The organism is Cupriavidus oxalaticus (genome assembly GCF_004768545.1).
Classification (GTDB): Bacteria; Pseudomonadota; Gammaproteobacteria; order Burkholderiales; family Burkholderiaceae; genus Cupriavidus; species Cupriavidus oxalaticus_A.
This window is the reverse complement of the sequence record NZ_CP038639.1, coordinates 227997-282737: the sequence shown is the minus strand read 5'-3', so window position 1 is coordinate 282737 and position 54741 is coordinate 227997. Positions and strand designations below refer to the sequence as shown.

Annotated in this window: 61 protein-coding genes and 2 pseudogenes (2 of these 63 running past the window's edge); 21 read left to right on the top strand and 42 right to left on the bottom strand. The window is 62.1% G+C overall.

What is annotated here, in order from left to right; all coding sequences use genetic code 11:
- From E0W60_RS35925 to ltrA, 8 genes and pseudogenes are all read right to left on the bottom strand, one after another.
- A protein-coding gene (locus tag E0W60_RS35925) for a hypothetical protein (protein ID WP_240746139.1) crosses the window boundary here: on the bottom strand, positions 1–1178 show its 5' portion. 349 nt of this gene lie to the left of the window's left edge; only the first 1178 of its 1527 coding nucleotides appear in the window; the start codon lies at positions 1176–1178; the stop codon falls past the left edge of the window.
- Positions 1179–1293: 115 nt separating this feature from the next.
- The gene (locus E0W60_RS35920; RefSeq protein WP_240746138.1) at positions 1294–1758 is read right to left on the bottom strand and encodes a hypothetical protein; all 465 of its coding nucleotides are present in this window, start codon (positions 1756–1758) and stop codon (positions 1294–1296) included.
- 134 nt (positions 1759–1892) lie between these two features.
- The gene (locus tag E0W60_RS35915) at positions 1893–2363 is read right to left on the bottom strand and encodes a hypothetical protein (RefSeq protein ID WP_135707581.1); all 471 of its coding nucleotides are present in this window, start codon (positions 2361–2363) and stop codon (positions 1893–1895) included.
- An 11-nt stretch (positions 2364–2374) separates the two neighbouring features.
- Positions 2375–2755 carry a hypothetical protein gene (locus E0W60_RS35910; RefSeq protein ID WP_135707579.1) on the bottom strand — a complete coding sequence of 127 codons (381 nt, stop codon included), beginning with the start codon at positions 2753–2755 and terminating at the stop codon, positions 2375–2377.
- Between the two features lie 178 nt (positions 2756–2933).
- Positions 2934–3338 (bottom strand): hypothetical protein, encoded by a 405-nt coding sequence (locus tag E0W60_RS35905; protein ID WP_135707577.1) that lies wholly within the window; start codon positions 3336–3338, stop codon positions 2934–2936.
- Between the two features lie 86 nt (positions 3339–3424).
- The gene (locus tag E0W60_RS35900) at positions 3425–3898 is read right to left on the bottom strand and encodes a glycine zipper 2TM domain-containing protein (protein WP_240746137.1); all 474 of its coding nucleotides are present in this window, start codon (positions 3896–3898) and stop codon (positions 3425–3427) included.
- Positions 3899–4091: 193 nt separating this feature from the next.
- Positions 4092–4421: a hypothetical protein gene (locus E0W60_RS35895; RefSeq protein ID WP_135707573.1), complete on the bottom strand. Its 330-nt coding sequence runs from the start codon at positions 4419–4421 to the stop codon at positions 4092–4094.
- A 202-nt stretch (positions 4422–4623) separates the two neighbouring features.
- Positions 4624–5631, bottom strand: a pseudogene (gene ltrA, locus E0W60_RS35890) (group II intron reverse transcriptase/maturase); the annotation flags it as partial.
- A gap of 29 nt (positions 5632–5660) precedes the next feature.
- On the opposite strand from ltrA, the gene E0W60_RS35885 reads away from it, so the two are divergent.
- The 3 genes from E0W60_RS35885 to E0W60_RS35875 all read left to right on the top strand — a co-directional run bounded on the left by E0W60_RS35885 (position 5661) and on the right by E0W60_RS35875 (position 8542).
- Positions 5661–5948 carry a DUF5372 family protein gene (locus E0W60_RS35885; RefSeq protein WP_135707569.1) on the top strand — a complete coding sequence of 96 codons (288 nt, stop codon included), beginning with the start codon at positions 5661–5663 and terminating at the stop codon, positions 5946–5948.
- A gap of 52 nt (positions 5949–6000) precedes the next feature.
- A complete protein-coding gene (locus E0W60_RS35880) occupies positions 6001–6333 on the top strand; it encodes a DUF6788 family protein (RefSeq protein WP_135707567.1) in 333 nt (110 codons plus the stop codon).
- 136 nt (positions 6334–6469) lie between these two features.
- The gene (locus tag E0W60_RS35875) at positions 6470–8542 is read left to right on the top strand and encodes a recombinase family protein (RefSeq protein ID WP_135707565.1); all 2073 of its coding nucleotides are present in this window, start codon (positions 6470–6472) and stop codon (positions 8540–8542) included.
- A 17-nt stretch (positions 8543–8559) separates the two neighbouring features.
- Here the strand turns inward: E0W60_RS35875 and E0W60_RS35870 are convergent.
- The 8 genes and pseudogenes from E0W60_RS35870 to E0W60_RS35830 form a co-directional block, all read right to left on the bottom strand.
- A pseudogene (locus tag E0W60_RS35870) lies at positions 8560–8937 on the bottom strand (group II intron reverse transcriptase/maturase); the annotation flags it as partial.
- 436 nt (positions 8938–9373) lie between these two features.
- Positions 9374–10177 carry a PRTRC system ThiF family protein gene (locus E0W60_RS35860; RefSeq protein ID WP_135707564.1) on the bottom strand — a complete coding sequence of 268 codons (804 nt, stop codon included), beginning with the start codon at positions 10175–10177 and terminating at the stop codon, positions 9374–9376.
- Positions 10174–10815 (bottom strand): PRTRC system protein A, encoded by a 642-nt coding sequence (locus E0W60_RS35855; protein ID WP_135707562.1) that lies wholly within the window; start codon positions 10813–10815, stop codon positions 10174–10176. Before E0W60_RS35855 ends, E0W60_RS35860 begins: the two co-directional genes overlap by 4 nt.
- Positions 10812–11537 carry a PRTRC system protein B gene (locus E0W60_RS35850; protein ID WP_135707560.1) on the bottom strand — a complete coding sequence of 242 codons (726 nt, stop codon included), beginning with the start codon at positions 11535–11537 and terminating at the stop codon, positions 10812–10814. The genes E0W60_RS35855 and E0W60_RS35850 overlap by 4 nt, the downstream gene beginning before the upstream one ends.
- A gap of 9 nt (positions 11538–11546) precedes the next feature.
- Positions 11547–12686 carry a PRTRC system protein F gene (locus E0W60_RS35845; RefSeq protein ID WP_135707558.1) on the bottom strand — a complete coding sequence of 380 codons (1140 nt, stop codon included), beginning with the start codon at positions 12684–12686 and terminating at the stop codon, positions 11547–11549.
- A 90-nt stretch (positions 12687–12776) separates the two neighbouring features.
- The gene (locus E0W60_RS35840) at positions 12777–13001 is read right to left on the bottom strand and encodes a PRTRC system protein C (protein WP_135707557.1); all 225 of its coding nucleotides are present in this window, start codon (positions 12999–13001) and stop codon (positions 12777–12779) included.
- Between the two features lie 10 nt (positions 13002–13011).
- Positions 13012–13467, bottom strand: a complete 456-nt coding sequence (locus E0W60_RS35835; RefSeq protein ID WP_135707555.1) for a PRTRC system protein E — start codon at positions 13465–13467, stop codon at positions 13012–13014.
- Positions 13468–13539: 72 nt separating this feature from the next.
- Positions 13540–15222 carry a PRTRC system ParB family protein gene (locus E0W60_RS35830; RefSeq protein WP_135707553.1) on the bottom strand — a complete coding sequence of 561 codons (1683 nt, stop codon included), beginning with the start codon at positions 15220–15222 and terminating at the stop codon, positions 13540–13542.
- 329 nt (positions 15223–15551) lie between these two features.
- On the opposite strand from E0W60_RS35830, the gene E0W60_RS35825 reads away from it, so the two are divergent.
- Entirely contained in the window at positions 15552–15986 is a 435-nt protein-coding gene (locus E0W60_RS35825) for a GNAT family N-acetyltransferase (RefSeq protein ID WP_135707551.1), read from the top strand.
- A 187-nt stretch (positions 15987–16173) separates the two neighbouring features.
- Here the strand turns inward: E0W60_RS35825 and E0W60_RS35820 are convergent, their stop codons facing one another.
- The 7 genes from E0W60_RS35820 to E0W60_RS35790 form a co-directional block, all read right to left on the bottom strand.
- Positions 16174–16425, bottom strand: coding sequence for a hypothetical protein (locus tag E0W60_RS35820; protein ID WP_135707549.1), 252 nt, complete (start codon positions 16423–16425; stop codon positions 16174–16176).
- Positions 16422–19535 (bottom strand): helicase-related protein, encoded by a 3114-nt coding sequence (locus E0W60_RS35815; protein ID WP_135707547.1) that lies wholly within the window; start codon positions 19533–19535, stop codon positions 16422–16424. The genes E0W60_RS35820 and E0W60_RS35815 overlap by 4 nt, the downstream gene beginning before the upstream one ends.
- Before the next feature lie 77 nt (positions 19536–19612).
- The gene (locus E0W60_RS35810) at positions 19613–20320 is read right to left on the bottom strand and encodes a hypothetical protein (RefSeq protein ID WP_135707545.1); all 708 of its coding nucleotides are present in this window, start codon (positions 20318–20320) and stop codon (positions 19613–19615) included.
- Positions 20321–20382: 62 nt separating this feature from the next.
- Entirely contained in the window at positions 20383–21168 is a 786-nt protein-coding gene (locus E0W60_RS35805; RefSeq protein WP_135707543.1) for a hypothetical protein, read from the bottom strand.
- 116 nt (positions 21169–21284) lie between these two features.
- Positions 21285–21767 (bottom strand): hypothetical protein, encoded by a 483-nt coding sequence (locus E0W60_RS35800; protein ID WP_135707541.1) that lies wholly within the window; start codon positions 21765–21767, stop codon positions 21285–21287.
- An 85-nt stretch (positions 21768–21852) separates the two neighbouring features.
- Positions 21853–22062: a hypothetical protein gene (locus E0W60_RS35795; RefSeq protein WP_041688732.1), complete on the bottom strand. Its 210-nt coding sequence runs from the start codon at positions 22060–22062 to the stop codon at positions 21853–21855.
- Between the two features lie 166 nt (positions 22063–22228).
- Positions 22229–22750 (bottom strand): hypothetical protein, encoded by a 522-nt coding sequence (locus E0W60_RS35790; protein WP_135707539.1) that lies wholly within the window; start codon positions 22748–22750, stop codon positions 22229–22231.
- 159 nt (positions 22751–22909) lie between these two features.
- Here E0W60_RS35790 and E0W60_RS35785 point away from each other — a divergent pair, with 159 nt between their 5' ends.
- Genes E0W60_RS35785 through E0W60_RS35770 form a run of 4 tightly spaced genes read left to right on the top strand, consistent with a single transcriptional unit; the run spans position 22910 to position 26420 of the window.
- Positions 22910–23359, top strand: a complete 450-nt coding sequence (locus E0W60_RS35785) for a hypothetical protein (protein ID WP_135707538.1) — start codon at positions 22910–22912, stop codon at positions 23357–23359.
- Positions 23359–24819: a 3'-5' exonuclease gene (locus tag E0W60_RS35780; protein WP_135707536.1), complete on the top strand. Its 1461-nt coding sequence runs from the start codon at positions 23359–23361 to the stop codon at positions 24817–24819. Before E0W60_RS35785 ends, E0W60_RS35780 begins: the two co-directional genes overlap by 1 nt.
- Positions 24820–24829: 10 nt before the next feature.
- Positions 24830–26059, top strand: a complete 1230-nt coding sequence (locus tag E0W60_RS35775) for a DUF1173 family protein (RefSeq protein ID WP_135707534.1) — start codon at positions 24830–24832, stop codon at positions 26057–26059.
- On the top strand, positions 26049–26420 hold the full coding sequence (locus E0W60_RS35770; protein WP_135707532.1) for a hypothetical protein: 372 nt from the start codon (positions 26049–26051) through the stop codon (positions 26418–26420). The genes E0W60_RS35775 and E0W60_RS35770 overlap by 11 nt, the downstream gene beginning before the upstream one ends.
- A gap of 7 nt (positions 26421–26427) precedes the next feature.
- Here the strand turns inward: E0W60_RS35770 and E0W60_RS35765 are convergent, their stop codons facing one another.
- Positions 26428–26610: a hypothetical protein gene (locus E0W60_RS35765; protein ID WP_135707530.1), complete on the bottom strand. Its 183-nt coding sequence runs from the start codon at positions 26608–26610 to the stop codon at positions 26428–26430.
- A 281-nt stretch (positions 26611–26891) separates the two neighbouring features.
- On the opposite strand from E0W60_RS35765, the gene E0W60_RS35760 reads away from it, so the two are divergent.
- The 5 genes from E0W60_RS35760 (at position 26892) to E0W60_RS35740 (ending at position 30335) form a co-directional block, all read left to right on the top strand.
- Positions 26892–28013: a phage Gp37/Gp68 family protein gene (locus E0W60_RS35760; protein ID WP_135707529.1), complete on the top strand. Its 1122-nt coding sequence runs from the start codon at positions 26892–26894 to the stop codon at positions 28011–28013.
- A 104-nt stretch (positions 28014–28117) separates the two neighbouring features.
- Entirely contained in the window at positions 28118–28447 is a 330-nt protein-coding gene (locus E0W60_RS35755; protein WP_135707527.1) for a hypothetical protein, read from the top strand.
- A 29-nt stretch (positions 28448–28476) separates the two neighbouring features.
- The gene (locus tag E0W60_RS35750; protein ID WP_240746136.1) at positions 28477–28737 is read left to right on the top strand and encodes a hypothetical protein; all 261 of its coding nucleotides are present in this window, start codon (positions 28477–28479) and stop codon (positions 28735–28737) included.
- A 57-nt stretch (positions 28738–28794) separates the two neighbouring features.
- Positions 28795–29385 (top strand): hypothetical protein, encoded by a 591-nt coding sequence (locus E0W60_RS35745; RefSeq protein WP_135707523.1) that lies wholly within the window; start codon positions 28795–28797, stop codon positions 29383–29385.
- Between the two features lie 53 nt (positions 29386–29438).
- On the top strand, positions 29439–30335 hold the full coding sequence (locus E0W60_RS35740; protein ID WP_135707522.1) for a DNA/RNA non-specific endonuclease: 897 nt from the start codon (positions 29439–29441) through the stop codon (positions 30333–30335).
- 100 nt (positions 30336–30435) lie between these two features.
- Here the strand turns inward: E0W60_RS35740 and E0W60_RS35735 are convergent, their stop codons facing one another.
- The 3 genes from E0W60_RS35735 to E0W60_RS35725 all read right to left on the bottom strand — a co-directional run bounded on the left by E0W60_RS35735 (position 30436) and on the right by E0W60_RS35725 (position 32654).
- On the bottom strand, positions 30436–30717 hold the full coding sequence (locus E0W60_RS35735; RefSeq protein WP_135707521.1) for an HU family DNA-binding protein: 282 nt from the start codon (positions 30715–30717) through the stop codon (positions 30436–30438).
- A 130-nt stretch (positions 30718–30847) separates the two neighbouring features.
- Positions 30848–31498: a hypothetical protein gene (locus E0W60_RS35730; RefSeq protein ID WP_135707520.1), complete on the bottom strand. Its 651-nt coding sequence runs from the start codon at positions 31496–31498 to the stop codon at positions 30848–30850.
- Between the two features lie 16 nt (positions 31499–31514).
- Positions 31515–32654: an integrase domain-containing protein gene (locus E0W60_RS35725; RefSeq protein ID WP_135707519.1), complete on the bottom strand. Its 1140-nt coding sequence runs from the start codon at positions 32652–32654 to the stop codon at positions 31515–31517.
- Between the two features lie 1058 nt (positions 32655–33712).
- Between E0W60_RS35725 and E0W60_RS35720 the strand changes: the two genes are divergently transcribed.
- From E0W60_RS35720 to E0W60_RS38160, 3 genes are all read left to right on the top strand, one after another.
- On the top strand, positions 33713–34735 hold the full coding sequence (locus tag E0W60_RS35720; RefSeq protein ID WP_135707518.1) for a PRTRC system protein D: 1023 nt from the start codon (positions 33713–33715) through the stop codon (positions 34733–34735).
- An 8-nt stretch (positions 34736–34743) separates the two neighbouring features.
- A complete protein-coding gene (locus E0W60_RS35715; protein WP_135707517.1) occupies positions 34744–35166 on the top strand; it encodes a hypothetical protein in 423 nt (140 codons plus the stop codon).
- A 63-nt stretch (positions 35167–35229) separates the two neighbouring features.
- Positions 35230–35361, top strand: a complete 132-nt coding sequence (locus tag E0W60_RS38160; protein WP_276609626.1) for a hypothetical protein — start codon at positions 35230–35232, stop codon at positions 35359–35361.
- 77 nt (positions 35362–35438) lie between these two features.
- Here the strand turns inward: E0W60_RS38160 and E0W60_RS35710 are convergent, their stop codons facing one another.
- From E0W60_RS35710 to E0W60_RS35685, 6 genes are all read right to left on the bottom strand, one after another.
- Positions 35439–35672 (bottom strand): hypothetical protein, encoded by a 234-nt coding sequence (locus tag E0W60_RS35710; RefSeq protein ID WP_240746135.1) that lies wholly within the window; start codon positions 35670–35672, stop codon positions 35439–35441.
- 76 nt (positions 35673–35748) lie between these two features.
- Positions 35749–36825 (bottom strand): primase-helicase zinc-binding domain-containing protein, encoded by a 1077-nt coding sequence (locus tag E0W60_RS35705; protein ID WP_135707755.1) that lies wholly within the window; start codon positions 36823–36825, stop codon positions 35749–35751.
- Positions 36826–37046: 221 nt separating this feature from the next.
- Entirely contained in the window at positions 37047–37613 is a 567-nt protein-coding gene (locus E0W60_RS35700; RefSeq protein WP_135707516.1) for a single-stranded DNA-binding protein, read from the bottom strand.
- Positions 37614–37625: 12 nt separating this feature from the next.
- Positions 37626–38414, bottom strand: coding sequence for a hypothetical protein (locus E0W60_RS35695; protein WP_135707515.1), 789 nt, complete (start codon positions 38412–38414; stop codon positions 37626–37628).
- Between the two features lie 8 nt (positions 38415–38422).
- A complete protein-coding gene (locus E0W60_RS35690; RefSeq protein WP_135707514.1) occupies positions 38423–38851 on the bottom strand; it encodes a hypothetical protein in 429 nt (142 codons plus the stop codon).
- Positions 38852–38951: 100 nt separating this feature from the next.
- Complete coding sequence (locus tag E0W60_RS35685; RefSeq protein ID WP_135707513.1) at positions 38952–39260, bottom strand: hypothetical protein; 309 nt, start codon at positions 39258–39260, stop codon at positions 38952–38954.
- 680 nt (positions 39261–39940) lie between these two features.
- Here E0W60_RS35685 and E0W60_RS35680 point away from each other — a divergent pair.
- From E0W60_RS35680 to E0W60_RS35655, 5 genes are all read left to right on the top strand, one after another.
- Complete coding sequence (locus tag E0W60_RS35680; protein ID WP_135707512.1) at positions 39941–41107, top strand: hypothetical protein; 1167 nt, start codon at positions 39941–39943, stop codon at positions 41105–41107.
- Between the two features lies 1 nt (position 41108).
- Entirely contained in the window at positions 41109–42281 is a 1173-nt protein-coding gene (locus E0W60_RS35675) for a FlhC family transcriptional regulator (RefSeq protein WP_135707511.1), read from the top strand.
- A 115-nt stretch (positions 42282–42396) separates the two neighbouring features.
- The gene (locus E0W60_RS35670) at positions 42397–43323 is read left to right on the top strand and encodes a CAP domain-containing protein (RefSeq protein ID WP_135707510.1); all 927 of its coding nucleotides are present in this window, start codon (positions 42397–42399) and stop codon (positions 43321–43323) included.
- Between the two features lie 606 nt (positions 43324–43929).
- Complete coding sequence (locus E0W60_RS35660) at positions 43930–44943, top strand: CAP domain-containing protein (protein ID WP_135707508.1); 1014 nt, start codon at positions 43930–43932, stop codon at positions 44941–44943.
- 124 nt (positions 44944–45067) lie between these two features.
- Positions 45068–45334 carry a transposase domain-containing protein gene (locus E0W60_RS35655; protein WP_346769578.1) on the top strand — a complete coding sequence of 89 codons (267 nt, stop codon included), beginning with the start codon at positions 45068–45070 and terminating at the stop codon, positions 45332–45334.
- Between the two features lie 514 nt (positions 45335–45848).
- Here the strand turns inward: E0W60_RS35655 and pilV are convergent.
- The 9 genes in view from pilV to E0W60_RS35605 are tightly spaced (at most 38 nt apart) and all read right to left on the bottom strand, a layout consistent with a single transcriptional unit that may run on beyond the window.
- Positions 45849–47096, bottom strand: coding sequence for a shufflon system plasmid conjugative transfer pilus tip adhesin PilV (gene pilV / locus E0W60_RS35645; protein WP_135707506.1), 1248 nt, complete (start codon positions 47094–47096; stop codon positions 45849–45851).
- A 7-nt stretch (positions 47097–47103) separates the two neighbouring features.
- Positions 47104–47583, bottom strand: coding sequence for a hypothetical protein (locus tag E0W60_RS35640; protein ID WP_135707505.1), 480 nt, complete (start codon positions 47581–47583; stop codon positions 47104–47106).
- Between the two features lie 38 nt (positions 47584–47621).
- Positions 47622–48122, bottom strand: coding sequence for a type 4 pilus major pilin (locus E0W60_RS35635; protein ID WP_135707504.1), 501 nt, complete (start codon positions 48120–48122; stop codon positions 47622–47624).
- A 34-nt stretch (positions 48123–48156) separates the two neighbouring features.
- Positions 48157–49197: a type II secretion system F family protein gene (locus tag E0W60_RS35630; protein ID WP_135707503.1), complete on the bottom strand. Its 1041-nt coding sequence runs from the start codon at positions 49195–49197 to the stop codon at positions 48157–48159.
- Positions 49194–50996 (bottom strand): GspE/PulE family protein, encoded by a 1803-nt coding sequence (locus E0W60_RS35625; RefSeq protein WP_135707502.1) that lies wholly within the window; start codon positions 50994–50996, stop codon positions 49194–49196. The genes E0W60_RS35630 and E0W60_RS35625 overlap by 4 nt, the downstream gene beginning before the upstream one ends.
- Entirely contained in the window at positions 50993–52237 is a 1245-nt protein-coding gene (gene pilO2 / locus E0W60_RS35620) for a type 4b pilus protein PilO2 (protein WP_135707501.1), read from the bottom strand. Before pilO2 ends, E0W60_RS35625 begins: the two co-directional genes overlap by 4 nt.
- A gap of 3 nt (positions 52238–52240) precedes the next feature.
- Complete coding sequence (pilP, locus tag E0W60_RS35615) at positions 52241–52888, bottom strand: type IV pilus biogenesis protein PilP (RefSeq protein ID WP_240746133.1); 648 nt, start codon at positions 52886–52888, stop codon at positions 52241–52243.
- A gap of 13 nt (positions 52889–52901) precedes the next feature.
- Entirely contained in the window at positions 52902–54581 is a 1680-nt protein-coding gene (locus E0W60_RS35610) for a type II secretion system protein GspD (RefSeq protein ID WP_135707500.1), read from the bottom strand.
- On the bottom strand, positions 54581–54741 hold the 3' portion of the coding sequence (locus tag E0W60_RS35605; protein ID WP_135707499.1) for a toxin co-regulated pilus biosynthesis Q family protein. The gene runs 337 nt beyond the window's last position; 161 of the gene's 498 nt are visible here — the last part of the coding sequence; the start codon falls outside the window, past its right edge; the stop codon is at positions 54581–54583. Before E0W60_RS35605 ends, E0W60_RS35610 begins: the two co-directional genes overlap by 1 nt.

The window sequence follows — 54741 nt, the reverse complement described above, 5'->3', positions numbered from 1 at the left end:
TCAAACAGCCGGCGTCGGCGAGTCATCGCTGAACATTGGAAAACGTCGACACCGATCTCGTCGCGCAGGGCGCGCTTCGAATCCGTGTTCCAGTCCTTCGGGCCGTCAAAGATCTGCAGGACCGCCGCCACATTGCGCTGCATGACTACGAGCGCAACGCGGTTCGGCCACTCATAGCCATAGGCTGCGCGGTAAGCTGCAGCAGCGCAGGCTTGGCGATCGAACTCTCGCTGGCTGATTCTCCGCGCTTCCCGCTCGGCCTTGGCCTTGTCCATGCTCTCCTGGAACTGCCGTTGGCTGATCAGCGCGTGAATCCGTGCAGCCAGGTTCGTCACCGGCTGTGCGTTCTCCTCCGCCGGCGGCTTGGGCGTCGGTACAGTCCAAGGTGGCAGGATGCCGGCCGCGAACAGTGCATCGTCGATCTGCACATCGCTGCTGTCTGCCGGAAGCCGGCGCATGATCGTGAGCAGCCTGCCCAGGATGCTCGACGTGATGGGCAGCTTGTTCAGGCGCATGACGCGACAAAGGCCATGCAGCTGTGCCGGCGGTAATGCACCACGCAGCGCCGGCAGCTCGATCAAGGGCCGCATCCAGTCAAGATCGTGCTTGCCTATCTCGGGATCGTCGCGGTACGCCTGCAGCACGCATTCGCGGACCTTCTCGCCGCGCAGCAGCGCAAAGGCGACATGCAATTCATGCCGAGCGTTCGGGCTTGCGTCAGGCGCGTACTGCGGGCCTTGACGACCAAAGCCAAAACGGCGCCGGAACTCCTGGTCGACGAAAGCGGCGATGTCGAACGGGCCTTCGCCCTCGAACAGGTCGCGCGTATGGAAGAGCGGTCCAGCCTCGGCGGTCGCCATGTCGATGACCTCGTCCGGGAAATATGCAAGACGCCCTGCGGCGATGACGGCGACCCAGGAGGAGCGGCTCATCTCCTGCGGCCGAAGTACCTTGCCCTCGCTTCGCACGATGTAGCGGTCGATCTCGTCGATCACCCGCGCGAGGATGGACCGGGCTGAGCCGCAAGGCCGTATTGCGAGCCGACCGGACTTCAACGGCACCACAGGGATCTCTCCCTTCTCGATGTGCCTTACGGCTATGTCTTCCGGGCGAGGCGCGGCGAGACCGCGGCGGTCCAGGTTCAGAAACTCGAGCACGCCAGCGAGCGTCGTGCGCATCTCGGATCGTGCCGAGCCAACGGAAATTACGTACATTTTGCGCTCCAAGACGGAGCACGCCCCTCGGGGGCGTGCCCCGAGAGGGTTGAGGGATATCAGTTGGTGTACGGCTCGACTAGACAACCGGCGCTGGCCGACGGGCCAGCCTCGGACGAATGGCCGCTAGGCGAGCTGCTGCGACCTCTGACAGCAGGTTCGGACATGTGATGCGCCAGACGCTGCCACCACGCTGGCCCATGTCAGCAAACTTGCCGGTGGCGAGCAACGAGGCCTTCAGGTCAGAAGGCATGTTCCAGTCGCTGGCGATGCAAATCTCGCCCTCGGACAGGTCCACGGCCGGCACATTCACGGTGAGCGAGGCATAGGGCATGCCGTCGTCAGCGCACAGCAACTGGATTGCCGGGCGCAAGCTCGAATCGTAGAAACCGACGTGCAGCGTTACGCCGGCGGGATAGCTGGCCAGGCCAGTGCCGTAGATAGGTGCATCAATTTTGGGGTACTCCGATGATAGGAGTCGCCCCATCGGGACGACGCCCGTGTGAGTCTGAAAACGAAAACGCACCCCGAGAGGTGCGTTCAAGCGGTGAGCCGAAGAATTGGCTCCTGAGAATGGGATGGACTCAGTCCTTGTGGACGCGGCGACCGTTACGGTCGGCCCACAGCAGGAATGCGGATACGGCTACCGCAACAACAATGGCTGCCAAGCCAAGCATATCAATCTCCTTTGGAAAGGACTGCGCCTACGACGAATAGTACAACACTCGCCATCAGCAAACCACAGACGTCCGCAGCCGCGTGCAATGACCACGATGAAACGGTCTTGAAATATCCGACCAGCCCAATCAGGGCCGCGGCCGATAGCGTATGGGCGAACCGGCCATACTGCTGCCGCTGATCCTTCGATGGTTCGATGATCGCCTTCCAGGCAAGATAGAAGAAGCCGTCTCGCTGGCCACCACCCTTGTCCATCCGGTAGGTGGCGGCCTGGTGATGAATCAGCGGAAACCGGTAGCCGTTGTCGTGCGCGACAATCTCGAAGCCTTCGCCTTCGGCGCGCGCTTTTTCGATCACTGCCAGAAGGCGTTGAGGCAGTGTGACAAGCCCCTGTGTCCGCTCGAATTCGGCACGGCCGTGCAATTCCTCGCCGGAAGTGGCCGAGAACGTCACTTTTATCAGTCTCGTCATCTGGCGATCCCTCAACTGCGGCGACCAGCAACGACACGAAGCGTGGTCAAGAGGTTGGCATAGCCCTCGGTGGTGGAGAGCGACGACACATTGACCGCGTTATCACGGCCGCCGGTGAAGTCTTGACGGCCGCGGCAAGTCCGGTACGACATGCGGATACCTTCCGCACCTGCCGGATGCTGGATCTCAACCAGCAGCGATTCGGTTTGCAGTGCAAACACGTCGACATCACGGCGCCGTTGGCGGTGCTCGCGGATCGTGTAGTCGCGCGGGCTAAGAGCCAGGTCACCAGCGAAGCGGCGTAGCACTCGGCAAGCGTCACGACGCAATGCCCGGCACGCGGCCTGGTTGTCCGGAGCCTGTGGGGAAAGAAACGACTTGGGAAGTTTCATGGATGTCCTCTAAAAAAATCGGGGACACCTCTTCCCGAACGGGACAGTGTCCCGCAAAGGGTTGGTCCGGCTAAGCCGGACAGTGGGTCGATGCGTCAATGACGCGGGTGAAAGCGCTTGCCGAAGCCTGAAAGCTTCGGCAAGCCCTCTCGGGCTTGCGATTGGGATGGGCCTGAGGTCAGGCGAGATCGAAAATCTTGCTGATGGCTCGAACGGTGTCCCAAGCTTGGCGCTCGGACAGCACCTTGCCAACAAGCAACTTTTGGGCAGTGGTGACCAGGTTGGGGGCCTCGCCGGTGTAGCCGATCCGGTCGACAAAGACCGCCCAGCCTTCCGACCAACCGCGATGCACGGAGACGGTGAGCCGCTCACGCGCACCCAGCTGTGGCCACTGGCGTGACGACTTCGGGCCATACATGGCCTCGTTGTCGTCATCCGTGAAATTGGCAGCATTGAGCCATTCCGGCTCCAGGCTCGCACTGCGCAGTTGACGTCGGACGTCATCGGCGACTTCGAAGATGTACCTGCCCTTCGTTTCGATCGGATTGATCGTCAAGGGAGATGTTTCTGCGGTGTCGAACATGGTTGGTTCCAGTTCGCGTCAGAGCCCCCACGCGGGAGGGTCCGCGCGGGGAGAATGAAAGGAATGGGACTCCGAACCGGAGGCCGTTAGCGAGTGAGGCGATAGCCGCCGGCACCCGAGACGAGAAACAGCCGCTCGCCAGAGACGAACTGCTGATCCGCATCCTGGGTCACGACGACCTGGCGGCCACTGTCCGTGCGGACAATGACTTCCACGCCATCGCGGCGGCTCAACTGGTTCGCCGCTGTCTGTGCAATGACCGCCGAAACGGTGCCCGACAGGGCGCCAGCCAGGTAGCGGCCATTGCCATCGCCGATGATGCGCGCACCAAGCACCGCGCCGACAACGGCGCCGAGCACACCGGGTACGCCGGTGTGGGCCGACATAATGCCGTCCCTGTCGACAATCGTGACGGGGCGAACCCTGACGACGGTGACAGCTTCAGCGCTACTTGTCCGCAGCGCTTCCGTCGCCCGGTAGGTATTGGGCGAAGTCGGCTGAGCAGCGCAGCCAGTGAAAACGGCGCAGCAAAGGAAAAGCAGGAAGAATCGCTTGAACATGAGGGCCTCAAATGAAAATCGGGCCATCATGCCCACGGGCAGGAAGGCCCGTAGGGGAGAAAAGAGATGTCCGGCTATACAACCGGAAGTGTCGATGCGTCGGAGACGCGGTAGGTGCGCCTATGTTAGCAGCGTCGAGCGCATTTGTGGAGTCGGATTCAATCCCGTACAGGAGCGCCGCAGCGACATCTGGTCAGATGGATTCGGCGTGACGCCAACACCAACTGTCGCCGATCGCATACAACATCAGCTCCGCCCCGCCAACGCGATACGGCTTTCCCTGGATGGATACCGCATCGTGCCCTTCGGAAAGCAGGAATGACGAATCACTCGCTACAAACTCAAGGGTTGGCATCGATTTGCATAGTTGCTGCGCTGATGCAAGAGTAAACAATGGCACCACGAAGCCGTTCCAACCGACACCGTTCCAGTAAGCATCAACTGCGAAGTCATCGGGTAGCCAGTCGCCAGCTACCCTAACAGGTCGGTATTCGAGAGAGGCAAAGACATGAAGGTCTTGCATAGTGGTGTGTTCCAATTTGTCAGGAAGACGGCCACCTGGGCTGTGCGCCGGCGGGTCGATGATAGGTGGGAGCCGAAAGCTAAGTAGCGCCGCTGCCATGAGCCCCACAAAAAAATCGGCATAGGGGGCAGCCCATCGGGCTGCATCCCCTGCCACACCACCCGGCATGCGGGTCCGCACCGGGCGGTTCGAGAGGTTGAGGTCAGACGAGACGGGGCAGTCCCAGACTATCGAAGTAGGCAGTGGTCAGCACCCGATGAATCGCCGATAGGCTGTTGTGCCACCAGCGACGGCTTAACGCCGCCACCGACTGCGCCACCGGTAGTGAGGCCCCCAGGCGAAGCAGTTCGCGGTGGATAGTCTTGCCCCTGCGCCACTGTTTGAGCTGCAAGGCCCGAAGCCGCCGCCTTATCCAGCTGTCCAACTCACGCCAGATTCTGGAGGTCTGCGCCAGCCCGAAGTAGGCTTTCCAGCCCAGCAGGTAAGGGCGCAACTGATCGACTACGGCTTGGAGGCTGCGCCCACCATTGCGCCGCGTCAGTACCCTGACACGCTGTTTGAACGCCGCCATTGGCTTAGCAGCCACCACACGTTTGATCACACCGTCCCGGGCTTGCCATAGGCCATACCCAAGGAACTTGCGACCAAATACCGGCGCCACGGCGCTTTTGGCTTCGTTAACTTTCAGCTTGAGGCGGTCATAGAGCCTTCGTAGCAGAGCCATCACCCGCTCGCCAGCGCGACGACTGCCAACGTAGACGTTGCAGTCATCGGCATACCGCGCGAAGCAGTGACCCCGCCACTCTAACTCCTTGTCCACCTCATCTAGCAAGACGTTGGCCAGCAGCGGCGACAGGGGACCACCTTGCGGCGTTCCCTGATGCCGTTCCATGACCACCCCGCCATCCATGATTCCCGCGTTCAGGTAGGCTCGTATCAGCCGGATGATCCCGGCGTCGGCGATGCGTTGCCTTAGGCGGTCGATCAGAATGTCGTGGTTGACCCGGTCGAAGAACTTCTCCAAGTCCACGTCCACCACCACATGACGGCCCGACTGCACGAACGACTGAGCGGCTAACACCGCATCATGTGCCCGCCGTCCAGGCCGAAACCCGTAGCTATGCTTGCTGAAGGTCGGGTCAAGCAGCGGTTGCAGGACTTGCAACAGCGCCTGCTGGATCAGCCGATCCGTCACCGTCGGGACGGTCAGCGCGAACTGCACAAGCGCTCAACGAGCATTTGGGATGGGCTGAGATCCGCCATCCGTTTCATCCGCTCCGGGGCCAGCGTTATCCGGTCCTGAAGACGCGCCGGGTGGCGGGCGTCGACACATTGCTGCTGGGTCATGTCGAGCGCGGCAGCTTCAGCATTGCCCGCGAATGGACCGACTGGGGCGCGCCTGCCGTCGAAGACGATTGCAAGATCCCTGTATCTCGCTTCGATCTGGGCATGCTGCTGGAGCTGATCGCGTTGATCGACCAGCTTGCCGCTTCGTCCTCCAAGAAGTCATCAACCAAAGGAGCTTGATCAATGCATTTCATTGCCCTACTATCAGACCAGTTTTTAACGTGGTCCGCTAATGCAAGATATTCCGTCGTCCACTCTACGCAAACGCCGCGCGCAATTGCTCAAGCAAATGCCGGCGTTGGACACGCTCTTGCGGGGCTCGCTCATCGAACGCTACAAGCGCTGTGGCAAGCCTGGCTGCAAGTGCGCCGACGGCCCCGGTCATGGCCCCAAGTACTACTTATCGGTGAGTTTCCCCGGGCGCCGGCCGCAAATGGACTACGTGCCACAGGCCGATTACGCCGACGTCTCCGAACACTTGACGAACTATCACCGGGTCCGCGAGATCATCGAGGAGATCTGCGAGATCAATCGCGAACTATTACGCCGCCGCGAGGCGCTATAAGGGGCGTCGGTGAGCCAGTCGCCGCTGTCGCTCACCGACTCCATCGACCTGCAATCGGCCGGCGTACTCATCGCCAACATGCTCGAAGCCTGGCTCACCGCAGAGCCCGCGCTGGAGTTGACCGAGGAGGCCGTCGATGAACACCAAGATCACCCCCCAACATCAGAGCAAGCCGGCGTACATCTATATCCGCCAATCGACGCTGGCCCAGGTGCGACACCATCAGGAGAGCACCGAGCGCCAGTATGCGTTGCGCGACCAAGCGCTGGCATTGGGCTGGCCACAAACGTCGATCCGGATCCTGGATCGGGACCTCGGTCAGTCAGGCGCGCAGATGACGGGCCGCGAGGATTTCAAGACGCTGGTGGCGGATGTCTCGATGGGGCACGTGGGCGCCGTGTTTGCGCTGGAGGTGTCGCGCCTGGCGCGCTCGAACCTGGACTGGCATCGCCTGCTCGAGTTGTGCGCGCTCACCGGTACCTTGGTCGTCGACGCCGATGGGTGCTACGACCCGGGCGACTTCAACGACGGCCTGCTGCTGGGCCTCAAAGGCACGATGGCACAGGCCGAATTGCACTTTTTGCGCGGGCGCCTCCAAGGCGGCAAGCTCAACAAGGCGCAGAAGGGTGAGTTGCGCTTCCCGCTCCCGGTTGGGTTGTGCTATGACGACGAGGGCCACATCGTCCTGGATCCCGATGACGAGGTGCGCGGCGCCGTGCAATTGGCGTTTCGCCTGTTTCACGAGACCGGCAGCGCATACGCGGTCGTCAAGCGCTTCGCCGAAGGTGGCTTGCGCTTTCCCAAGCGCGCCTATGGCGGCGCTTGGGCGGGCCGGCTCATCTGGGGGCGCCTGAGACATGAGCGCGTGATCGGCCTGATCAAGAATCCTTCGTATGCGGGCATTTATGTCTTTGGACGGTACCAGTATCGCCAGCGCATCACGCCACAGGGGGAGGTGCATAAGCGCGTGCAGCCGGTACCCAAGGCAGACTGGCGCGTCCATCTACCCGAACATCACGAGGGATACATCACCCCGGAGGAGTTTGAGCGGAACCAGGCACGCCTGGCGGGCAACCGGACCAACGGTGAAGGCACCGTGCTCAGCGGTCCGGCGCGTGAAGGATTGGCGCTGCTTCAGGGGCTGCTGCTATGTGGCTGCTGCGGTCGGGCGCTGACCGTGCGCTACCAGGGTAACGGTGGCATTTATCCCTTGTACCTGTGCAATGCGCAGCGCCGCCAGGGTTTAGCGACCAGAGATTGCATGAACGTGCGCAGCGACCTGCTCGACAACGCGATTGGCGCCGAAGTACTCAAGGCACTGCGCCCGACCGAGCTCGAACTGGCCTTGACAGCCCTGAACGAACTCGAACAGCGCGATCAGGCCATCATGCGCCAGTGGCACATGCGCATCGAACGCGCCGAGTACGAGGTCGCGCTCGCCGAACGTCGCTACCAGGAATGCGATCCCGCCAACCGCCTGGTTGCTGGCACCCTCGAGCGTCGCTGGAATGATGCGATGCTTCGCCTCGAAGCAATCAAGGCGGAAGCCGCCCAGGTCCAGAGCCAGAAGGCGCGTGTCGCCACGCCAGAACAGAAGACCCAGGTCCTCGCACTGGCGCGCAATCTGCCGCGCCTCTGGCGCGCTCAGACGACCCCGGCGAAGGATCGCAAGCGCATGTTGCGACTGCTCATCCGGGACATCACGGTAGAGAAATTGACGGCAACCAGACAGGCTATCTTACATATCCGCTGGCAGGGTGGCGCCTGTACCGACATCACCGTGAACTTGCCCAAGCCGGTCGCCGAAGCGATGCGCTATCCAGCCGCGCTCGTCGAGAAGGTGCGCCAACTGTCGCAGCACTTGTCCGACCCGCAAATCGTTGCGCGCCTCAATCAGGAAGGCCTGCGCAGCGCATCTGGCCGCCCCTTCACGCTCTCCATGGTCAAATGGATCCGCTATCGGTATCAGATTGCGTCAGTCAGCCTCAAGCGGGGTGACGAGCTCACGGTACAGCAACTCGCCCGTCGACTGGCGGTCAGTGCGCACGTCGTCTATTACTGGATCAAACGCAAGGTGGTCCAGGCCCGTCAGCTCGACGGACGGGGCCCGTGGTGGATCACCCTGGATCCCGCCAAGGAGCGGCAACTGCGCGATTGGGTACGCACTTCAGGGCATCTTCAGCCGCAACATTCCAACATTCAACTGTGAGAGGTGCATTATGAAATCACCGTCGGGATGCCAAGCTCGCGCTCGCCACCTTCCGCCTTCTGGATCGTCACCCGTCGTACCGGACTGGGCCGGTACGTCCCCCGCAGCAGTTCCTCACGGATACGAGGCCACTCGGACGCCAGTTTGCGCGACGTCTGGTCAATGTCCAGCCCGTCCACACCCGCCGACCCCTTGTTCGCCCGCACCCGTTTGAACGCCTGCCGCAAGTTCTCGCGCGTCAGCGCCGCTTCCAGCAGCGCCGACCCTGTGCCGTCCGTTTCATGCCGCGGGATTTCGGCTTCGCCGCGACACACTCCATCCGGGGCTTCACCCCTGGCTTCGGTGTCCCGCCCCGCTCGCGCGGGCTTCTGGCGCCTGGCCTCCAACATCGTCATGGCTTCTGACACTTCCTCTCGTTCGGCCCTTCGCCAATAGCTCCAACCTTGCCGGTCTGTCCTCTGGCTACTACGGCCTCTGCTGACTCCTCACTCCGGCTCGACGCCGTTACCCTTTCGGGATCGAGGTGAGGTCTCCCCAGGTAAGAACGCACTCCTTCATCGCACAGCCGCCACATTTACGCTGCCTCGCCTTGATCACAAGAGCTTCGCGGTTTCTCGCCCGCTCGCCCTGCTCAGCCGCGCCTTCTATGTGGTTCTTGTTCATCGGCTCACGATTTACGCTCCACGCTTCCTCCCCACGCTCGGTCGCCCTCACGCAGTTGCGCTTCGCTTCGTTCGCTGTGATCAGCTTACGGTGGGACTTGCACCCACAAGAGTGCGCCCATGCTGGGCGCACGAAAAATGCCATCCCCATACTTCGGGGATGGCGGCTTCAAGCGGCATGGCGAGAGGCGCGGCTCGCGCGCTGCTTCGGTTCGGACAGGTGATACCCGAATCGCGCCCAGGCCTGTGGGTCTACCGGCAGCGGATTCGTACGCCCCACCGCCAGATTCACGAACGCGCCGGAGAACTTCAACGTGCCCGTGCGAAACAGCGTCCAGAGCAGGTTGTAAGCCTGCACCGCAATCGCCTGGTTGATCACCAGCGACTGCTTCTGCAGCGCCTCTGCCATCGAACAGGACGGCGCAGTGTCGGCCTTGTCCCCTTTCGGGTTCAGTAGCTCGGGGAACAGGTCGCCCACATGGGGCAAGCGCTGTGCCGCCTTGCCGCGCACTTGGCCGAGAATCACCTGGCCACTGTCCGACTCATTGCCGCAGTCGAGATAGTAGCCACCTGTGCCACGCTTCATCGCTCCAAGGATTGCCTTGCGGGCAGCCCGCGTGTCGACACAGCCAATCACCATGTCGCAGACGAAGCGATCTCCGCTGCCAATGCGACGCGTCTGCGCTTCCCAGCGCGTCCCCATCAGGTTGTTCAGCCGGTTCACAATCAGCGTCGCCTTGTGCTGGCCCACATCAACGGGATAAAAGCCCTGACGACCGATATTGGTCTCGCTGACGGTATCGTCATCGTAGACCGTGCATTCGATGCCGCCCGGGTGGCCCAGCTCCAGCATGGCGTGATGCAGCCGCGCCAGATTGGGTAGCAAGGCGCTGCCGGTGCCGCCGGCACCAACCACTGCCACCTTCCATGCACGCGTCGTCATGCTCGCGGGAATGCAATGCTCGAAGGTCATGCCAGCACCTCCTCGCGCGCCGCGGCGTACCAGTCGGCAGGGACCTTCTCTACGTTCTCAAAAATACCTTTCGCGCAGAGCCGCAGCGACATCGACGGTGTTGGCGCGCCGCAGTTGCCCATTATGAACGCAAACTTAACGTCGTGACGGTCGTCGTCATCATCGGTAGCCGAGAAGAACGCCGGGTGTCGGCCATGCGAGTGGCAGTCGACCACCAGCACATCGTCTGCAGCCAGCGAGGGGCGCTCGTACTTCAGGTGCCCGCCGCTGTGCTCCAGGATTTCCACTGGCACCAGCCGGAACGAAGCGCTGTCGGCATTCCAGACCACCCACCCCCCAGTTTCCTTGGGATGCGCGGCACGCGCCATCGCGGCGAACTCCCCAATCAGCTCAGCCGGGAGCCGTCTGCAGCGCAGCTCGGTTGTCTCTGCCGCCTCGCCATATGGAATGGCCGTGCGATGCTGAAAGGCACCGAGATGGCGGACAACGCGCAGCCAGGGCCGGACGATCTCAAGGAACACGCCATTGGCCGCAATGAGCAGGCGCTCGCCGGGCCGTTCCATGGGTGCGAGCGCTCCGAAGCGCGGCACCATTAAAGAAGGAAAAGATTGCTGCAGGGCAGCGTCAGCAGGATTCATGATGCTTTGTCCAGTTTGCCGGCGATCAGATCCGCCAGCTTGAGTTTTATGGGAACGAGGACCTGCTTCGGGTAGTCGGGAAACTGCCCGTCAAGCATGTCCTTCCAGAAGGCATAGGCGCCGCGCTCGTATGTCACGCGCTTGCCGCCATGGTTGGGATGGGTGAAGGCCGAGTTGAAGAATCCGGCTTCCCAGCCTGCAATGGATGCCACGTCAATCTGCTTGGGCACATGGGCTGAGCCGATGCAAATCTTGCCGTGGTCCCAGGTGTTGAAGTAAGGCGGCTCGCAAAGGTCGCTGAGCGGTACCGGGCGCTCGTCCCCTCTCAGGGCGAAGACCCGGAACCCGGACTGCGATGCCTGGAACACAAGCGCGGGGTGCGGCACCACCGCGCTGCGTTTGCCGAATTCCTTGCAGTCGAAGAACACGCGCCGTTGTGCCGCCGGAAACCACCAGGTCACCGCGCTGGGGCTGATCGACAGTACGTTGGGTGTAAGGAACTCGCCCTTGGGGAGCGAGGCCTCCGCCACTTCACGTACTGCGTGGATCAACGCCATACGGTTCAACGGGGTGCCAGCGCCAATGACGGGCCGACCCGAACCATCCGGCTCGATGCGATGGGCTGTAGCGTAGGAGAACTGCCCTGGCCCCTGCCCATAAAGCAAAATGGCGCCTTGCAGGGCCACGTCGTGCGACCGCGTAGCGGCCAGGATTTCGGCCATGTGGCCCTCCTAGTCAGAAATGAGTGTGAGAACGCGATCGAGCGCCGAGATGGTCTTCAGCATGCCGTCCAGGTCTCTGAACTGCTGCCGGATCGCCACAGGCTCGCTCGCAATGGGGATGAAGCACTGGAACGTCGTCGCGTCGCCGCTGTTATTGAGCCCGTCATAGAGGTCGTCGAGGACCTGCGTGACGTAGTCGGACCGGGCATACGCGATCGTGGCCGCGGAATATGCCGGCTCCGCCCACTGTGCACCTGCAACGGCCGACCTGTTGCCTCGCCTCTTCAGCGTCAGGCGCAGATCGGCCAGTGCAATACACAGATCCTTGATCCAGCCATTGTGGGCGCGAGACAGTTCATAGAGCTTCCTGCTACCGAATGCTCGCAGCTTGCTCGACGCCGGATAGCCGTGGCAGGCCGGCGGCAAGACGTCATCCGGTGCGAGTTCCGGCCTGACGACAGACGGCAGGTATCGCTCGATGTCGCCTTCATCCATGCCACAACTCTCGGCAAGGAACTCCCTGGCGTTCTTGTCGTCGGCAAGGGTGCTGTCGTACTCCCAGTGCCACCGCGCAAACAGGTCAAGCAGGGCTTCAGGGGTACGCAGGAAGAGCGACTTCGCGCTAGCCGTATTGATCAGCGACATCGCGGTGTAGAGAAGATGCGGGTGTGCCGCTCGCAGTGCGCTCGCGCGCGCTTCACCGATGAAGTAGACGTCGTCGCCGGGCATGTCGATGGCGAGATACAGCGGCGCCTCGATCTCGTCTTCCCAGCCGAATTGCATCAGCTGATCCTTCGCAGCCCCAATGTCGATCAGCGAGAAGCCGAAGCTCAGTCGCTTGCACTCAGGGGTGCGGGCGCGCAGCCACGCAAACATGGCCTGCGCGAACGCATCGCCTGCGCCCGTTGGGTTCGACACATCGCTCGCACGCAGTACGCCGGTGGCGAACTGTGCACGGACAAGGTCCATCACATCGACCTCATCCCCGAAGGTCAGCAGCGCGCTGTTTGGAACCCCAGCAGGGATGGCCGGCAGCGTCAGAAAATCATGGGCAGGTCGACGTCGGGCAATGGGACGTTGTCGCGCAGGCGTCCATGCGGGTTGTCCTGCGTCGACCTCTGGAACAAACGACCGAGGATCGAACAGCATTGTTGAGTCTCCTCAGAATGTAAAAAAACCGCCCTTTCGGGCGGCTCCGTGGTGGTGGCAAACTGGCCGGTGGCCAGTGCTTTCATCAGGTCAGATTTGCGCATGTGCGCCCTTGGCGCCGGCGGCGCGGACGAAAGTAAAGTTCGCGACCTCGCCCTTGACCTCCGGACCATCCACCGAAGCAGTGGTCAGCTCGGGATACTGGGCCGAATAGATGTCGCGCACCTGCTCTGGCGTGAACGCCGGACCAGGGTCCACAAGGGCCATGCCGTTGTAGGAAAACTGACGAAGCAACTTCTTGATTTCGAGTGCCATGTCGGTCTCCTTAGAGCAGGGACGCCAGATCCGTGCCGACCGAGGACGGCGTACTCACCTTCGCGTCCGCCTCGGTCTGCGCGGCGTCACCAGCTTCGGCATCGCCTGCTTCGCTATCATCGTCCGACCCGCTTGACGCTTCCGACGCCGATGGCGATGCGGCCTTGGCCAGCGCCTTCGTCGCCTTGGACGATTGCGTGGACTTGGCGGCATCGAGAATCGACTTCGTTGCCTCGGCCTGCTCTGCCAGCGAGCGATGCGACTCGCTCACGCTCAGGACGGCCGCCGCGAACTCAGCATCCAGTTCCGCAGGCGTTGCCGACAGCACCAGAGGCGATGTCAGCGCAGCGTCCGCGGCATTCTTGATAACTGGCAGCACAACAACGGACATGACATCGCCCTGCATGGACAGCGTAACAACAACCTTGTCGCTCGCACGGACGAGCGGAACCAATTCAGTAAACATGGTGACCTCTTGGGGAAATGGGATGAGGCAGGGCGCCGGATGGCGCCCTGCGATAAGGCAGTGTGAAAGGGATCAGTAGCCCAGGACCTTGGGCACCTTGCCGGTGTAGTCAAAGCCATCGACAGCCAGCAGGCCGGCAATGACTTCGGGTTTCGGCTTGTTGAACAGCTTGGCAAAGCTATCGCCCAGCGCCTTGCGAATGCCCAGTTCGTCCGCGAGAACCTTCATCTCGGACTTGGTGAGCATCTCAAGGAAGTCCTGCGACTTCTGCAAGTTCCAGTGCGCGCGGAGATCCAGCTTGTGGTAACGGCACAGTTCCTTGAGGTTCGCCACCTCCATCCCGTCGACCGCCGCGACCGTCAACGCAATGGTCAGCTGCTGCCGCTTGCCAGCGTCCAGGGCATGCACCGCCGTCAGGCAGCCTTGCAGCGTCGACGACGCCTTCTGCTCCGTCAGCTTCTCGAAGAACTTGCCCATCTTGTCCCCGCCGATGTTGCGTGCGAGGCCGCTGAGAGCGATCGAGATCAGGTAGGCATTGGCCTGCTCGGCGTTCTGCGCGACTTCCTTGCGCAGCGCCTTGCGCCAGAGATCGGTCCGGTAGTTCTTGACCTTCTCCGACTCGCTGATCGACGTGACAGGCTTCTCGGCTGGCGCCGAGGACTTGTCCCCAGCCTTCGCATTCGCGGGCTTGCCGGAGCCGGCCACGCCGCCTGCAGGCTTTTGCGCCGCCGCCTTCGCGTCGCGCTCCGCCTTCAGGCGTTCGGCCACCTTCCGCTGGTTGCAGACGGTGTCGAAGCATTGGCCACTGTAGACCTTACCCAGTGAATCGGGCAGGCCGCTGACGGCGGCACCGAAGTTTTCGCAGGCATGGCAAGCCTTCGCCTGCTCCTCCCCCACCCCAGTCGGGCCATCGACCTGAAGCTGGATGCGGGTGTGGTTGTCGCCGGGGCGTACGATGCGAATGACCTGATACTCGTCCTTGAGCCCGTAGCTGATGCTGTCGAGCTTGCGGTCGGTCTTCTCGGTATAGCAGACGCGGTTGGTGCAGTTGCCCGTGGCAATTGCCTCGCCGAACATCTCCGTCTGCAACGAAGAGTTGTGCTGGCAGCTGGCGCATTCCGTCTTCTCGAAGATGGCTTTTTCCAGGCTGCACGCGGCAGCCTCGATGGTCTTCTTCAATTCGGACACGGACTTCTTTTCGCTCACGATGACCGGCAGGAGCTTGTCCTGCGTGGCTTTGGCGAGCGTCGCCAGCAATTCGGCGTGGCCGAGCTGGATGACACGAGTGTTGAGCGCATCCAGAACCGAGTCGCTGCAGTTCATGAGCGCCAGGCGCTTGTCCAGCGTCGAGCGCGACCAGCCAAGGAGGCGGGCCGCTTCGTCGCGGTCGCCCTGCAACTGGCCCACGATCCTCGATGCTGCCACGGCCTCCTCGGAAGGCGCCATGTCGGCACGCTGCACGTTTTCGATCAACGCCATACGGTCTGCCTCGGCGTCGGTGATCAATTTGAGCGTGACGGGGATGTGGTATCCATCGCCATGCGCAGCCAGTGCAGCGCGGTAGCGACGTTCACCGGCAACCACTTCATACTCATGACCATTCTCATCGTCCTCGACGGGACGGATCAGAATCGGCTGAAGGAGACCGTCCACGCGAATGGATTCGGTCAGCTCAGCCATCTGGGCAGGATCGAAGTATTTGCGCGGGTTACGGCCAGGACGGATCTTGCCAATGACAACAGTGGGGTTTTGCATTTTTGGGTTCTCCGAGACGGAATGGGAACCCGTTGCCGCACCGGGAACGTGGTTCCCGATGGGGTGGAAGGATGGACTGCCAGGCTAAGCCGGCTGCCACCATACTGCAGAAGCTGGCACCAAAAGGTGCGGGGTCGATGCGTCAGGGACGCGGAATGTGGTGTGAGGATACTCGAATTCCGTATCGACGAGCAAGATGCTATGGTCTATTCGTGCCCGCCAAGCGCTGACTTCGGCCAGTTTCTGCCGTTTGCCGACGACAGGCGAATTGCCGGTAAGCGGACCGTCGAATCGCTAACATTACCACCTGCCTGCTGCGAAACTCCAAAATGTTCTCGGTCAATCGGTTAACAGTCCTTCCGCCACAGATAGCTGATCTGGAGCGTGAGGCTTCAGCGCAAGGATTCAACTTTGTTGGGCGTTTGATCGACGAGTGGCGCGTCGGAAGCAACAGGTTCGACAAGCCAGGGGAGTGTCTCCTCGGGATCACTGACAACGGAACCCTTGTAGGAATCGGAGGGTTGAACGTTGACCCGTACGTCACGGACGGCTTTACAGCACGCCTGCGTCGTCTCTATGTTGCAAACGCCTTTCGGCGTCGCGGCATAGGTGAAGCCCTCGTTCTTGAGCTTCTTCAGAATGCATCGAAGCATTTCCGTCAAGTCCGGCTTTCAACCGATACTGAATCCGCCGCTGCCTTCTATTCTCGACTTGGTTTTTGGGCGGTTGAAGATGAAACGGCCACCCATGTGAAAGTGCTGTGACGAGTGACCGTTTTCGCAGATGGCCGGATGACTCTTTGGGTCGCTCCCAGCAGGTTGGCAAAAAAAGAAGCCCTCACGAGGAGGGCTTGAGTGGAACGGGTACATCTTGAGAGGCAATTCCGTAGCGGGGCACGCTACGGAACTGATCTTAAAGTGGTTTAAGCCAGAGGCATCCCCCGAAAGTTGGTCAATTTCGACTGCCTTTCGCTGGAATGGGTCCAATCGGCCTGGCCAGCACGCTGGTCACGGCGCCACTAACCTGCCAGCCGTCCATCTCGCTCTCGGCGATGCCATGAACGAGACGATCGAGGCAGACGACTTCCAACCCGTCCGCCTCGATCGTACCGAGAATGTGGGCAACGGTCGTGCCACGCGTGCCGCGTCGCTTGATCGTTGCCAGCCCTTCTCCAATGGCGATGCTGCACTCGTTCGCTTTCATGCTGCCTCCTTGAGCAGTTCACGTTGATCCCGGGCCTTGCGGCCGTGTAGTTTGGCGAGATCGTCGACAAATTCGTCCAACAGCGTGTCCATATGCAGGAACGCCTCGTCCTCCAGTTCCGGTGTCACCCAGTCCAGGCCCGCCTCCATGGCATCCCGTTTGTGCGCCACCATCTGGTCCTGGTAGATATCTAGACTCCCGGGCAAATGGAAATAGACCACCTTCAACTGCCCCTTCCGGTTCCAGCGCAGCGCACGCCGCATCGCCTGGTACTCGATGCGCCACGTCCACGAACGGTCGTAGAAGAGGACGTAGTCGGCATTGGGCAGGTTGTAGCCCGCCCGGCCCGACGCCTTGGTGCACAACAGGCCCGTGGCAGTGCCGCCGACGAAACGCTTGTCCTTGTCGGCCACGCGCTTCGCAATCGGAATGCCGCCGTGAAACGGCACCGTCTCTACCCCCTTCGCCTTCAACTCGCTGGCGATGAGATTAATGACGCCCGGATTCTCGGCAAACAGGATGGCCTGCTTTCCCTCTGCAGCAATAGCTTCCAACCGCTTGATCACCTCGCGCTGCTTGCTGGTCAGCTGCCCCAGCACTCCGACACCCTCGACCCCATGCTGCGGATAGTTGGCGGCGAAGTGCACGGCACGGATGCGTGCCAGGATCGCAATCAGGTTGTTGGACTTCCCTTCTACCTTTCGCACGTCCCGGTACCACTGCGCGAACTCGTCGGCCGTCCGCAGATACAACGACAAATGCGCGGGGTCCCAGTCCGTCTCGACCATCTCGACCGCGGGCGGCTCGATGCGGATATAGCGGGCAACATCGGGTTCGCACACCAATCGACGCTTCACGTGCGGCGCCAACATCTGCCGGTACCGCGGCAGGTTGCCGATCTTGGGCACTTCGCGCTTGGCCCCATCCTGCAGGCTTTCGGCGAACTCCCAGGTCACCCATTCCAGCACCACGAAGTCGCTGCGGAAGCGGTCGATGCCGCGCTCGGCATGCTGCACCGAGGCGAGCCAGTTCGCTTCCAGGTAGCCACGCCGGTAGCCATACGGCTGGGCTGCCGTGCCGTCACCGCCCGTGAACGCGATAAGCCCAAAGATATCGCGCGGGTAGTTGGCAATCGGGCTGCCAGTCAGGATATAGCGCCGCTTTGCCGATAGCTGCCAGAGCGCCCGGCTCTGGTCGCTTGCCGGGTTGGACAGGCGCTCCCCTTCATCGGCCACGAGCAGGCCGACGCGACGACGCAGCCGATGCGCGTACGTGATGCGGCGCGAGGCCTGCCGGTCAACGGGCATGCGCAAGCGCTCATAGGCGATCAGGTTGAGGCGGCCAAGCTGCACCAGGTCCTCAGGCGACTGAATCACATGCACGTCCGAAGCCGGCATGACCTGCTCTAGCTCGGCGCGCATCTCGGCGATCAGCCGTGCCTCGACAACGATGAGGCCGTGCTTCACGCCGGACAGCAGGATCAGGCCCGCCGCGAGACGCGACTTGCCGCAGCCCTGCTCCCACGCGGCCACAGCACCGTTGGGCTTGAGCAGCAGCTCAACCAGGTCTTCCTGTTGGAATTGCCAGTCCAGCCACCGGTCAATGCCCAGCGCCAGCAGCCGCTTGCGCAGCCGCTCGGCCTGCCCGGGATAGCGCACGGCCATCCCCTCGTGCACGATCTCCCACGCCTGCGCCGATTTCCCGACGCTGTAGCGGGTGGTGATCTCGTCCAACGAGACGACATAACACTTGTCCCGCACCGTGTACTGGTAGCGGCCGTCAGGCTGCCGATCGAAGCGCACCGTCTGGCCGGCCTTGATAACCGGGCCGCCCCAAACCGACGAATCGACCAGATGCGTCTTCGTGGCCGTACCGACGATGGTCTCGGCGGCGCCTACGCCGGTCGTCCAGACCGCATGGCGCAAGGGCAACGCCTGACGCATGCTGCGACGCAGACGCTGGCGGAAGTGCTCGAGAAAGCCCGGTGCAAACTCCGGCTCACCGCCGGCAGACTTCACCATGGCAACGAGCGTCCCCAATGCCCCGATCGGATCAGGCTGCACCAGATAGGCCTCCAGATCCAGCCGGCCCGTGCCTGCGTAGCGAAAGCCACGGGGCAGGCGCTGGCCCTCCAGCGACACGATGCGGCGCTCCAGCACACGATTGAGCACCATCGCCTCGACGAACCCGCACTCGAATCCGAGCACGATGCGGCGCCCGTCATGCGAGATGCGTACCCGTTTCTGCGAGGCCACCGGACGCGTGATAGCGGGCCCTTCGTCATCCAGCAGCTGGTGGCCAAGCCGCGGTTCGCCATAGAGACGATCCTCGGCCTGCAGTTCCAGCGCAGGCAGCGGCTCGGCCAAATCCGACACGGCTTGCCGCACGAAATCGCGGGCGCGCATGCGGTAGCGCGCGAATACCGCAATGGAGGTGCGCACCTCCGCCCCTTCCTCCCGGAAGGCGCTCGTTGGCAGGTCGAACACGCCGACCACACGCCTTGCCGCATCGGCGAAGGGTTCGCCGTGGCCGATCACCAGGCCGGCGAACTTGTCGACGAAGGTTGTGGGCAGCAGTGCCACCACGATCTGCGCCGCGTCGAGTGCCTGGGACAGCCCATATTCATGACTCAGGGCGCTGGTGTTGGGCCCAAATCGGCCCCAGGTAGTGCAGTCGTAGGGCTTCAGGTGCGGCGACTCCAGATGGATGGAGAACGGCGGGTTAATGAGGGCAACATCGAAGCGCGTCGGATGGATTTCCTCCATGCCGGCGTGCCGAAAGCTGCCGTCAAAGCCAGCAGCCTCGATGGCATGCTGCACCGCCTCGATCGTTGGTTGGTGCACGTCCACGCCATAGAGGCTGTGCGTGCCCGCGTTCGCGAACTGCAGCAAGCGGGCCGAGCCGACCGAATTATCGAGTATCGACACCTTCCGGTTAGGCTGCCAGTGGGCGACCGCGCCCCACATCAGGCGGGCAATGGCATCGGGCGTGAAAAACTGCGACAGATGGCGCTGACGCGCCGCGTGTATCTCGCCCTGGTGCGCGATTTTCTCGGCCTGAGAGCCAAGGCTGACAAGCGCCCGCAAGGGCGCATACCAAGTATTAGACATGATGGGTTCCAGAAAAGAAAAAGCCCCGTCGGTGAAAGTCACTGACGGGGCGTAAGGGGGATGCAAGCCGTGGTCGACTATGCGGACTGAGGTGAAATGCCGACGTGCCGCTGGACGAACGCGAGAAGCGTGTCAGCGACTGGCGTGGCGAAGCGCAACTCCCAATACTCGTTGTACTGAATGACGTCGAGGCCTGGGAAGGTGCGCCGCTGCTGCGACTCAAACACATCGGCGGGATGGAACTGCGCGAGGCAGCTCGCCAGAACGGCGTGGCCATTGCGGCGTGCAAAGACCGCGAGTGCAGCGAACGCCTGCGAAACAGGCTCCAACGAGCCGAAATGCAATTGACGCGATGGCAGCGAGGCATCGCTGACCGTCTCCGATATCGCAATGAGCTTGAGCCGAACGAAGGCGGTGGAGCGGCGCACGGCCGAACTGCTGGCCAGGCCGAAGGCACGAACGAGTGTGGCCGCCATCTGCTGCTCGGCTTTCTCCGGCCCATCAGCCTCGTACGTGTCGCGCAGCAGGTTCCAGAAGCGATCCAGGTCCGGCACGACACCGGCCCGGATGGCCTCCCAGATATTGGGATAGCCGTCGACAGCCAGGCGTGTTTCGTCGATGGCGATGGGGGCACCGTCGATGCCAAACTCGACGCCGGCCCGCTGGATCATCTCGGCGACCTGCTTTCGGCAGAACCGCTTGAGGTCAGCCGACGCTGGCGTCATAGCTTGGAATCCGGAAAGGGTCTCCTCTGCGCGGAATGCCTCAATGCGTGCGTTGTACATGTACTTCTACTCCAGGAAGACGAGGCGCCCTTAGGCGCCACACGTAAAAGTTTACATGGGGCCTACGCGGCTTCCTGCATGAAGGCCTCACCGTACTCGCCGAGGAATAGCATCAAATCGTCTGCAACCTGGTGAGAGACCTTGAACTCCCAGGCGTCCTTAAAGAACACGATGTCCAGACCGGGGTAGCTGAGCTTCTCGCGGTAGTTGTACTCGACGTCGTGCACGTTGACCTGGCTGAGCGCGCCTGCCAGCAGCTGATGACCCGCCTTGGCGGCAAAGGTGGCGAGGCCAGACAGGCAGTCCGCCGTGCTCTGGTAGCTGTAGTAGCCCACCTTGCGCACCGTCCGCCGATAGCAGGCTTCGGAGGTAACGTGCTTGCGCAGGACCACCGCCGAGGCGGTGCGCTTGACTTCGCGCTTGCGGTTGAGGCCGAAGCCGGAAATGATCCGCTGGGCAGCCTGCTGGTAGGCCAGCTCCGCGCCGCCATGGCCGCCGTAACGGCGGTCCATCGATGCCCACAGCCCGTCGATGTCTGGGATCTTCCCGGCCCTCAGGGCCGCGTCGATATCCAGCCCAGCGCGCTTGTACTCGTCCTCGTGGGCGATATCGAGACGCGCGCCCTGGGGGGCAAACTCGCGCCGGGCGCGATTGACGACGCCGCTGGCGACCGAGCGGCAGAACTTCTCCAGCTCTTGCGCCGTACGGTATTCGCTGCGAAGCTCGACCGATCGATAGTGGTCAGGGATCGCGGCGACGGTCTCGCGCTCGAAAGCTGCGGCCGCGGCATACGCGGCGTGGGCTGCAGTCTGTGCGGCGATGAACTGCTCAATGATTTCCTTGTACATGGTGGTCTCTCAAGAAATGTATAGGAGACCACCCGACGGGAGGTCTCCCGAACGGGCCAATAAGGGATAGCAGGCTGACCAGCCGAGTCGCCGATCTCGTCTACCGTAAGGCTGGATTAGTGGAACGCCAGCGCCGGGCCGGTAGGCATCGGCACGAGACCCAGCGCCAGCCAGTGCGCGACCGGATGATCTGGAAAATCCGGAATCGTTCCAAGTCGGTACAGGGCTGGCACGTCCAGCAGGTCGCAGTCGCCATCCCGCAGCAAGCGGCGGTAGCGATCGCTCAAGCACAGCCAGGCCAGTTCGGCCCGGGCGACGTGATCCCACTGCGCAGGCAAGCGCGACTCATCGAACAGCGCATGGCCTGCCGCATTCATGCAGGCCACCACTTCGTGATAGCGGCCGAAATCGTGGGGGAAGCTCCTGCGCACGAATGACAGCACTTCCGGCGCGTGCACGCCGAAGATCCGGCCCAGTTGGCGGATGTACACCGCGCACTCCATTGGAGAGCGCTTGGCATAGTCATCGCTGCCGACCTGCGCGCATTCTTCTTCCCACGGTGCGGGACCGACTTCGATTTCGAGGAATTTCTGGAACATGGCGTTTCCTTGGATGTAACTTGGGGAAACGCCCCACCGGGGAGCGTTCCCCGGTGGGTAGTGGATTGGCGGCTGACCAGGACGGTCAGCCCGCAGTGGCAGGCTTCTGATCCAGATGCAGCAGCTTCGCGAGAAGCCAGCTGATGAGAACCAGGAACTCGATTTCGGCAACGAGGTGCAGCTGCATGGCAGCAAGGCGATCGTCACCAGTGGTCACAAGGAAGTACAGCGCCGCGAACAGATTGATGACGGTCGCGAGAACAGCCAGCGTGCTGATACGGGAAGAAATACGCATGAGAAGGCTCCGAAAACGGGGCCTTCCCCATTGGGAAAGGCCCCAATGGGTGAAAAAGCAGATGGCCGGTAAGCCGGCAGGGTCGATGCGCAGTAGCGCGGAGAGTGGACGAATCTTACCGCGCGTCTAACGCCGGGACAAGGACCGAACCGCGGGCCACGCAAACTCAGCCGCGCTTTGCCGCGATGCGATCTCGTCGGTTGGCCTCGCGTAGCCGGTCGACCACGGCCCAGCGCCGCTGCGCAACCTCCTCGGGGTTCTCCAGATTGGAGAAGTCAGGCAATGGGCCATCGTCGAAGGCCTGGTAGTCGTCGGGGATCTTGCCTGTGGCCTTGAGTTCCGATCGAAGCCGCTTCGATAGCCCGTAGTTGATCTCGGTGATCGCCACGTAGTCCCACCGGGCGGGCAACGCTTGTTCCGAAAACCATACCTCGCCCTCGCCGGGCGCAACCAGCGCCACCACGTCATAGATTCTGCCCGCCGGCGAGGGCACGGCCCGCACTTCGAAGCGCAGCACCTCGCTACGCGGATGCCAGAAGACACGATCCAGATAGCGCCGGAAGGTGAGTGCATCCATCAGCGCGATGTCGTCGTAGGACGGATCGCCCGGTGGAATGGCTTCGCGCTCGCCCTTCGGGCGCGCGCCGAGGGACACCTCGCGGAACTTGAGAATGGGGAGCTCAGACATGGCTTTCCGTAAAAGACGCGGCAAATTCTATAGTTTTCATGTCCACGTGCGGCGGAATTCGGGCTGAGAATGGTACGCGGCGCAACATGCGCGCCGGCCGCCTTGACTTCTCGACGGCCTCGGTATCTTGGATGTAAGAGCAATCCAAACCTTCCCGCCATGCGCTTCTCCCGCCTCGAACGCCACACACCCATCGACTTCAATACCCGTCGCCGGGCCGCCTTCGCGCGCAAACAGCAGCGCGAGCGCGACAGGTACCCGCTCTTTGCGGATCACGTGGCGGCCGAGCAGCATTCTCCCCACGAGGAACTTGCCCGGCGGCAACGGCGATCCGACAGCCTTGAAAAGACAACGCGGGCATTGTACGCACGCGTCTGGCGCGAAAAGCGCGCCAGCTACTTCTCGCTCTCCGATGACCAGCGGGCCGAGATCCGCGCAAAGTGGCAGGCTTGGACCGGGCCCACTACCGCGCTCTACTTCGCCTACATCGTGGACACCGTCAGCGGCGAGTATGAGCGACGCTCGGAAGCCGCACGTGCAGACACACTGGCCATCCGCCGACGCGTTCTAGCCTCGCTGCCCGAGCAAACTGCATTGGAGATCGCCTGATGGTCCCCACCGACGAACAGGCTTCCGTTGTCGACGCGGTCAAGGCCGGCGGGCCGCTGAAAGTCAAGGCGTATGCGGGCGCCGGCAAGACGTCGACGCTACGCCTGGCTGCCGCGGCCCGCGGCCGCGCGCGAGGGCTGTATCTGGCCTTCAACAAGGACATCGCCACCGAGGCTGCCCAGAAATTCCCGCAGAACACCCGCTGCCGTACCGTCCACTCGCTCGCGTTCAGCGCCACGCCACCGGAAATCACCCGCAAGCTGAAGAACCCGGTCGAGCCGCCGCATCAGCTCGCTTTGCGCTACGGTCTCGCCAAGCTGCGCCTGCCGACGACGATCGGCAAGGACCTCGAACTGAGCGCCAGCAAGGTCGCCCGAATGGTGATGGACGGCGCGGCGCGTTTCTGCCGCTCCGCACAGGCCGAGCCTCTTGCGTGGCACATTCCAGTGGAGTCGATCGTGAAGGAGGAGAAGGCCGAGCATCTGCGCGACTCGCTGCTGCCCTACGTCAAGCGGCTCTGGGGTGAATACCTCGACCCCGCTTCCCCGTCAGCGATCGTTCACGACGTCTACGTAAAAAGGTGGGAGCGCAGCCGGCCGCGCATTGGTGCCGACTTCATCCTGTTCGACGAAGCGCAGGATGCCGATGGCCTGATGCTGTCGGTGCTGCGCGCGCAGCAGTCCCAGGTCATCTACGTCGGAGACCCGTACCAGCAGATCTACGAATGGCGCGGCGCGGTCAACGCCATGGAGCATATTCGTGCACCTGAATGCGCTCTCACCGAATCGTTCCGTTTCGGCCCGGCCATCGCTCAACTGGCCAGCCGCGTGCTGCGGCTCATGGACGAGGAAACGCCCGTCCGTGGACAGGACCACGTTGAATCCTGGATCCTGCACGACTCAACGCCGGAACAGGATCGCTTCGACGCCATCCTGTGCCGCAAGAACGCGACGGTCCTGACCCACCTTGCCCAGGGCATCGGCCGGGGCGATCGCGTGGCGGTGCGCGCCAACGTCGACGAGCTCCGCGCCTTTGCCGACGGCGCCGAGCAGCTCATGCGCGGCCAGCGCATCGGCTACCCCGCCACCCTCGCCCTGTTCGAAACGTGGGAAGAGGTCCAGGAATATGCTGAATCGTTCGCCGGCCGCGACCTGAAGCCCCTCGTCACGTTGATCGACAACGAGGGCGTGGACTATCTGCGCCTGATCCTCACCCGCGTCTCGCCAGAGGATGAGGCCGACTACATTGTGTCGACCGTCCACCGGGCCAAGGGCCTCGAATGGGAGCGCGTGCAGCTCGCCGGCGACTTCAAGTTCAGGACCGGCGACGACGGCGAACTCACCATGGCACCGGAAGAGATGCGCCTGCTTTACGTCGCCATGACACGCGCGAAGCGCCTGCTGGATGTGAGCGAGATCCGGCGCGACCTCTACACCATGTTCCGGGAAGCCGGTGTCTAAAGGAGAGACCATGATCACCGTGCGGATTGGCGGGAACGAGTACCCGCTGGATGAGGTGTTGGAAGATCCCGGCCGCTACGCGCGCCACCTCGAGCGTGCCAAGACGATCCAGGGATTCGCGGAATGCGGCTGCGCAGAGGGCCGGCCGCGGCCCAAACTGGTGATCCGGCGACACCGCGATATTTTCCTGCTCGCGCGCTGGCCGGAACAGGCGTTCCGGCACGCCGAAGGATGCCCCTTCCACCGGAAGACCCAGACAACGCCCGGCGCCGCCGACAGTCTCGACGCATTCCGCATGCGCGATGGCCGCCACGATATCCGCCTCGACGCCTCACTTTCGGTCAGCACCCACACACCGGCCAAAACCGTCCAGCGAACGCCGAAGGGCCAGAGCACAAAGCCGCAACGGCGATCCGCAGGCCTGCTGGCGTTCCTCGAATTCGCTTGGGAGCAGGCCGGTCTTAATGTCTGGCCTGGTACCGGTGCCCGCAGCTGGAACGGCTGCTGGTCACAGTTGACGGCCGAACTGGCCGATTGCAGGATCAATGGCAAGGACGCCGACGGGCTGCTGCACGTCATGCAGCGGTGGGACCCGGCGCGGAAGTCCGAAATCCTGGCCGAGTTCGAGGCGTGGCAGGCTAGGCTTTCGCCTACCGCCGCCGGGAATCCCCGCGGCATTCTGATCGGCGAAATCGAGTCGCACGCCGCCACCCAGTACGGAGGGAAGGTCGTCCTGCGCCAGAGCACGCAGCGGTTCTTCATGTCCTCGGGACTGTACGAACGCCTGCAGGCTTCCTTTGGCACTGCGCTGGCCGGCATCGGACGGACCGAGCAACGGTGTGTCGCTGTCCTGCTCATTGAGAAGTCCCGCTCGAACTACCTGACGGTCGTCGATATTGGCGCCATGCTGGCCAACCGGCAGTTTCTGCCTTGCGACTCCTCCCATGAGGTCGCCATGGCCGATCACCTGGTCGCTCTGCGCCGGGCATTTCGCAAGCCGCTGCGGCATATCGGCCGAGCGGAGGTACACCCCGACTTCGTCCTGACCGATGTCCAGCCCGAAACGGTCATCGAAGTACTCGGCATGGCCGGCAATCCCGAGTACGACGCTCGGATGGCGAGCAAGCGCCAGCACTACCAGACTGCCGGCGTTCCTTTTCTGGAATGGGATGCGGTAGCCACGTCGATTTCCAGCGTGCGCGTGCCGCCGGCTGGCACACGGGCAGCCGATGCACGCTGATCGGATCCCGATCGCCGACGCCCTGTATGGCAAAGCGCTGGAACTGGTGCATCAACACCGCGCCGCGTCGGTTGCGCTACTGGAGCGCCATCTCGGTATCGGGCTGGACATGGCTGAAGCGCTGCTGCAACGAATGGCCAGGGAAACCACAGCCGTGCGACGCGTGCCGAGCGGCCTGTATCTCTACACGCACGGCCCCATCGGAGAAGAGTTGGCGGCACTCCACGGGTTCGCGCATGCGATCCTCGCAGCGCTCGCAAGCGACAGTGTGGCTGTCGCCGATCTGCGAGCCGCAGCAGGCCGCTACGGTCTCCCGGTTCCGCACCAGGCTGCCCCAACGCGACCGCCGCGGCGCCGCTGAACATGGCTCAGGCGTCCACAACCTGAGCCAGACAAAGCGGATCGTCCTCACCTCGTTCGGTCGGCCCTACTCGGCGCAGCGGATTTCGATGGCCGCATCCCTTGCAGATGAAAAAGAAGCCTCTCTCGTCCAGTTCTGGATCGGCCGCCGAAAACATCACCGACATCCGGCATTCGGTGCAGGTCCACATAGCAGTCCCCCGTCTTGACAATGCCCACCGCGCGATACGCTGACTCCAATGTAGCCGCGCACAAGCTAACCAGCCAGCCCAATGAAACCTGCCGCCCCTCATATCTCCCCGAAGACACCTGCCGCTACGGACATCGGCCGCGCGTCGCAGCCGCGCTCGCCAGTCAGCGTCGGGCGAGGTGTCTGCGAGCTTTGCGGCTCGATTGCATCGCACCTCCACGTCGAGGCCAACCGGCCCGAGCGCGACACACGAACCCTGGACCTGTTCGAGGACCACCAACAATGAGCGAAAACACAAAGATCGAATGGACCGACCACAGCTGGAATCCGTGGGAGGGCTGCCAGCATGTTGGCCCTGGCTGTGACCACTGTTACGCGGAGACCCGTAATGCCCGCTTTGGCGGTGGCCAGGCCCAGAACTGGGGGCCCGGCGCCCCCCGCCGGCGCACGTCCGCCACCAACTGGCGCAAGCCGTTCCGCTGGAACCTGGCGCACGCCGCCTTCGCCGCGGTGCACGGCCGCCGCCAGCGCGTCTTCTGCGCGAGCCTGGCCGATGTGTTCGACAACGCGGCGCCGATGGAATGGTTCATCGACATGCTCAATGTGTGGCGGCAGACTCCAAACCTCGACAAGCTCGTGCTGACCAAGCGCATCGGCAACGCCATGAAACGACTGGGCGACGCGTTCAACGCACTGATGCTGCGCGACGACTGCGCGGAGAATCCCTTGGTGCCGTGGCTGGCCACCTGGATCGCCGGCAACGCACCGGCCGACATCTGGCTGGGAGCCACGATCGTCAATCAGGTCGAAGCGGAGCGCGACATTCCAAAGCTGTTGCGCGTCCCAGCAAAGACCCGCTTCCTGTCCATGGAGCCACTGCTCAGCCAAGTTGACGTGTTCTCGACGATCACGGGCGAGCTGTTGCACACGTCCGGCAACGATTACAACCCTGGATCGATCGACTGGATCATCGCAGGCGGTGAGAGCGGAAGCGATGCACGCCCGATGCACCCCGCTTGGTCTCGCAGCCTGCGCGATCAGTGCGCTGCGGCGGGCGTGCCCTTCCTCCTCAAGCAATGGGGCGAATGGCACACGGCCACTGTGCTCACGACCACCGGCGAGCCGGTATTCCGAAGCTTCGAGACGTTTGAGCAGTGGGCAAACGAGGCCAGCACCTGGGTCGGCGGCGGCATCTGCCTCGACAAGCACGGCCAGCAGCTAATGAAAGGAGACGATTTCATCCGAGCGCGCGACGAAGGCCGTTTCCCGGTCACCGTCATGCATCGCGTGGGCAAGAAGGCAGCAGGCCGGCAGCTAGACGGCGTCCTGCATGACGCTTTCCCTGTAACCTCGCTTGACGTGGCAGAGGCCGGCCGGCGTGCCATCGCTCGCGGTATGGTCTGATGTGGCGGCACTGCTGATCCTCCGGCCCGTCTAACCAGGTCGGCGGTGCCGCGGTCGCATCCCTCCCTTCCCAAAGGGTCACCCGAACACATTAGAAGGCGATCATGCCCTCATCATTTTCCAACTGGTTCGTATCGACATTCGGCGTTCCGGTGCCCGAGGAGTTTGCCGAATTTCTCGCCGAACATCCGAAAGGGCTCTCTGGCGACGGCTCGGCACTGTGGGCAGCCGAAGACATCATAGAGGCGACCGAGGATCGCGATCTCAAATCCAAAGGCATCTGCTTCACTGGCACACGTGATGATCTGTATGTGTTCCTCCTGCGGGCCAATGATGGACGAGTATTCGTCGTCGATAGACACGACTACCAGTACGTAGACGCGTGGTTCAGGTCGATCAGCACATGCATTGGCTTGATGGACTTCGTCCTCTAACACCCGGCCATTCCTCAATGCAGCAACACATGAACGAAGAACAAGAGTATCCCGAACCGGAAACCGTCCTCGCCATTCGGGGCGCAATCGCCACCGGCCGGATGGGCGGCCCGATGGGCGAGCCCGGCCACTGGCTCAACGAGTTCTGGCAGATCGGCGCGGCCTTGCGTGACCACGCTGAGATGCTCCAAGGTTTTCAGGGCACGACCCGAAGAGGCCTCCTGAGCACCACAGCCCACTACCTGGCGGCCAGCAATCCAACTTCCGAACACGCCGGCGACCAGAACTGACCGAGCCCCGGCCGCGGACAGGCATAATGCCGGCATTTTTCAGCACTGGATTTCGCCATGCCTAGCGGCCTTCTACAATGCGCCCACTGCGACGGCGCGCCCACCTACGTCGCCGGCCGGCTCCAGGCCGTCATCGCCTGCGACGAATGCGGGATGTCAACGCCGCCGGTCGAGAATGATCCCAGGAATAGGGACGCCGCCTTCCCGCGACTCAGCGCCTTCTGGAACAGCCGCGTCGACCTCCGCCCGGCCGACCAGGAAGCCATCTCCATGATGGCCCGGCGTGCCCTGACCTCCTCCGACATCCCCTATTTCCTCAACCTGCTCGCCTCCACAACCAGCGACTGGGAAACCAACGGCCCCAAGTTCGCGGCGATGGCTGCAGCCCTTACCCAGCCCAGCTACGAGTTCAAGCACGTCGGCCCGCCCGAAACTGTTCTCTCGCAAGCCGCCCGCTACCAAAAGCTGCTGCAGCGCGCGAGGATCATCCATATTGACGGGGCTCCGATGGTGCGCTTCGAGCATGTACCGGCATTGGCCGCGGAGGTCGCAGAGGAAGGTTTGGCGGATCAGGATTGGCCGCTCCTCGACATGGAAGAGTTCATCGGCAAGGCCATCGACAGCCTGCCGGATCACTGGCAGCCTTGACATTGCGCAGCGGCGGGCAAGCTGGAGGCATGTTCATTCCCATGAGGTTTCCGATGACCCGCCCGCTTATCGCCGCAGTCGTTCTCGCCCTCTCGTCCCTCTCGGCAAGCGCACACGACACGGGAGAGGCTTGTGCCCACGTGCTTGCTGCGGGCCAACCCACAACTCAAACGGCGGCTCGCACGCAACTGCTGTGCTACCGCGCCTACGCCGTTCTCTACTCGAGCCAGACACGCACGGCCCTCTGGGCTGCCGAGCGTCTCACCCGCGAGGCTGTCGACGCCGCGCGCAAGCTGCCACGCGACAGCGACTTCTACGAAGAGGACCGACTGCCCGAAGCCGACCGCGCCAGGCTGGCCGACTACCGACGCGGATCGGGCATGGACCGAGGGCACCTCGCCCCAAGCGGCGACTTCCCCGACAAGGCATCACAAGCGGAAAGCTTCAGCCTCGCCAACGTCGTCCCGCAAAACAGCGTGTCGAACCGCCGCACCTGGAGCCACCTTGAAACGTCCACGCGCAGGCTGGCCCGCCAGCACGGCGCCATCCAGGTGGTGACCGGTCCCGCATTTGTCGGCACCCCGAGAACGCTGGGCCACGTGCGCATTCCCGACTTCGTCTGGAAGGCGATTTACGTGCCAGGCGTTGGGGCCGCTGTCTACATCGTCCGCAACGACGCGACGCCCGCGTACAGCGTCATTAGCGTGGCTGAGCTGCAGCACTTCTCCGGGATCAACCCGTTTCCGGCACTCCCCAAGACCATGAACGCCACGGCGATGGACCTGCCCCCTCCCACCCCGCACCCAGGTGAGAAGCCGGCCCGCCGCGTCGCGTTCGCATGGCTTGCATCGGGCGAAGCCGTCGCAGACTCGCCGGCGCCGGACGCTCTCCACCACGTGATCCGCGACGCAAGCGCAATCCTTTCGCTGGCCCTCGCCTACGCACGTTAGCCAGCCATCGCGGCCGCGGAAGGAACATGTTCCTTTCAAAAAGACGAAAGGCACGCCAAAAGACGTGCCTTTCGCGGACAAGCACCGTTCCTGACGCTAATCACTCCTGATTGACAGCATCCCGGAATCGCTGGCCGGCCTTGAACTTCACGGTCTTGGCAGCTTCCACCTTGATCTCCTCGCCCGTGCGGGGATTGCGCGCCAGTCGCTCGCCGCGCTCACCCTTGCTGAAGGACCCGAAGCCGATCAAGTTCAGGCCCTCGCCCTTGGCAACAGCCTCCATGATCGCGGTCAGCGTCACATTCAGCACCTCCTCGGCCTTGGTCTTCGTCAGCCCATCCACACCGCAGGCGATGGCGTCGATCAGTTCGGCTTTCGTCATTTTCCGTTCTCCATGGTCATAGACACCAAGATTGGACCACGCTGGCACGCCACCCTTTCTCGGAAAGACGACACAAAACGATGAGCTTTCCAGAAAATCTGTAGGAGCGTCCTCAACCCTCAAGAGCATGTCATGCCCATCGCGCATTGTTGCTGGTGGCAACAGACAACGCGAGGCCTGACCGTTCGTTGATGCTCGAAAGAAACGCCGGTCGTTGGCACACCCGCAGCAACTCCGGAACGTTCATTCCAGCCAACCACATCCCTAGCAGCTGCCCCGCTTCCGCAAGCGCCCTGGCATCGGAAGCTTGGAAGAAGCCAACCATCTCAAATAGCTGATTGGTTTCGCCATTGTCCTGCCACTCCAGTCTGCTATCAGCGAGAAGCGAACTCGCCAAGTCCTCCAGAATAGGTCCGGCAACATCCGACAGAAATAGTCCGACCTCTTCGCCGTCCCGGCGCAGATGCTGAAGTTCGAGGTACGGATCCTGATCGAGGTATCCCGCAACCGTGACCAACACCTCCAGAGCAGACTCGGCCTCCGAGAATTCGACCACGATGCAACCCCAGGGCGTTCGCAGGCCGCTTCGAGGACGAACAGCGTTGCCAAGGTCTTCCTGTGCATAAGGGCTATCTGGATCCCCGGCGAGCGCGGCGCGCGCGACCATGGCAACTGCCTCCGGCAGTTCGATCCGCGGCCAGAGATTCACCGCTTCGGGAGACAGACCCACCGCGAATATTTGTGCCAGCTCTAATTGTGAGTACTGCTTGATCTCGTACATAGGGAATAGCTCCTGGTTAAACTTGCGCGCCGCTGAGGCGCCGATAGAGGCTCTGGCGAGTGATGCCCAATTCCTCCGCCGCCTTGCTCTTGTTTCCATCGTGCCGACGCAGCGCCGCCTCGGCTTCCTCCCGAGTCACGCTGGGCCGGTCCAGTGCAGCCATAGCCGACAGCGTCGAAAGGTAGGCCCCGCTCTTGGATACCTTACTGTGGCCTGCCGCGAGTACGACAGCCTGAATCGCCTGGCGGTGGGCTTCGAGCTCAGGTGCCGAGCCTCCCTTGACTGGTGCGGGCGAACCTGAGATCTCTTCGTACAACTGATGTGCCCATCCATGACGCAAGCCGTGACTGGTCACTCCCAGCCCCTTCTTGTAGACACCGTGCTTGCGGAGTACCGCGTTGTAGTGGCTACGCCAACGCCCTATCGAGTAACTCGCAGGCGTGGTTGACCCGCTGACCGGATCCATGAGCCGGGCGGCCTCCTCCAGCACCTCCAACTGCAACCGAACGGGAACTTCCCGCTTACGTCCCCCCTTCGTCCCGTCGACCACCCGAAGCGTGTCCAGGTTCTTTAGGGCCGTGGCGATCTTGAGCGACCAGCTCTCCTCGATCCTCAGTCCGAACGCCGCCTGTAGCTTCAGCTGCACAGCCACATGCTTGTCCGTCTTGGCGATTTCCGCGATCACCATCCCCGGATCAACGCCGTTGCCCTCCCATGACTTGTCCGCCGTCGTGACGTAGGACCGTGCGAGTCCGTGTGCCTCTCTATCTGCATACTCGCCAAGGGAACGGATGAGGTCGTGCTTGCCAAGCCATTGGCAGAATGCCTTCAGATGGCTCAGCTTGTTCTCGATCGTGCCACCGACCTGGCCTTCCGCGACCCACCTGTCTACCAGCGCCTGGATATGCTTGTGGCGGAGAGAATGGGGACTCTCGATCATGAACCGCTGCTCGCGCAGTTCCACGAACGCGCGACATACCGTGTACATACGTCGCTCTTGCGTCTTGAGTGACGCGCGCTTGAGACTCACCCGAGTCTGGCTGAGGATCCTCTTCAGGTTGTCAGCCAACACCGCATGCAGTTCCGCCTTCATGCGCGTGGGGAGCTCGTACTTGGCCAACAGCCCGCGAATGTCAAAGACCGCGTCTTGCCGCATCTGCTACCTCGTTTGTCTATCCAGTCCCGACGGTCCGAGCGGCCCTGGTGTTCCCCGTAACACCGCTTGCCCACGTCCCGTCCATCGTGCCGTTTAGCCATCGGCCATGGTCCTGCTCTTCCGTATCCGTTAGCGATTCCATTGGCTGATCAGCCCTCACGTGGAAGAACGTGCATGACTGTCCCGACTGACTGATCGCGCTCACGCGCAAACCGGCCCGCCGGGCTACCCGGTTGCTGGAGGAACCGCACTCCAGCATGAACGCAGCACGGTGCAAGCACCCTGCTACGCCGCCCGCGTAACTCTTGTTGCGCTGTTTGGTGACGGCCGCGCACGCCGTTCGATAGGAGATGGATCGTCCGGTTGAGTGATCTCAACCTACGTCCTGCCCGTCAGGTAGCGACATCTGAACCGCGGTGTATCGGGTTCCAGCGTTCGCTTACCCCGCGTTTCGCAGCTGGGCAAGTGGAAGGGATGGAGGCTGCGCAGGTGTCCGGTGTCCGGTCTGCACATGTCCTCATTTTGACCAATTTCCCAAAACCGGCCGCAAAGCCAATTGGTATCGCGGTGTCCGGGGTCCTCAGTGTGGGCCAGTATCTACTTGAGCCGATTGAAAAAAATGCCGCGACATTGTGCGGCTTGGACAGACAGGCGCCCGGGGTCAATGTTGAGACGGACTTGGGCACTGATTTGCCACTCACTGGTGGCGAGGTCGATGCGTCGGGGACGCTGAAGGTATGCCAAGCATAAACCAAAGCTCCAAGCCGTCGCAACGAAATCGCCGCCAATTTCGCGAGCTTTCAGTGACTTGACTTCAATTTTTCGACGGTAGAGTGGGTCATGACGATGTGCCACGAAATTGAACCAAGACCGATCACATGGCACTTGATCAAATCATGTCCTTCGAAATGCCACTTTGCTCATCGGCGGGGAGGGACTTGGCGACATCAAGTGCCACTATGGCTGACTTGGAGCGACTTGGACTGACTGGGGCTGACCTCTTTCGGCCACGGCACATCGAACTGAGTGAACCCAAACCACCTGCAAGGAAGTGGACCATGAAGCAACAAATCGAACACATCAAGTACCCAACCTTTGCCATCGACGTCGGCTACGGCAATACCAAGTCCGCCTGGGCGCTCGGGTCGGAGATCAAGATGAACATGTTTCCGTCCCTCGCCCCGCTTGCAGCCAACACAGCCTTGAACGATTTCGGCGGCGGCGTCTTCAAGGGTCGCAATGTCATCACGGTCGAAGTCGACGGTGCACGGTATGAAGTGGGTCCGGGTGTGGAATTCAGCGGCGCCCATGTGAATACTGGTCGTGCCTTGGCGGAAGACTTCACAGCTTCCGCGAACTATGCTGCACTACTCGGCGGTGCCCTCTACTATGCTGGGGCCAGGGAAGTAGAACGCTTAGTATTGGGCCTCCCGGTCCACAACACACAGAAGTATGCCGCCCACCTCAAGGACCGTTTCGCCGGCGACCATGACTTCGGATGGGGCAACGTCCATATTGGCAGTGTGCTTCCCTTGCCGCAGCCGCTTGGCACACTCATCAACTATATCCAGCAAAGCGGCAAGGCCTACGATCCTGACAACGCCTACCTTGTCATCGACGTGGGCTACTTCACCACGGACTGGGTGGTTGCCCGCGGCTATACGGTTCACGATACCCGCAGTGGCGGAGTACCAGGCGGGGCGGCACGCATCCATCAGCAGGTCGCAAGCCTGATTACCGCGGATCGTGGCGAAACAGTCGACGGCATCGAGCGCATTGACAAGGCCATCCGAGAGGCCAAGCCCCTCGTGTATTTCGGCCAAAATCTGGATGTCGGCCCCTACCTCGCCGAGGCAATGGCGCTCACCCATCAACCGGTCAAAGAGATCCAGAGCCGTGTCGGACGCACCGATGATCTTCGAGCCATCATCCTGACTGGTGGGGGCGCACAGCTCTATGCTCCGGCGATTCGCGCGGCCTTCCCGCTTAACGTCATCCACATGATGGAGGCCCCCTGCTTCGCGAACGTTCGTGGCTTCTACACAATCGGCGCAGCACAGCAGGCTACCCGCACCGCCTGAGGCATTCAATGGACGACAAGCTTCAGATGACCGTGACGCTGTCAGAACCCGAACTGCTGGCATACCTGCGGCAATTTTCCGGGGCACGCGAGCGGTCCTTCATGCTGCGCATGCTGGCGTTGCGCGGCCTTCAGTCCGGCAGGTCAGGTGTATCGGATAATCACCTTTGGCCTCCGATGGCAGGTTCACCAACGCATACCCGTCCGGAGCAGGTCCCTGTGGCCGTGCCTTCTCCGCCTCTGCAGGAGACGCGCATACCTGAGCCGGCTGTGCCCACTCTGCAATACCAAGCCTCGATGCCAACCCCGGCAACGACTCCGGCTCCCCCCGCCAGTGGGGTGACGAATTCTCCGGCGACCGGTCCTGGCAACACGGACCCTTTGGCCGGCATCGACATCGACGCGCTCAATAACGCAATCGCCCGCTACTAAGCCGATGGCTTGACATCGTCCTCTTGTGTGGCAAGCTGCAACAAACTTTCAGGAGAAACGGACATGACATTCTTCGACTATCTTTCGACCAACCACGACATCAACCGATTTGTATTCGCAGTCGTGATCTGCTACTGCGTCATCGAGGGGGTAGTGTACTACTATCGCGGCGTCAAGGCGCGCAAGGCAGGCTGACCCCGTAGCCAGCAACGCGCCGCAAACGAAAAAAGCCCAGCAATATGCTGGGCTTTGTCGTTAAGGGGAAGGCCGGATTAGTGCAGCGTCGGCAAGCAGAAATCGAATGCAGAATCGAGAGACAGGCTGCGTTCTACCAACACCATCCGGCCAGCGTCGTCGCGGCGATAGATGTGGAAGAACTGGGCCTCCGACTGGCCAGCCTGCACGTCACGGTTCGGCGTGCTGCGCATAGCGTGAATGTGCAGCTTATTGACGATCATGGTGAAGCCCTTCTGCGGCATTGCATTCTCCAGAGAGACCTGCCACATGGGGGACTCCGCCCCTGTGGGTCGGTCCCACAGGGCAGAGGTTGAAAAGTGATGCCACCAGGCGGTGGCGGAAAGGTCAGGCTGCGACGGCAGCCCGTAGGGACATCTGGCGAAGCTGGTACTCCGTTCGCCATTGATCACAAAAATCAGTACCCCGGACCTTCGGTCGATGCAGCACAGCGTTGAAGCCGGCCGCACGCAACCGCTTCTGCAACGTCAGTGCGTCGGCCATCCCGGGGGACTTGCCCGTCTTTGCGTCGACCTTGTCGAAGTCCGCAAAGATGTGCACGGTATGGATGCCCAAGCCATCTGGCACCACGAATCTGCTCAGCTCGACGCGGTTCAGACAGAACCAAGTCGGCACGCGGAACAGCATGTATGCGGCATACGCACTCTCGAGGCCTTCGGCGACGCCGATTTCCCCCTTACGCGGTGACATCAAGCGCACTGCCCCACCATCAAGCGGCAACGCTGTCAGGTAGTTTCGCTTCGAGGGTAGGATCTCGCCGTCCTTCGAAATGACCAGTGCCTTCTCAGGCTTGTGGGGATCCAGTGAAGTCCGGTGAACCGTCGCAATCCTTCCGTCTGGTAGACGGTACTCAGCAACGATCGTGGGATACCGACCTACGATCTCCTTCTCATGCCAGTACTCCTGTGTGGCCAGTCGCAACCCCTGTGGCAGTGGTGCGCATAAGCCAGGAACACGGGCAGCCAGGTAACGCATACCGTGGTCGCCCGCCGTCAGCGGCCTCGACGAATCGACTTGCTTCATCACGCAGCGCAACAGATCTGCGGGACTCATAGACTCTCGTCTTGATGGCCGCGGCCTATGGGCGACGACAGGAACGGGATCAATGGACTGGCCGTTCAGCCGGCACTTCAGCTCCAAGTACGACATGTCGGTGTACCGGCGGACAAGCTCAAGGCCGTCGCCGCCAGCAGGGCTCCCGTCGTTGCACTTTCGGCATACCCAGTCGCCGCGATTCCGCTTGCGGGTGTAGGTGAATCGATCATGCCCACCACACATCGGACACGGTCCAGGGCGGCCACGCCAGAAGGCGTCGGTAAGAGCCGATGCCGGCAAGTACTGCTCTACGAGGGCGTCCCATTGATCGGACGACCAGTCTGCAACAATTTCACTAAGGTCTTTCAGCTTCATGGGATGGACTCCAGGTGGAGTAGGTTTGTCGATGCCTGTGACAGGCGAAGGTACGCTTGCTCAAAAGACATCCCGGCAGAAGCCAGAAGGTCTTTTCAGCATCACGTTCGCGCAAACGGAGGAGGGAATGGCCGGGCGGCCTGGAGAAGAGTGACTGCTGCTACCGGTGGCCCCGGTAGCAGACAGTTAAGACGGGTATTGCGATCAACTACACGTCAATACATCGGTGCGCCGTCATAGCGGAACGGAATCCCATCGAGCGCTGCCGGTTGGCGGAACGGTATATCGTCGTCGAAATCTCCGAAGCCATTCGACGGCGCCTGTGCAGGCTGCCGACGCGCGGGCGGCTGGCGTTGCCCCGTCGGGGCCGACCGCTGCGCGCTGTCAGGACTTTGCTGCGACGCCGAGCGATCCGTGCCGGAATCGCTATCGCCATCGCTGGCACCTCCGCGACCGCCAAGCATTTGCATCTGATCTGCGACGATCTCGGTGCTGTACTTGTCCTGGCCGGACTGGTCCTGCCACTTGCGCGTACGAATGCGGCCCTCGATATAGACCGACGAGCCCTTGCGCAGGTACTGGCCAGCAATCTCTGCCAGCTTTCCGAACATCGAGACGCGGTGCCACTCAGTGGCTTCCTTCATCTCGCCACTCTGCTTGTCCTTGTACCGATCGGTGGTAGCGATGCGAAGATTTGCCACAGCGTCGCCACTGGGCAGGTACCGGACTTCGGGGTCAGCTCCGAGGTTGCCGACGAGAATCACTTTGTTTACGGATGCCATGTTGGTTCCTTGTCAATGAATGCGGTTCACTTGCCAGACCCACCGGTCCCAAAGCTTTTGTTCGCCGGTGGCAGGGTCCAGAATTGGGCGCCCGGTCCCATGGTGGAAGGCTGGCACCTTCTCCTTGTGCAATCGCTTAATGCCTACGCGGTCGCCGATGTTACAAGCGACGTCAGCCAGGGCGTCTTTCAGACCTTCACCTTGCAGCGTCTTCTCACCGGCACTAGTGTCCAGCTTGACCGCAAAGGATGTGTACGTCGCCCTGCCGCCAGGCTTCCGATTCGGGAATTCCATTTCGCCCCACTCGATCAGGGTACCGACCGTGTAGTTGGACCGGGAGGCATGCCCTTCTTGACGGGCCTCCGCCGACTTTGTGGGTGCGCGGTGCGGCATCTGACGGTCAGCGTGTCCTGATTGCCGCGACTCGGCCGGGTTGTCCTGGGCTGCTGCAGGCGCTGCCACTGGCAGGCGGTCTTCCGCCTGACGCATGACAGATTCGGCCACGGACTGGGGCGTTACGCCATCGCCCTCGTGCCGGTCGAGCTTGCTCCAGCGCGGAACGACTTCCGGCAGGACCTTGTCGCCATAAGTCGTATGCTGAATCTGGCTATCGAAGACGGCAATAAAGTGAACCACATGGTCGCCTTCGTCGCGAAACAGATTCGGCACACCATTGATCAGGATCTGGTACTCGTTGTCTGCGCCAGTGCCCACCGGCACTTCATCCTTGGGCGGGGACGGCGCTGCCGGCTGGCCCATGATGGCGGCAGCCGCTTGCTTGATGACCTGGAACAGTGTCATGGTTTGGCTCAAAGAAGAGACCCGCAGCACATGCGCTTCACTCCATCGAGGTCGGCACGCAGGCGGGCATTGTTGAGAATCACGTCCTGCAAGACTTCCGGGCTAACCCCGCAGACTGCACAGACATAGGTATAGGGAAGTGCGCCATCCCAGTATCCAAAGATCCAGCCCAAAGTCATGGAGTACTCCTCCAGTTCCAGTGGCTTGTTCTTGATACGGGCGCGAAGCAGCTCAGCGCAGTCAATCAGCGATTCCGGCATGTTGTCGCCGCGGCGACTGTCGCAGGCCAGGCTGATCAAGGCGTCGACCATCCCTTCTCTTACCGATTCGCTCCAGAGCGAAGGGTCTGGTAATGGGTCGACCTTGGGAGGGGGGAGAACGATGGCGGCAGCTTCACCAAAGAAGTCCAGCTGCCATCCTGCTGTCGTTGATTCCATGATGGTCTCCGGACAGGCACCCGGAGACCCACCTGTCGGCGGGTAGCGAGTACCCGTGACAGGTGGAATAGGGCCGCCCACGAGATTGGGCGGCTAGAGGCTAGGAACGATCGTGCGTTCCGGTACGACGGATTGGCGTCACAACTGCTGAGCGCTCGTACTTCTGCTCAGAAGGCTCCGCGGGTTGGTCAGGCGATGGCTTCGGCGCGGAGTTGTGCTCCGGCATCGAGACCTTCGGCGCGGCCGGTACTGCCCTGCTCCACTGAATCGCCTTCTCCTTCAAGTAGAAGAACGCGACTGCGGCAACAAACACACCGACGATGAAGGACTGAGAAGCCAGATACAGCGCCATGCAAAAGGCGAAGAGCTTGAGCGGGCGCTTGATCAGGTTATTGGCAAAGGATTCCATGGTTTCTCACGAGAAACAGTCAAAGGGATTTCCTGGACGGATGCCAGGCGATTATTCGATGCTCTGAAGAGCAAGGAATCCAATGAGGCGCGCTTACAACGGCAACGCGCTTGCGACATGCCATGCATGTCGTAAGGACGCTGCCCGAATGCGGCAATAAATGGAATGGGGCGGACCGCCAAATGGGCCTGTGCAGCCCAAGCGGAATGTCAGTGCAATCTAACCGCCGAGTCGATGCGTCAAAGACGCTAGAGGTGTCTGCACTCTACACGGCTCGTCAATGCATGACAAGCAGCGCGCTGTTGCATCGCGCCTCGCCTTCGAATCACTAGTCAAAATCCCGCGCTTTCGCAATTTCGAAAGGAACATGTTCCTCGCATAGCTCCCGTCAGAGGGGGCCACTTGTCTATACAACCATCCCCATCTGAAGGGGGTGTTATCTTAAATTCGGATGGTGCAAGTCGATAAAAAGCACAGCGAAGCACTACTGATTCGAACTTGACTTTCGAAAGCGGGCTGTTTTTTCCTAGCTTTCGATTCCGTTAAGTACTCGACATCGGCATATGCTTCCGACCCAAGATCGCTGCATCCGTTGTCTGCTTGACATGTGCTTCTACCGTGTAAGTTGAAGTGGCTGCCGCGATCACCGGGGCCACAACACTATTCCGTAGGGGCAAACAATGAAGAAGAAAGAAGAAGAAAGTCGCGAATTCAATCTGGTCGATCCAAAGTCGCCAAACGCTATGCGCGAACTGGTGACCCAGCAACTGGGTCACTTCATCGACGCCGGCGCCATCGGGCGTATCGTGCAGGCAGCGCAGGAGATCGAGCTCTCCCGGAAACGCATCCTGGCCGAACACACCGCCATCGGGTCTCGGCTATTCCAGATCTACCACTCGATCCTAACGTGCGTGCAAAAGCGATTGGGCGACACGCCGCGCGCCCGCCAGGAAGCCGATGACAGTCTGTACGCCCTCGCCGTCAGGGGCATGCGCATTTCACGCGCCTCGGTAATCAAGTATCTGCAGGCATTTCATCACTTCTCAGAGAACCACGACGCCTTGACGTTTCTGAATCTTGGCGAACTGACGATCCTCAAGCGTTCGGACATCACTAACGACGAAGTACAGCGGTTCATCGACGCGCGCAAAAACGATGAATCCTATTCGCGCAAGGAGATCCTGCCTTATATCGAGTGGACTCGACGCACGCATCAGGACCTCAATCACGTCATGGCCACGCTGGAAGCCGCGGAAGAGCAACTGAACGAGAGTCTGGAGCGCCAGCGCGATCTCGAAGCCCAGATGCGCCACATGCGTGAGCAAATGAACTCTGCAGACGCGCTTAATGCTGCGCAGAAAGAGCAACTGGATCGAACTTCTGGCGCACTCACGTCCCAGCAGCACGCAATGGACAGCCTGCAGCTCTCCATCAAGAGATTGAACGACGAGCGCCAGGCTTTGCAAAAGGCATTGGCCGAGTCAAAGATCCGGGAGGTGGTGAGGGAAGTGAAGGTAGAAGTCGTTCCCGTTGAATACAAGAACCTCGCCGACGCCGTCATCGGCGAAAGCAGCAAGCTGGATGCCACGAAGGCGCAAGTCAAGGATGCTGAGCGACGGCTGGCAGAGGTCAACGCCGAACTTGAGCAACACGAGGCGAAGGAGGCAGATTCAAGAAGCCTGGCGCTGCGCATCGACGGCCTGAAGGCCGATCTTGATGATGCCCTCGCGAAGCTTCGAAGCTCCGTCAAGGCGATCAAGGCAAAGGAGCACGGCGCCGCACTGTTGTCCTTGCGCCGCAGCGCCGAGGCTTTCCACAACGAGCTGGTCGCTATCACCGGAGCCTGACATGCAATCCACGCCTACCCGTTCCATCTTTGAGCAATTCGTTCTGCCGGCCTGGGTGCGAGATCGCGTGCTCACCGCGAATCTCCGGATCAGCAACTACGTCCTGAACACGGTATCGGTGCATCCGACGCTGGAGAACGTTTTCAGGGTCTCCAGCGAAAACCTTCGGTCGCTTCGTGAAAATATCGGCCAGTCGTCGAAGGTATTGGGGACGCCATTCCTTGCTTACGCACCTACGCTCACGACCGTTGAGGATTGGCGCTCCTTCATTGAGGGCAGGATGCCGACGGTCACGATGGAACGTCTCAAGTCAATGGTGCCTCCCAGCCTATCCGTGGTGGACAGACTGGCGCTCGAGCATACCAACCGTTCGTACATCAACGCTGTGTACGACCTCCTGAACATGTCCGTGCTGGCGCCACCGCTGATCGGCATCTCCAACGAGCTGGCGGCGTACCTGCGCTCCGTTCCACAACACGAACTCGACGTGGCCATGACGGAACGTCTGATTCCGCTATTCCACTGGCGCTTTGCGGATGAGATGTTCTGGCTGGAGACCCACACCGGCCGCCTCTCGCGTGAAATGATCGCCCACTACCTGATGGAAACCTCGCCGCTTCGCTCGGACCGCCTGCCCCACTCGGGGGCATGGGGTAAGTTCCGCCTGGAGACTTTTGAGCGCGACGCTCTGTTCGAAGCGTTTCTGTCCTTTAGCTGTCGCGCCATGAGCGTTTGTTCGCTGTTCAACGCCAGCATTGAACATACGAGGAAGACCTACCAACGGATACACGGGAAGTCCTCGCCCTCGGGCCAACCTCCTGCGTCGTTGATGTGGTATCTCGATTCCCCGCAGCGTCGCGTCCAGGCCACTTTCCAGATCTGGCTGTTTCGTTCCGCGATCGGCTGTGACGTTACGACACCGGAGAGCTTCGTCGCAACGCTTGACATCCATCGGGCCTTCTTTGCGGACGATTGCAAGGTTCCGGCCGAGCGTTCCCTGCATCTGGCTCGCTCGATGTCGATGAATGAGGAACTTGCGGTCTGGTCCTGCCGCAGGTGCGGGACTCCTTATCTCGCATCAAACTCCTCTGCCAAGATCGAGCTCTCGCAGTCGTTCCTTTGCCCTTGCTGCAACGGGACGTTGACACCCTCTCGTGGCGGTCGTCGGAACTGAGCCTATGCGAAGATTCCTCGCCATCGCAGCGTGCTGCGCCGGCCCGGCTTGGGCGACTGGCAGCGCGCCACCGCCCGCCCAGCCTCCTGCGGCTCCTGCGGCCGCTTCGCCCAGGATGAACGTGTCCGACCCAACTTACACGCAAGGCTCTGGACACCTCGCACTATTCAAGGGCATCAACACCTTGCGCCAGAAGCTTGGCGTCGGGCTGTTGGCGCAGGACGCGGCGCTCGACACGACTGCCCAGGCACACGCCATCTATCTCAGTGCACACAGCGTGGCGCAGCACGATCAAACTGCCGGCTCTCAGCATTTCTATGAGGCCACGCCACTGCTGCGCGCGCAGAAGGCCGGTGTCCGGGACTCCCAGTGGGTGGCAGAAGTCGTGGGGGCGGCAAGGGGGCCGAACGACAGCGAGATTGGCATCGGCTGCGTCGACCAGTGGTATCACACGGTCTATCACCTGCAGTCCCTTGTCACCAACCAGGAATCTATCGGGATTGGGTATAGCGGAACGGGTGCCTTAGGCCTGAACCATTGCGTTCTGGACTTTGGCACGATCACTGCCACGCAGCCAAGCCCGACTCCCGACGGCGTGCCCTATGGGGGTGGTCAGCAGTTTGACGCTGAAACTTTCGTCACTGTGCCGGCGGACGGCGACATCGGTGTGCAGGGAGAAGTCAACGTCGCCGGTGAGTCGCCAAATCCCGCCCCGGACCTGCCTACACCAGGCCGGCCTCTGATGGTGTACGCCAACGGCGCGCTCGCGGAGGTTCTGTCCGTGACTGACTTCAAGCTTGTCGCCAGCAATGGCGCCGAAGTGGCCGCGCGAGTTTTGGTGTCGCCTGCAGCAAAAGCGGAGGGCTCGAACGGTGTTGCCGACGAGTACCTGCGCAACAACGCGGCCTTCCTGCTTCCGCTCGCGCCTTTGGCTGATCGTGAGACCTACACGGCCTCATTCTCGGGGACCCGCGCCGGCAAGCCAGTAAGCATTTCATGGACGTTCAAGACTGCAACGGCCACCACCGCGGCGTTCCGATAGCCAGCCCCTCCGAGAATGAAGGGGCTGCTCAGACGCGACAACAGGAGATCTAAGATGGAATGGATAACGATTGCGATCGCTTTCGCTTTGCCTGCGTACCTCGCGTTCAAATGGGCCAGGCAGGAGGGTCGCTTGGCTTGGCCATGGGCGATCGCGTGCATGGTCTTCTCGTACTTTGGCTTGCTCGCATTCGTGCTGACCCGCAAAGGCCTGCCAACGGTGAGCGAGTATGCGCGCAAGTATCCAGCTTGTGTTACCGAGCGAGGCATGTCGTGCTATCGGTGCGGATCTCGAAGCATTCGCCTCTGGCGCGAGCAGCCGTTCATCGCGGTCCACCAATGGCATATCTGCAATAGCTGCGGAACGTCGCTGTACCGTTCGCGGTAGCGCGCCCCAGACAAAAGTCACTCCGAAAATCGAGCCGATAGGTAAGGCCCCCCACTTTCTGGGGGTCAAATTCGGCTCCTATTCGCCGTCTAGGTGCTAATCGCCTTCGTGTATTCTCACGTCCGGCCGGGGATTGCGGGCACTTGACTTCGCGCGGCGATAGGTAAGCTAAAAGTAACGGTCGATCCCCGGCCGGCAAAAGTCAGAGGAAGAAGAAACATGCAAAAATCCAAACTCGCTCTCTCGGTGCTGGCCACAGCCATGACGCTCGCTCTTGCAGCATGCGGTGGCGGTGGTGGTGATGACGGTGGCACCAAGAACCCCACCACTCCGCCCACCACTCCGCCCACCCCGCAAGCGCCCACTTCGGTTCCTCCTGCGACCAGTGCGCCGACGCCGACGTACCCGAATGCGGATCTGCGCTTGACGACCTTCAACGATCTCAATGACTTTCGAGTCAAGATTGGCGTGGGCGCGCTCAAGCAGGATGACAAGCTGGACCTGGCTGCGGCCAATCACCTGGCCTACATGAAGGCGAACAGCACCATCAGTCACCTCGAAGTCCAGGGCAACGCAGGCTTTACCGGTGTAACGCCCTATGACCAAATGGTGGCCGCTGGCGGCAACAAGGATCAGTGGATTGGTCAAGTGGCCGGTGGCTCGCTTTCGTGCCTCGCCAACTTCAAGAATTCTGTCTATCACTTGCAAAGCATCACCGGCCCGCAGGAGACCGTCGGCATCGCCATGCGTGACAACTTCTGCGTGATCAACTATGGCCTGCAGACCGGCGCCAATGGCAATGGCTACGGCATTCCGCTGTGGGGCGGCCAGCAGATGGCCACCAACGCGCTCGCCTATTCGCCAGTGGACAATGAAACCGTCTATGGCGGCTTCACGCCGGCAGGCGAATCGCCCAACCCGGCGCCGGATCTGACCAATGCAGGTCACCCGATCATGTTCCGGGTGCCAGCGCCTGCAGCAAGCGATGTGCTGACCGTTTCTAGCTTCACGCTGACTGGCCCAGGCGGTGTCTCGATCCCGGTACGCGTGATGGTACCGACAAAGGCCAAGGCAGGTTCGATGGCTGGTGCCGTTGAGGATGCAAATCTGTTTGCTGGCGTGGTGTTTATGCTACCGACGCAGCAACTGGCTGCAGGCACGCACACGGCCACTTTCAGCGGTGCACGCAACGGCTCGGCGATCAGCAAGTCGTGGAGTTTCACAGTGCAATGAGCCCCGCCCGCTAGAGGCGCAACGAAAACCCGCCGGTGCGGTAATGCCGTTCAGTTAATTCTGAACGGCATTTTTCTTCGCAGGGGTTGTAAACAAGGTATCGAGCTGTTAAGTTGCCGTTCCGATGCTATCGGAACAGATCCACGCAACCCTTGAGCTTAGTGAGCCGGCCAGTTTTGCCCGGCTCAGCGAGCACCTGCCGATGGCTTGGATTGAGCAGGCGCTGCTGCCTCGGGGACAAGCGTCCGTTCGCCGGCGTCGACTGTCAGCAGAGCAGGTGGTCTGGCTGGTCATCGCACTGGCGCTTTATCGGCACCAATCGATTCCCGATCTGGCTGGAGACGCTCGACCTGGCACTCGGCATTACCGCTTGCGGGGCCCTTCTCTTTGAAGCTGCTATTCCGTCTTCCTACCGACAGACTTCGTATATGCCCATTCCCATGTTGTTCCCATTGCCAGGGTCGGCCCCAAGGAATTTGCCGAGGCTATATCCAGTTGTTGCGATGGCGGCACTGGCCCGGGCGTTGAGATCGGGCCATAACCATGTGTCAACCCACATTTCAGTCGCGACAATGGCGCCGCCGTAGTAAATCATGTATCCCGTCCCCTGACAGCCGCCATCTGCTGAACACTGGCCCATATCCCCGATGTAGATGGCAAAGCGCTGAGGGAAATACTGGCACGTAGGGGCCGGCGGAGGAGGAGGAGGTGGTGGTGGCGGCGGGTCCGGAACAAAGAAGTCACAGGTGGCCAATCCATTGCGCTTCATCCAAATGCGCCCTCCCTGACAATCCGCGACCGTCATCGGCGGCGCTGGAAAAGAGTACAACTGCGCATTGGCTGCTGTGACGCAGGTCGCTAGTACGCACGCGACAATCGAATACTTCATCTTTCCTTATTCTCCACTAGAACGTACAGCCTGTCGTGACAGTGCCGACGAGTTGCCCGCCGAGCGCCCCTGTATCGTTGCCGCTATACCAAGCCGCAGGAGAGATGGCGCTCGCTTGCGCATACCAGTAGCTCCCGTAGTCATTCATTGAGAAGAAAGTGCCCTGAATCGGCGGCATCACTACCCCGGTGATATTGACCATCCCCTGCTTCGGCGTGTAGAGCGCCCATGCAGTGCCACCAGGACAGTTGTCTTTCCCGAACGTCATGCCATCGGTCACGTTCTCGTACTTCCGAGTTATGGTCATGTTGCCAACCGCATTGGTGAGTGCGATATATCGGTTGGCCTTGCAGATGTAGCCGACGTTCGTAGCGCTGGTTGCAATCTGACCATTGTTGCCACACCCAAGCCCTTCATAGACGTTTGCCACTGCGGTCCCGACCGACTGCCAGATGCCGCCAGAGCAGATTACGTGACCCGTTCCAGTGGTGCTCCGGCGGGTCGACGTTTCGGCACCACACGCAGTGCCAGGAGCGCCGGTACTCGTCAGGTAGGTGTCTCCTCCGCTGGTCAGCGCGGTTGTGGCCGTGACACGGCCTGCGCTGTTGACGTCGTTGCCTGCCATATCGATCGACGTCTGCATCCGATTCAGTTCCGGATGACCCGGAACCTGCACCCGATACAAATAGCCGTTGTTGGCTTGCGCGCCGGTAAAGGCGAGTAACGACGCGAGCCTGCCGCTGCCCGGGTTCGTGTAGTTGGCGAGCGGCACCTGCCACGCACCATACGCCCCATAGGCCCGGTTTGCGACCATCGTCGGATCGCCGTTCTGGCCAGCGTAGGGCACGAATCCCCCTTGCGCGCCGGCCTGAGCAGCGATCTGTACGAGTTGGCGTGTGTCCGTGATGGCACGCCCGCCTTGCGACGTGACCAGCGCCTGCAAGTTGTTCGGCGTCGGTTGCAGGACCTGAAGGAGCCAGGTCTGACCGAACACGTTGGTCGCCGAGAAGCCCGCCGGCAGATATCCGCCGTTGATCAGCATGGCCGGCGTAACGTTGACGGGCACGCTTGCGGTGGCCTGCGCGACCAGTGTCGCTGCTTCATCCTGCACGAACTGCAGGGCGGCCTTGTCGAAAACAAGCATCTGGCTCGCCGCGGCAGCGGTCTGCACGTTCGTAACACCCGCCTTCGCCCACGTTACAAAGCCAGCAAAGCTCAGCATCGAGAGCATTAGTGCGATGAGATATCCGAGTATGGCTTCCATGCGATTCTCAGGTGTTCAGCTGGACCCAATGAACCAGCGCCCCAACTGGAATGGTCGAAGGCACGCTGTATGCGGTGCCGGTGGAGATGTTGATGGCCGTACCCTGGCTACGGACCCGGAACCACGCGAGACTGCCTTGCGTGCTCCCAAGCAGCGCGGCCCCGGCACCAGACGAAACGCGCACGTAGCCGTACACGTCGCGCCCGCCGCCCGGGTTGGCTACGGCCATGCATCCCGCACCAGTCGGCGCCACCATCCCGGATGGCAGCGCCGGGATCAGGCTCGCGCCAACCAGGCCAGGCGTTGAGTCGGCGGTCGACACGCATGCCGCCCCATAGGCCTGCGCCTGCTGCGCGGTGACCGTCGCGACGTTTTCCATGCGGCCTGGAATGCCTGCCCCCGGCGCTGCTTGTGACAGTTGCCAGCTTTGCGCCACGATGCCAAGGCTGAACAGGACCGTCGCGATCGGCAAGATGAGATAGCCCATTTCCTGCTCCTCGGATAGTGGCGACAGCGCCAGCTTCCTTATTGGAAAGTGAGGGTAAAGGTCGCCGTGGCGCTACAGGCCGCCCCCGCAGTGGCCTGGTCAGGCAGGTTGGTCTGGTTGAACGTCGTCGATCCGACCACCAGCGTCACGTAATCCTTGAGGCCGAGGGCCGTGCTGACGCACTGCTTCGCAGTCTGGGCATTACCGCCGCCGAAGGTGATCACTCCCTGCGATCCGCTATTGGCCGACGCAAGCGTGACTGCATTGCCCCAAGAGTCGATCAGCGTGGTGCCGCGCACCATGTCGGAGGGGAACATCCCGCCGGTGATCATTGCTGGGATGTTTGCGGTAGTGAAGTTGGTGTAGCCGTTGTTGCCCTGTGAGAATCCGGCGCGAGCGTTCGTGATCAACTGCGCGATGTTCGTCGCCACCACACTGGCCTTGTGATTCTGAAACCCGTTATAGCCCGCATAGGCAATCCCAGCCAGTGCGAGAAGGCCCAAGACGATGGCGACGATGCGCCCGAGAATGCCATCCATGTAAAGCTCCTAAAGTGTATGAATACGACGGTTGTTAGAACTGACCCATCGATGACGTGAGAATCGATGACAGTGAGTTGGAGCCGAGCTGCAGCACCACGAAAGCAAGGAACATCAGACCCGTGAAGACCGCCGACATCGCCATCCCCTTGACGAGCAACTGCCGTTCGATCACTTCGGCGTTCTGACGCACTGCGACTGTGATCTTTTCGGTGAAGTCATCGAATCCCGCATACGCGCCGACCTCGTCGATCAGATCCAACGATGGAAAGCCGTTCCCCGTCTGCCGCATGGCTTCCGCCAGGTCCAGTCCATCGGCCAGTCCGAGGCGAATCGGTCTCAGACGAGAGGCCAACCATGGCGATGCCGAGCCGATCTGTCCCTCCAGCGCGGCGATATCCGGGACCTTCGCTCGCAGCAGCGCGACGAAAGACATCGCCCAGGTGAAGCCGGTGATTTCGCGGTACGCCGTGAACGGGAATACGTGCTGGTCGCAGAACCGCCTGCCAGGCCCGCTCCACCGCGGCAGTGCCCACCAGCTCCAGACGGCATATACGCCGAGACTCCCGAAGATCACCGGTGCAGGCCATCCCACCGCCAACTGGCCCATCCAGTACATGGCATAGGCCCAGTCGGTCCACTTCCCGATCGGCAGGATGTCGAGAAACTGCGGCACGATGTAGCCACCGATCAGCAGCAGGACGACATACAGCGTGGCCAGATACACCGTTGGCGCAAAGAAGCTCGCCTGCAGCTTCTGGCGCAGCCGCGTCGTCAGCTCGCGCACATCCAGCACCAGCCGCATGGCATCCGGCAGTTGCCCTGCCTTCTCGCCGGCGTCCAGCACGCTGCATTCCAGATCGCTGAGGCTCGTCCCCATCGCCGCCATCAGCGTCTTGCCGTCGCGCACCTGGCGTCCGACCTCGTGCGCAGCCTCAGCTGCGCGCTTGCGGCCTCGCCTGTCCTGCCGCTCCCGGAAGTCCTCAATGACTTGCGCGAGGGTCAGCCCGTTCTCCAATTGGCTCGATGCCTGTTGATACAGGCGCCGGCGCATGGCCCAAGACAATCTGCTCATAGGTCCTCCCGCATCGGAATCGCGTCAACGCTTCCCTCAGCGTCGACCGGGCTCAGACGACCGGCCAGCACGAGATCCATCGCGTGCGCAATCATGGGCTTGTCCGATCCCTCCCGACGCCGATGATTGCGCCGCGCGGCCAAGACACCGTCGTCGATGAAGTCCTGCATCAGTTGCTCGCTGGTGACGACCACCTCGGCAACCGCCTGTTGACCAATGATGGCTTGGCCGTGGCAGTGATCGCAGCCAGGCCCTCGAACGCGCACCTTAGACAAGTCGCCCCACGACCGCATCGCATTGAGCATGTAGTCCGGCAGCGGCTCAGACGCCTTGTCGAGGGTGACCGAGCATTTCGGGCAGAGCAGCGGCACAATCCGCTGCGAAATCAGGCCGATGATCTGCGTGTGGTTGGCGATCACCTCCATCGCCAGACGAACATGGTCCAGCATCACCAGTCGGGAGAAGGTCTCGAACGGGTCGGTCACGTGCAGGGTCGTCAGCACCTGGTGCCCGGTCGCCGCTGCCTGCAGCGTCGCAATCGCCTCCTCAACGCCCCGGATTTCGCCCAGCAGCACCGAGTCCGGGTCCATCCGCAGGGTCATGCGCAGCATCTCCGGAAACCGCTCGCTTTCCGTGGTGAGCTGAATCGCCCAATCCATCGGATACTCGGTCGGGTTCTCGATCGTGATGAGCCGCTTTTGGGGAAACAGCCGCGCCTGATGCCGCGTGCACTCAAAGAGGGTCGTAGTCTTGCCGCTACCGGTCGGGCCGGTCACGACAATCACGCCCATGGGGCGGCGCAGCAGCTGCGAGATGAGCTCAACCTGCAGCGGCGTGTAGCCCATCTCGCCCAGCTTGAATTCGCCGCCCGGCGCCTTCGGTGTGCGCAGATCGAGTCTTTTGGCCGCATCGATGGCATCCGCCTTCAGTGCGCCTTCGTGGTGCTCCCGGTACTGAAGCCGTGCAACGAGGAAGCCCCCGCCGCTTTCCACCGGGTAAGCCGGTCCGCGCACGATCCGCACACTGGAGAGTCCAGTGCCCGGCAGCGCGTCGCCCGCGATCTGGGCGTCCTGCACGTCCAGCGGATTGTAGGTAGCCGCCTTGACCGTGGCGAGGCCGGTGTACATGGCACGGATCAGGCGTTCCCCCTCCTCGCGGCGCATCGACAGGGCCGACACCGTGCGCAGATCACCCTTGATGCGTACCTGAATCTCGGTGTGGTGCTCACGGACCAGAATGTGAATGTCGGAGGCGACAAGCACAGCGCAATCCGCGATCAGCCGGCGCGCGAGGGTCAGGGTCTGCAGGTCGGTGTCCTGCTGCTGTCCTGCGCCACGCTGTTGTCGCAGCACGGCAAGCTCCTGGGCGGAGACCTTGCGCAGCTGGGGCGCGGCGCCAGCGCGGCGCAGCTTGGCTTCCCAGGTCAGAAGCCGCGGCGTCCCGAAATGCCGGGCATCTACGTAGATATCGCAGCCGTGCACCGCCAGCACTTGCTGCACGTTGTCATCGGTCAGGCCCAGCTCTTTGGCGACATCCTCCACGTGCAGGCCGCTATCCGCGACGCGTTGACGAAGCGCCGCCGCCTGGTCGGCTGTCAGATGATCGAGGTTGCAGGCAACACGGTCAAATGTTGCCGGCAGGTTTAGTGGATAGAGGATATGGGGCTCAAGCACCTCCGGAGGCTTCGGCAATGCCAGCGCATCGGACTTGACCGACGGCTCGGCCCGCGTCGCGAATGCGGTGCCTCGTGCCGACCCACTGCGTGGACTGCGCCACAGACGATTGATCGTCGCAATCATTGTTGACTCCCGGCGGGCGACACCGCGCCATCCCGCATTGCGTACAACTTTCCGGTTCCTTTCCATGCCTGGGCGGACGCTTCGTAGCTGACTTCCGTCAGCCGCAGACCCGCCACGGCGTCCAACCCCTCGCCCAAGCCCAACCAGGGCGGTGCACTGAAGCCGATGTCCGCCGTCATTGCAAGCCACGGATCAACCGGCGTGTTTCCATCGGCCGGAAGCAGCGGAGGCGGCGAGGTAAGCGTCAAGCCCACGCCACTACCCTGTGCATACGACCACATGGAACGCTGCGCTTCGGCAGGCCGATTGACCGCGCGGGAAGAAGGCAGGAATGCCGCCGGCGCGCTCGCGGTCGTCGACGCCTGATTGCCGTCCGCGGAAAGCGCGCCCGGCGCGTTGGCCGCCAATCCGCCCTCCCGCTTCCAGGTCGTTTCGATCGACAGGGCGGTCGACGTGGCCGGCTTGCAGCGCCAGCTGGCGAGCGTCCAGCCCGCATCCGCGAGGGCCTGCCGATCCCACGCGCGGCGGCACGCCTGCAGGAAAGCTGTCGGCGTAGCTTCCTCCACCCAAGGGACCGCCCGTTGCCGAGCCGCCTCATTGGCACGCTGCGCGGCAGCGACCGCGCGCTGCCGCATCAATTGCGCCTCGCGCTCAGCTTCCTGCTGCCGGTCGTACCAGTACCAGCCGCCCACGAGAAGGGCCGCCACCCCAGCCACTGCAGCAACCGTGTAAGAAGTCGACTTCCAAGGGCCGGTCAGGACGTCCCGCATGGGCGACACGCCCTTTGACGCCCGCGCCATGTTCGCGAGGTCCCGTACTGTCCCTTCGACTTCCGTCCAGTCCCCCAGGGCACGATGCCGCTCGCGGACTGGTGCAAGCTCCTCAAGCGTGCCCACCCGATCGCCGCCGGCAATGACGGCGTGGCCCTGACGGACCGCCATATACCAGTAGAGGCTGCCCTGCAGATGGAAGAGTCCCCGCCACGGCTGGCGGTGCTGGCCGGCCACAATCGCAGCGAGCGGCTTCAGCCCGGCCGGCTTCGCGCCTGCGATTGCTTCGCAGAACCCCGTCTGAACGGCGCCTTCCGCGCTTTCATGCACGACACCCCAGCGCACATTACGGCCAAGCTCCGCCGCACGCGCGCGCAGGACGCTCTTGCTCGGCTGCTTTTCCTCGTGTTGCCAGGTCAGTCCGATTGCAAAGCCGCCCTTCAGTCCGGGGAATGACAGGATCTCAGCCATCGCTCACGGCCTCAGGGTGCGCGTGCGCTTGCCATTGGCAAGCTTGACCCCACCGTCGTCAATGCTCACGACCTTCCAACCACCGTCCAGCATGTCGCCAGTCTGCACCGGAACCGTACGGCCGCTGACATCCACTACGGCGTTGTAGTGACCATCGAATGCGCGCAATGACACCAGCCGGGGCGCTTCCGGCGCGAGCAGCGGTGCTCGCTCTGCGACGCCGCCCGTCGGCATTGGGCCGCCCAGCGAAACCGATGGCACGCCGGCTCCTGGCGCCGCCCCGGCAGGAGCTGCCACCATGGAATCCTCGGCACGCTTCACTTCTGCCTTGAACTTGGCGATTTCGGCGCGTGCCTTCCACAAGGCCAGTTGGGACTGCAACGCAGCAAGTTCCGGCGCGTCCGTGGGGCGCGACGGTTGTGCCGTCTCGACCGGGGGCGTGCTGGCCGCTGTGGCAGCGACCGGTTGCACCGCCGGGCCTGTCCCCGCTCGCGACGTCACTGTGCCGCCCCCCGCCGATGCGATCGCCGCCGCAACAGGGTTCGACATCGTCGACGCCGCATTGGCAGGAACGATCACCGAGAAGCCGACGATAGCGGCGATGGCCAGCGCGGCCGGGGTCCAACGAAGATTGAATGCGCGATTCTGCATGGAGGTCTCTCTGTTACAGCAAGCGGGCCGAGATCATGATGGCGATGACCGTGTCTCCCCTGAGGGCACCAACCCCGCCGCCGAGCGCAGCCATCCAGGGTTCACCCACGCCGTTGTTGGTCGAGGACGCCTTCTGGTTGCGCAGGCCGGTGAGCACCAGCGATTCGCCGGGCTTTAGGGTGATCGACTGCGTGAACCGGTTAGTCGGCATGGTGCGCAGCTGCACACTGGTCTTGTTCGCATCGCCACCCGAGTTGAATCGCTGCAGCGGCAGCAGATCCGACAGCGTCATGTCGAAATTCATCAGGATCCGGCCGTCGACGACCTTCGGCAGGAAGTTGCTGGTGAAGCCATAGGTCACCGTTCCGGTCTGGATGGAACTGGTTGAACCCACATTGGCAGCCAGCGTCGTCTGGGATTGCGAGACGTAGTCCTGCAGCGTGGCGGTCTGTAGGGCCAGCACCTTGCCGTTTTGCGTCACGCCAGAGCGCGATACCACCTGCGACACATTGCCGAGCGTCGAAAGCGCCTGCACCACGGCCTTGCTGCCGGCGAAAGGGCCGCTCATGATCGTCGCGCCCAGATTCATGGGCGTGGCGCTCCCTGAGATCGTTGGCGTGCTGACGGAACTGAACGAGACGTCGGGCTTACCGCTGGAGCTTTGGTAGGCAAGCGACAAATTCAGGCCAAAATTGTCCTCGCGCGTGACGCGCACCTCGTAGACCTGGACGTCGATGGCGACCTGCTTGCCATACATCGCCACGAGGCTCTTGACGAACTGCTCAATGCGGTCGCACTGCACGGGGTCGCCGGTGACCGTCAGGGTGCCGAGATTTTTGTCGACCACGACCTCCGCGCTCGCGCCAGCAACTGCCTTCGCGGTCGCCTGCAACGTTTCCCAGGGCTTCATCTCGGTCGACATCGTCATGGACTGGCCGCTTCTTCCCGCCCCGCTTCCGCCCGACCCGCCGCCATTGCTGCCCGCCGTGCCGCCGGAACTGCTGTCGGACGTCGTAATCGAGCCGTTCATGGAGGACGAATCCGCCAGGCTCGGCAGCATGAAGGTCCGGGTTTCCGTCCTGAAGAACGACACCGTGCCGTCGTTGTAACGCGACCAGACCCCGAAATGTGCCTCTACGGCATCCAGGAAGCCCTTGAAGTTGCCTTCGTACCTGAGGGTCAGAGGCACAGTCATCGCCATGCCAGCGCCCGACGCAGACGTGCCGGCCAGCGAAGTGCCCAGGTCCACGCGCGGCGTTCCACCCATCGGGATGGGGCCGGTCGGCCGTGCCGCGGCGCCAGGCTGAGTCGGCGCCGTACCGGACACAGCGGACACAGCGGACGCAGCGGAAGCAACGGCCGATGCGTCTACCGCCGCACGCACGCCGACGCTCTGTGCGATCCAGCTCGCAGCTTCGGTCAACGAGCCAAGCGTGCCCCTGAACACCACATGCTTGTTGTAGATGTCCGGTTGCGGCTTGCTGGCGCGGATCTTCTCCCCCATCAACCAGGCGCCTTCATGCACCCGGAACACCGGGCGGCTGCGTGGCGCGTCGGCGTAGGCCGCATGCGCTTCGCTGCCGATGGCATTCTGCAAGTTGCGCGTCTCCATCACACCGCAGCCGGACAGCAGCGTTGCAGCCGCGACGGTCGCCGCCGTGTAGCGCGCCGTATTCCTCTTCAATTGCATCATCACTGCACCATCCCGTTTTGGCTGATAATCACCGTGCGATTGCCGCGCCAGCTATCGCCCACCACGTCCGCACCGTTGTTGGCGAGTTCTTCGACCACGCGCTTGACGGCGCTCTCGAAGTCACTGCCGTAGTCCTTGTCGCCGGGCACAATCCAGCCGT

Bases quoted from the DNA above. Each gene is read 5' to 3' on its own strand.
- E0W60_RS35830 (WP_135707553.1), bottom strand. From the start codon at position 15,222: ATGCAAAACCCCACTGTTGTCATTGGCAAGATCCGTCCTGGCCGTAAC.
- E0W60_RS35660 (WP_135707508.1), top strand. From the start codon at position 43,930: ATGCAAAAATCCAAACTCGCTCTCTCGGTGCTGGCCACAGCCATGACG.
- E0W60_RS35730 (WP_135707520.1), bottom strand. From the start codon at position 31,498: ATGTACGAGATCAAGCAGTACTCACAATTAGAGCTGGCACAAATATTC.
- E0W60_RS35800 (WP_135707541.1), bottom strand. From the start codon at position 21,767: ATGTTCCAGAAATTCCTCGAAATCGAAGTCGGTCCCGCACCGTGGGAA.
- E0W60_RS35725 (WP_135707519.1), bottom strand. From the start codon at position 32,654: ATGCGGCAAGACGCGGTCTTTGACATTCGCGGGCTGTTGGCCAAGTAC.
- E0W60_RS35720 (WP_135707518.1), top strand. From the start codon at position 33,713: ATGAAGCAACAAATCGAACACATCAAGTACCCAACCTTTGCCATCGAC.
- E0W60_RS35840 (WP_135707557.1), bottom strand. From the start codon at position 13,001: ATGGCACTCGAAATCAAGAAGTTGCTTCGTCAGTTTTCCTACAACGGC.
- E0W60_RS35735 (WP_135707521.1), bottom strand. From the start codon at position 30,717: ATGACGAAAGCCGAACTGATCGACGCCATCGCCTGCGGTGTGGATGGG.
- pilP (WP_240746133.1), bottom strand. From the start codon at position 52,888: ATGCAGAATCGCGCATTCAATCTTCGTTGGACCCCGGCCGCGCTGGCC.
- E0W60_RS35630 (WP_135707503.1), bottom strand. From the start codon at position 49,197: ATGAGCAGATTGTCTTGGGCCATGCGCCGGCGCCTGTATCAACAGGCA.
- E0W60_RS35835 (WP_135707555.1), bottom strand. From the start codon at position 13,467: ATGTTTACTGAATTGGTTCCGCTCGTCCGTGCGAGCGACAAGGTTGTT.
- E0W60_RS35750 (WP_240746136.1), top strand. From the start codon at position 28,477: ATGAACGAAGAACAAGAGTATCCCGAACCGGAAACCGTCCTCGCCATT.
- E0W60_RS35700 (WP_135707516.1), bottom strand. From the start codon at position 37,613: ATGGCATCCGTAAACAAAGTGATTCTCGTCGGCAACCTCGGAGCTGAC.
- E0W60_RS35715 (WP_135707517.1), top strand. From the start codon at position 34,744: ATGGACGACAAGCTTCAGATGACCGTGACGCTGTCAGAACCCGAACTG.
- pilO2 (WP_135707501.1), bottom strand. From the start codon at position 52,237: ATGGCTGAGATCCTGTCATTCCCCGGACTGAAGGGCGGCTTTGCAATC.
- E0W60_RS35635 (WP_135707504.1), bottom strand. From the start codon at position 48,122: ATGGATGGCATTCTCGGGCGCATCGTCGCCATCGTCTTGGGCCTTCTC.
- E0W60_RS35805 (WP_135707543.1), bottom strand. From the start codon at position 21,168: ATGTACAAGGAAATCATTGAGCAGTTCATCGCCGCACAGACTGCAGCC.
- E0W60_RS35755 (WP_135707527.1), top strand. From the start codon at position 28,118: ATGCCCTCATCATTTTCCAACTGGTTCGTATCGACATTCGGCGTTCCG.
- E0W60_RS35745 (WP_135707523.1), top strand. From the start codon at position 28,795: ATGCCTAGCGGCCTTCTACAATGCGCCCACTGCGACGGCGCGCCCACC.
- E0W60_RS35685 (WP_135707513.1), bottom strand. From the start codon at position 39,260: ATGGAATCCTTTGCCAATAACCTGATCAAGCGCCCGCTCAAGCTCTTC.
- E0W60_RS35675 (WP_135707511.1), top strand. From the start codon at position 41,109: ATGCAATCCACGCCTACCCGTTCCATCTTTGAGCAATTCGTTCTGCCG.
- E0W60_RS35625 (WP_135707502.1), bottom strand. From the start codon at position 50,996: ATGATTGCGACGATCAATCGTCTGTGGCGCAGTCCACGCAGTGGGTCG.
- E0W60_RS35900 (WP_240746137.1), bottom strand. From the start codon at position 3,898: ATGTTCAAGCGATTCTTCCTGCTTTTCCTTTGCTGCGCCGTTTTCACT.
- E0W60_RS35760 (WP_135707529.1), top strand. From the start codon at position 26,892: ATGAGCGAAAACACAAAGATCGAATGGACCGACCACAGCTGGAATCCG.
- E0W60_RS35795 (WP_041688732.1), bottom strand. From the start codon at position 22,062: ATGCGTATTTCTTCCCGTATCAGCACGCTGGCTGTTCTCGCGACCGTC.
- E0W60_RS35710 (WP_240746135.1), bottom strand. From the start codon at position 35,672: ATGTGGCAGGTCTCTCTGGAGAATGCAATGCCGCAGAAGGGCTTCACC.
- E0W60_RS35915 (WP_135707581.1), bottom strand. From the start codon at position 2,363: ATGACGAGACTGATAAAAGTGACGTTCTCGGCCACTTCCGGCGAGGAA.
- E0W60_RS35850 (WP_135707560.1), bottom strand. From the start codon at position 11,537: ATGGCCGAAATCCTGGCCGCTACGCGGTCGCACGACGTGGCCCTGCAA.
- E0W60_RS35905 (WP_135707577.1), bottom strand. From the start codon at position 3,338: ATGTTCGACACCGCAGAAACATCTCCCTTGACGATCAATCCGATCGAA.
- E0W60_RS35610 (WP_135707500.1), bottom strand. From the start codon at position 54,581: ATGATGCAATTGAAGAGGAATACGGCGCGCTACACGGCGGCGACCGTC.
- E0W60_RS35690 (WP_135707514.1), bottom strand. From the start codon at position 38,851: ATGGAATCAACGACAGCAGGATGGCAGCTGGACTTCTTTGGTGAAGCT.
- E0W60_RS35820 (WP_135707549.1), bottom strand. From the start codon at position 16,425: ATGAAAGCGAACGAGTGCAGCATCGCCATTGGAGAAGGGCTGGCAACG.
- E0W60_RS35770 (WP_135707532.1), top strand. From the start codon at position 26,049: ATGCACGCTGATCGGATCCCGATCGCCGACGCCCTGTATGGCAAAGCG.
- E0W60_RS38160 (WP_276609626.1), top strand. From the start codon at position 35,230: ATGACATTCTTCGACTATCTTTCGACCAACCACGACATCAACCGATTT.
- E0W60_RS35810 (WP_135707545.1), bottom strand. From the start codon at position 20,320: ATGTACAACGCACGCATTGAGGCATTCCGCGCAGAGGAGACCCTTTCC.
- E0W60_RS35845 (WP_135707558.1), bottom strand. From the start codon at position 12,686: ATGCTGTTCGATCCTCGGTCGTTTGTTCCAGAGGTCGACGCAGGACAA.
- E0W60_RS35910 (WP_135707579.1), bottom strand. From the start codon at position 2,755: ATGAAACTTCCCAAGTCGTTTCTTTCCCCACAGGCTCCGGACAACCAG.
- E0W60_RS35790 (WP_135707539.1), bottom strand. From the start codon at position 22,750: ATGTCTGAGCTCCCCATTCTCAAGTTCCGCGAGGTGTCCCTCGGCGCG.
- E0W60_RS35860 (WP_135707564.1), bottom strand. From the start codon at position 10,177: ATGACCTTCGAGCATTGCATTCCCGCGAGCATGACGACGCGTGCATGG.
- E0W60_RS35780 (WP_135707536.1), top strand. From the start codon at position 23,359: ATGGTCCCCACCGACGAACAGGCTTCCGTTGTCGACGCGGTCAAGGCC.
- E0W60_RS35680 (WP_135707512.1), top strand. From the start codon at position 39,941: ATGAAGAAGAAAGAAGAAGAAAGTCGCGAATTCAATCTGGTCGATCCA.
- E0W60_RS35875 (WP_135707565.1), top strand. From the start codon at position 6,470: ATGAACACCAAGATCACCCCCCAACATCAGAGCAAGCCGGCGTACATC.
- E0W60_RS35670 (WP_135707510.1), top strand. From the start codon at position 42,397: ATGAACGTGTCCGACCCAACTTACACGCAAGGCTCTGGACACCTCGCA.
- E0W60_RS35695 (WP_135707515.1), bottom strand. From the start codon at position 38,414: ATGACACTGTTCCAGGTCATCAAGCAAGCGGCTGCCGCCATCATGGGC.
- E0W60_RS35825 (WP_135707551.1), top strand. From the start codon at position 15,552: ATGTTCTCGGTCAATCGGTTAACAGTCCTTCCGCCACAGATAGCTGAT.
- pilV (WP_135707506.1), bottom strand. From the start codon at position 47,096: ATGGAAGCCATACTCGGATATCTCATCGCACTAATGCTCTCGATGCTG.
- E0W60_RS35740 (WP_135707522.1), top strand. From the start codon at position 29,439: ATGACCCGCCCGCTTATCGCCGCAGTCGTTCTCGCCCTCTCGTCCCTC.
- E0W60_RS35880 (WP_135707567.1), top strand. From the start codon at position 6,001: ATGCAAGATATTCCGTCGTCCACTCTACGCAAACGCCGCGCGCAATTG.
- E0W60_RS35655 (WP_346769578.1), top strand. From the start codon at position 45,068: ATGCTATCGGAACAGATCCACGCAACCCTTGAGCTTAGTGAGCCGGCC.
- E0W60_RS35815 (WP_135707547.1), bottom strand. From the start codon at position 19,535: ATGTCTAATACTTGGTATGCGCCCTTGCGGGCGCTTGTCAGCCTTGGC.
- E0W60_RS35640 (WP_135707505.1), bottom strand. From the start codon at position 47,583: ATGGGCTATCTCATCTTGCCGATCGCGACGGTCCTGTTCAGCCTTGGC.
- E0W60_RS35855 (WP_135707562.1), bottom strand. From the start codon at position 10,815: ATGAATCCTGCTGACGCTGCCCTGCAGCAATCTTTTCCTTCTTTAATG.
- E0W60_RS35895 (WP_135707573.1), bottom strand. From the start codon at position 4,421: ATGCAAGACCTTCATGTCTTTGCCTCTCTCGAATACCGACCTGTTAGG.
- E0W60_RS35785 (WP_135707538.1), top strand. From the start codon at position 22,910: ATGCGCTTCTCCCGCCTCGAACGCCACACACCCATCGACTTCAATACC.
- E0W60_RS35775 (WP_135707534.1), top strand. From the start codon at position 24,830: ATGATCACCGTGCGGATTGGCGGGAACGAGTACCCGCTGGATGAGGTG.
- E0W60_RS35765 (WP_135707530.1), bottom strand. From the start codon at position 26,610: ATGTGGACCTGCACCGAATGCCGGATGTCGGTGATGTTTTCGGCGGCC.